The sequence below is a fragment of the Sphingomonas leidyi genome (assembly GCF_011761945.1).
Lineage (GTDB): Bacteria > Pseudomonadota > Alphaproteobacteria > Sphingomonadales > Sphingomonadaceae > Sphingomonas > Sphingomonas leidyi.
The window spans coordinates 1-57,671 of the sequence record NZ_JAASQV010000008.1 but is presented as its reverse complement, the minus strand read 5'-3'; the positions used below and the strand labels follow the sequence as shown (position 1 = coordinate 57,671).

Genomic DNA, 57,671 nt, shown 5'->3' with positions numbered 1-57,671 from the left:
ATAGTGCAGGATCAGGAAATCGCGGACCCGCTCATATTCGAGCGCCATCAGCCGGTTGAATTCGGCCGCGTCGAGCGGGTCCCAGTCGCGGGTGGGGAAAAGGTCGAGCAGCCGGCCGATCGCCAGCTGGATCAGATGGATGCTGGTCGATTCCAGCGGCTCGAGAAAGCCCGAGGACAGGCCGATCGCGACGACATTGCCGACCCATTGCCTGCGCCGCTTGCCGGCGACGAAGCGAAGGCGGTTGGGATCGGCCATCGGCGGTGCGGCGATCGCGCCGAGCAAGGTCCGCAGCGCCTCCTCGTCGCTGGTGAAGCCGCTTGCATAGACATGGCCGTTGCCGGTGCGATGCTGGAGCGGGATCCGCCAGGTCCAGCCGGCATCCTGCGCGGTCGCGCGGGTCAGCGGCGCGATCGGGCCGACATTGGCGCAGGGCAGCGCGATCGCCCGGTCGCAGGGCAGCCAGTGCGTCCATTCCTCGTAGCCGGCGTGGAGCGCCTGCTCGATCAGCAGGCCGCGAAAGCCCGAACAGTCGACGAACAGATCCGCTTCGAGCACTTCGCCGCCTTCGAGCGTGACCGAACGGACGAAACCGCTCTCGCCGTCGCGCGCGACATCGATCACCTTGCCCTCGCGCCGGACGACGCCGCGCGCTTCCGAATAGCCGCGCAGGAACTTCGCATAGAGGCCGGCATCGAACTGATAGGCATAGTTATAGGGATCGCCGTCGGGCCGGCGGAAACGCCCGCGGCGGGCGGCCTGGATCGGCAGCGAATATGCCTCGAACGGCCCGGCTTCCCCGCGCGCGGCGCACCATTGCTGGTGGAAGGGCACCCCGCCGATGGGCGCGCCGAATTCCGCGAAGGGATGGATATAGGAATCGCCCTTGCGGCCCCAGTCCACGAATTCGATGCCGAGCTTGTAGGTGCCCCTGGTGGCGGCAAGGAAATCGGCCTCGTCGATGCCGAGCGTCGCGTTGAAATGGCGGATGTGCGGGATCGTCGCCTCGCCGACGCCGACCGTGCCGATCTCGGCCGATTCGACCAGCACGATCCGCGCAGGCGTGCCGGCGAGCTTGTGCGCCAGCGCCGCGGCGGTCATCCACCCCGCCGTGCCCCCGCCGACCACGAGTATGCGCCCTGCCAGCATGCTTGCGATGCCCCTCTCCGCCGCGAATGTTAGCGCTCCCGTCGCAAAATCGTCAATCGCATCCGGGCACGATTCGAAGCTGGAATCCGCCCTTCGCAGATGCGGGATCCGTGCCGCAACGCAACGAAACCGTTGCGAAATCGCCACAAATCCGTGGCTTGCGTCGAAGCATCACAAGACGGCTTGATCTTTCGATAACTCCTACTTTAGGTTCAGCCCAAACAAGAAACGCGCCAATATATGGTAGCGCTAACACGGGAGGGGACAGCGCGATGCGAAAGCACGATTCTATTCATCATGCGAGCAAGGCGGGCAGGTTCCGCACGGGGGCGCTGCGCGCCGGCGTTTCCGCCGCCGCGCTCGCCTGCCTGTCGGTCGCCGCGCCGGCCTGGGCGCAGGACACTGCCGCGGGCGATGCGCAGACCCCGGAAGACACGATCGTCGTCCAGGGCTATCGCCAATCGCTGCAGAGCGCGCAGACGCTCAAGAAGAATGCCGACGTGATCGTCGATTCGGTGACCGCCGAGGACATCGGCGCCCTGCCCGACCGTTCGGTGACCGAGACGCTGCAGCGCATTCCCGGCGTGTCGATCAACCGTTTCGCCGCCGGCGTCGATCCCGATCACTTCTCGGTCGAGGGCTCGGGCGTGGTGGTGCGCGGCCTCACCTATGTCCGCTCGGAGTTCAACGGGCGCGAGGCGTTCACCGCCAATAACGGCCGCTCGCTCAGCTTTGCCGACGTGCCCTCGGAAATGATGGGCGGCGTCGACGTGTTCAAGTCGCCCTCGGCCGACCGCATCGAGGGCGGCATCGCCGGCGTGGTCAACCTGCGCACCCGCAAGCCGTTCGACAACAAGAAGGGCCTGATGATCGCCGGTTCGCTCGAGGCGAATTACGGCGACTACAAGAAGGAATGGACGCCGACCGGCTCGCTGATGGTCAGCGACCGCTGGGAGACCGGCATCGGCGAGATCGGCATCCTCGGCAACTTCTCCTATTCGCAGCTGAAGAGCCAGTCGGACCGTTTCCAGGTCTCGAGCTTCCGCATCCGCAACCTCTATTCGGACGGCGACGTCATCAACAACGGCAATGGCGCGACGGTCCAGCGCCAGGTCTATTTCCCGCGCGGTGCGGTGATGGGCCGCCAGGAGTTCAACCGCGAGCGCTACGGCTATGCCGCGGCGCTCCAGTATCGCAGCAACGACGGCTCGATCGAGGCAGTCGCCCAGTTCCTGCGCTCCGACGCGCGCCAGGCCTGGACCGAGCGCACGATCGAGATCGCCACCGACAACGTGTCGTCCAACGGCGATTCCCGCCGCGTGCCGGGCACCACGCTCGACTTCGACAGCGACGGCATGTTCGTGAGCGGCACCATCACCGGCCCGACCGGCTGGCGCGGCGACCAGAATATCGGCGGTGGCAACAGCGGCCTGATCCCGCGCGTGCCGATGCTGGGCCTCCAGTCGAACAACCAGCGCCGCGACCACCAGGAGAAGCTCGTCACCGACGATTACGGCTTCAACCTGAAGTGGAACGCCAGCGAGCGGCTGGGCGTGGTCTTCGACTATCAGCATGTGAAGTCGAGCACCAACCTGCTCGACAACACGGTGTGGAACTCGACCTATCAGAATGCGTCGATCCGGCTGAACGGCTCGAACTTCCCGACCGTGGCCTTCCTGCCGCCTCAGGTCTGCAGCGGCCCGGCCGCCAACATGCAGGACGCGCAGGGCACCGACAATGACTGCCGCGCCGGCGGCAACCCCAACCAGTATACGCCGAACTATTTCGGCGCCGGCCACACCAGCTTCACCGATCCGTTCAACAACTTCCCGCGCGCGGCGATGGACCATATCGAGCAGAGCGAAGGCAATTCGGACGCCTTCCGCCTCGACCTCGACTATGCCATGCCCGAGGGCAGCTTCCTGAAGTCGATCCAGGGCGGCGTGCGCTATGCCGATCGCGACCAGGTCTCGCGCTTCTCGCGCTACAATTGGGGCGTGCTCTCCGAACAATGGGGCAATAACGGCCCCGTGTGGATGGACATGCCGGTGAACGGCAACAATGCCAGCCGCACCGACGGCCAGCCGTTCAACGCCAACTCGCCCTATTATTTCAACAACTTCTTCCGCGGCCAGGTGACCAATCCGCTCGGCGGCGACGGACGCCTCTATTATTCGGGCAACACCGTCAGCGATTACGACGCGATGGTGCGCTATGCCAATGCGATCGCGCGCGAATGGCAGGGCACGACCACGTGCGCCGCCGATGGGCGGACGGTCAATGCGGGCTGGAACGCGCTGGCCAATCGCTGCGGCGTGATCTCCGGCACGCCGTTCCTGCCCGACGAGATCAACCCGATCCGCGAGCGCAACTATGCCGCCTATCTGATGGCGCGCATCGACACGCATCTGGGCGGGCTGCACCTGACCGGCAATGTCGGCGTGCGCTACACCAAGACCAAGCGCTCGACGGACGGCTATATCTCGTTCAGCAACACCACGGCGCTGCCGACCGACACGACTTGCGCCACGCCGCCGCCGGCCGGGCAGACGGCTTCGCCCTTCTGCTCGTTCGACCAGACGACCCGCGACAAGGCACGCGCCTTCGTCAACGGCGCGCTGATCCCATCGCACGTCCAGTTCGACTATGACTATTGGCTGCCGAGCGTGAACTTCAAGCTCGAGGTGGGCGGCGGCCTACAGTTCCGCGCCGCCTATTTCAAGGGCGTGTCGCCGCCCCAGACCGGCTATATCCGCAACTATCTCCAGGCCAATCTGAGCGCGGTGCAGAATGTCGACTCCAGCGGCACGCTCATCCCGGGCAGCTTCCGCCTGCAAGGCGTCACCACCGCCGGCAATCCCTATCTGATGCCGGTGAAGGCCGACAATTTCGACCTGACGGCGGAATGGTATTTCTCGCGCGTCGGCTCACTGACCGTCTCGGCCTTCTACAAGGTGCTCGACGGCGTGGTGACCAACAACACCCGCCGCGTGGACCTGACCAACAACGGCCAGACCTATCCGGTAGTGATCACCACCCCGATCAACGCCACGCAGAAGGGCAAGATCAAGGGCGTCGAAGTCGGCTATCAGCAGACGTTCGACTTCCTGCCCGGGCCGCTGAAGGGCCTGGGCCTGCAGGCGAACTACACCTTCATCGACAGTTCGGGCGTGCCGCAGTCGACGCTTTCGGAAACCGATCCGGACGTCGCCGCCGGCCGCGTCACCACGGTCGACCTCTCGCTGCTGCCGCTGCAAGGCCTCTCGAAGCACCAGGTGAACATCACCCCGTTCTTCGACTATGGTCCGGTGTCGCTGCGGGCGAGCTATTCGTGGCGATCGGACTTCGTGCTGACGATCCGCGACGTGATCGTGCCGAACGACCCGATCATCAACAAGGCGACCGGCCAGCTCGACGCGTCGATCTTCTTCACCATCACGCCGCAGATCAAGATCGGCGTCCAGGGCTCGAACCTGACCAACGAGATCACCCGCACCACCGCAGTGATCACGAAGATCGGCAACCCGAAGGGATATGTGGAGGTGCCGCGCGGCTGGTACATGAACGACCGCCGCTTCGCCGCGATCGCGCGCTTCAACTTCTGACCCTGCGAAACACCCAGCCTGGCGCTGCCGGTTTCCAGCCGGCGGCGCCGATTTTTTCAGGCCGGGCGATAGGTCAGGAAGATGTTGGCGGTGAGCCGGCCATGGCGCGGATCGGCCGAGCCGGCGCCCGCGACCAGCCCCGAATGCAGCTGGCGGCTGCGATAGACGAGCAGCCGGTCGAACGCGGCGTCCACCGCGGCGATCCGTTCGAATTCCGCCGTGTCGCCCCGGATATAGCCCGGCGCCGGCACCGGCTCGGCGGCGCGCGCGGCCTCGTAGCGCGGCGCGCGCTCGGGAGTGATCGCTTCGAAACCGGTGGCGCGGTGGCGATAGAAGCCAGTGCCGCCCTGCTCCGGACCGCACAGATAGTGCAGGAAGGCGAATTGCAGCGGATCGGTGGTATCGATGTGCGGCGCGCGCTGCGACGGCAGGAGCGCGCCGGGCGCGAGCGTGACCAGCGAGAAATTGCATTCGGCCCGGCCCAGCCGGACCGCACCCAGCCCGAACGCATCGCGCACCGCCGGATCGAGCGCACGGACCACTGCCTCGACATAATCGAGCGGCGCGGGCGCGCGGATGCCGGGATAGCCGCCCTGCGGACCATGGACGGGCGCGAACCGGGTCTCGCGTGCGGCATAGTCGATCAGCGCCGCGGGCGTGCGCATCAGCCCGTCGAGGCAGAGCAGCGGCTCCCCTTCCCGCCCCAGACGCGAGAGCCGGGCGGCGGGGCGCGGGCTGAGCGAAAAATCGTGCGACGACACGGACATGCCGGGGACACGAACCACCCGGATATGACCAGCGCATTTCCAGGATAGCGAAAATGTCGGGGCGGGAGGAAACACGGATCCGCGAGGTCGAGGGGCCGCTGGACGCCCCCGGGCTGGCCGCGCTCGTCCGGGGCTATGCGCCCGTCGTGCTGCGCGGCGTGGCCAAGGATTGGCCGCTCGTGGCGGCCGGCCGGCAGTCGGACCAGGCCCTGTGCGACTATCTGCTCGGCTTCGATCGCGGCGCTACGGCGGAGGCATTCGTCGGCCCGCCGGCGATCCGGGGCCGCTTCTTCTATTCCGAGGACATGCGCGGTTTCAATTTCGAGCGGCGCAAGGGCCGCTTCGCCGACCTGCTACGCTATGTGCTGCAATTGCAGGGCCGCGACGATGCGCCGGCCGTCTATGCCGGCGCGGTGGAGACGGCCCGGGCGCTGCCGGGCCTTGCCGGTGCCAATGCCCTGCCCGCCCTGCTCGGCACGGGCGCCGAGCCACGAATCTGGATCGGCAACCGGACGAGCATCGCCACGCATTTCGACGCATCGGACAATATCGCCTGCGTCGCGGCCGGGCGGCGGCGCTTCACGCTGTTCCCGCCCGACCAGACGGCGAACCTCTATATCGGCCCGCTCGACCATAATGTGGCGGGGCAGCCCCTGAGCATGGTCGACATCGCCGCCCCCGACTTCGCGCGTTTTCCGCGCTTCCGCGACGCGCTGGCGGCGGCGCGGACGGCCGAGCTCGAACCGGGCGACGCGATCTACGTCCCTGCGCTCTGGTGGCACCAGGTGGAGGCGCTCGCGCCGTTCAACGTGCTGGTGAACTTCTGGTGGCCGGACTCGCCCGACCAGGACGCGCGGTTCGACGCGATGGTCTATGCGGTGCTGGCGCTCAGCCATTTGCCACCCGAGCGGCGCGCGGCCTGGTCCGAATATTTCGACACCTTCGTCTTCCGCGAACATGGCGATCCGGCCGCGCACCTGGCGCCCGAGCATCGCAGCGTGCTCGGCGAACCGACGCCGCAGCTGCGCCAGTACATCAAGCAATATCTCGCGCGGGGGCTGGCCAGGCCTTGAGGCCATGTCCCATTCCACAAACGCCGTCATCCCCGCCTTCGCGGGGATGACGAATATGAATGTCGGCGCCACGCCCCTCGAGGAAGACAGAGCGAATTACTTCCCCTGCCCCGGCGCATAGGGCGTGGTGATCGCCTTGTAATGATCGAGATCATGGGCCGGCGGCTTGTGCCCTTCCGGCAGCGGGCGCTTCGCGATCGACTGGAAATACGCCACCGAAGCGTCGCGCCACCAGATCGCCTCGTCCAGCTGGATCGCCAGGAAGTCGCGGACCTCGGCCCAGCGAGTCTCGTCGACCTTGCCGCGCAGCCCGGCCCAATCGGCCTGCATGCGGCGGACCTGGTCCACCCCGGCATCGTAGCGGACCACCAGTTCGTCCCACAGCGTGCGCCCGGACTTCATCCGATGGTCCCAGGGAAGATGGTGGAACCAGAGCAGCAGTTCGTCCGGCACCGTCGCCAGGCTGCCCCAGTTCCTCGCGACCTGCGGCGCATATTGGGAGAGCGCGTCGCTGCCCCTGGCGGTGCGGTCGAAACCGATGCCGTCGGGGCGGGCCTGCGCATAATAGACCGGGTTCCATTCGGGCCGCTTGAGGTCCGCGACCCAGGGCCCCGGGCCATAATGATGGCCGGTCGCCATCTGATGCGTGAGGCCGAGCGGCGTCATGTAATCGACCACCGCCTCGCGCGAGCCCATCATCATGCGGACGACCGTATCGGTCACCACGGGATCGCCGCCCCAGGTCATCCGTGCCCAATCGCGGGCGATCGCCTCGGCCTTCGCGTCCGGGTCCCAGGCGAAACGCCCGAAGGCGTACCAATTGGCCTGGTCGAATTGCGATCCCGACCAGTTGCGGTCGCTGCCGATATTGGCGACGCCCGCCATGCCGGTGGCCGCGCCGGCATCGACCGGCGTCTCGATCACCTTGGCCACGGTGGTGCCCCTGGCCGGGCGGAAGGTATCGGCCTCGAGCACCTCCTCCCACATCGTGCCGAGATAGGCGAGGTGCGTGGCGAAGCCGAGATATTCCTTGGTGATCTGGAATTCCATCATCAGCGGCGTCCTGGGCATGGCGCCGAACAGCGGATGGAAGGGCTCGCGCGGCTGGAAGTCGATCGCGCCGTTCTTGACCTGGACGAGGACATTGTCGCGGAACCTGCCGTCGAGCGGCTGGAATTCCGTATATGCCTGCTTGTGCCGGTCCTCGGCATTCTCGGCGGCATAGACGAAGGCCCGCCACATCAGGATGCCGCGATGCGGGGCGAGCGCATCCGCCAGCATATTCGCCCCTTCGGCATGGGTGCGATGATAATCGGCCGGGCCCGGCTGGCCCTCCGAATTGGCCTTGACCAGCAGGCCGCCGAAATCGGGGATGACGGCGTAGATCTCGTCGATCTTGGCCTTCCACCAGGCGCGCACCGCGGGGTCGAGCGGATCGGCCGTCGCGAGCCCGCCCAGCTCGATCGGCGCAGAGAAGCGCGCGGTGAGATAGACCTTGATGCCATAGGGCCGGAAGGCGTCGGCCAGCGCCTTCACCTTCTGCAGATAGTCGGGGCGCAGGATATCGGCATTGGCGTTGACGTTGGTCAGCACCGTGCCGTTGATGCCGATCGAGGCATTGGCCCGGGCATAGTCGGTGTAGCGCGGGTCCTTGAAGCGCGGCAGCTTCTGCCAGTCCCAGATCGACTGGCCGGCATAGCCGCGCTCGACATGGCGATCGAGATTGTCCCAATGGTTGAGGACGCGGACCTGGAGCTTGGGCGCGTCGGCGATGTCGAGCTTGTCGATCGGCTGGCCGGCCTGGAGCAGCTTCAGGAAACGGAACACGCCGTAGAGCGCGCCGATATCGCGGTTGCCGGCGATGATGGTCACGCGCTTGCCCTGCACCGTGGCGCTGCGGAGGAGATAGCCCTCCCCGCCCAGCTTCGCGAACGGCAAGTCGAGCCCTTGCACCAACGGCGAGCCGGCGCGGACGACCAGCACCGCGCCGTCCCGAAGCTCGGCACCCTGCTGCGTCAGGTCCCCGCCGAACATCCCCCGATAGCCCCGCTGGAGCTCGTCGACGGCAGCGCGGATCGTCGGGCTGTCGCCGGGCGCGACGATGCCGGCGATCTGCGGTTCATACCGCGCCTTCGCGACGGATTCGAGCGGCCGATAGCGCAGCCAGAGATCATATCCGTCTTCGGCATAGCCTTGATTCGCAAGGCCGAAACACAAAAACGCAGACAAAATAGCCAGCAATTTCCGAAGCATCGCTCTTCCTACCAGTGCGCGGTCATACGCCGCCGTTGACAAGCTTGTAACAGGGCAACAATGGTAGCGCTACCAAGCATGAAGGCGCGCGACGGACGATGCGCCGGACAGGAAGGGGAAGCAGGGCACGTCATGGCCGAGATCATATCCGCGCGCGTGATCGTCACTTGCCCCGACCGCAATTTCGTGACGCTCAAGATCGAAACGGCGGACGGCACCACCGGCATCGGCGACGCGACGCTCAACGGGCGCGAGCTGGCGGTGGTCAGCTATCTGCAGGATCACGTCATCCCCTGCCTGATCGGGCGCGACGCGCACCGGATCGAGGATATCTGGCAGTATCTCTACAAGGGCGCCTATTGGCGGCGCGGCCCGGTGACGATGTGCGCGATCGCCGCGGTGGACGTGGCGTTGTGGGACATCAAGGCCAAGGTGGCGGGCCTGCCCCTCTACCAGCTGCTCGGCGGGGCGAGCCGCGAGGGCTGCATGGTCTATGGCCATGCCAATGGCGCGACGATCGAGGAGACGATCGCGGAGGCCGTGCGGCATGTGGAGCAGGGCTACAGGGCAGTGCGCCTGCAGGCGGGCGTGCCGGGGCTGAAATCGACCTATGGCGTCGCCAAGCCGGGCCAGCGCTACGAGCCGGCGGACGGCGCGCTGCCGACCGAGAGCCTGTGGTCGACGGAGAAATATCTCCGCTCGGTCGCGCCCCTGTTCGAAAGGGCGCGCGAAGTGCTGGGCTGGGACGTGCACCTGCTCCACGACGTCCACCACCGGCTGACTCCGATCGAGGCGGCGCGGCTGGGCGTGGAGCTGGAGCCCTACCGCCTGTTCTGGCTGGAAGACCCGACGCCCGCGGAGAACCAGGCCGGCTTCCGCCTGATCCGCGAGAAGACCACCACCCCGCTGGCGGTGGGCGAGATCTTCAACACGATCTGGGACTGCAAGCAGTTGATCGAGGAGCAGCTGATCGACCATGTCCGCGCGACGATCGTCCATGCGGGCGGAATCACCCATATGCGGCGCATCGCATCGTTCGCCGACCTCCATCAGGTGCGCACCGGCTGCCACGGCGCGACCGACCTGTCGCCGGTGTGCATGGCGGCAGCGCTGCATTTCGGCCTGTCGGTGCCCAATTTCGGTATCCAGGAACTGATGCCGCACACGGCGAAGACCGATGCGGTCTTCCCCCATGCGTACAGCTTCAAGGACGGGATGATGCATCCGGGCGAGGCGCCCGGGCTGGGCGTGGAGATCGACGAGGAACTGGCGGCGAAATACGAATATCGGCGCGCCTATCTCCCCGTCGCTCGGCTCGAGGACGGAACGCTGTTCAACTGGTGAGCGGGAGAGGCTTGCGATGATCGAACTGACACGCCGTGGATTGCTGGGCACGGGCGCCGCGCTGGCCCTGCCCTTCCCCGCGATCGCGCAGGCGGCCGAGGGGCTGAACGCCGTCGCCAAGGCCAAGGGCATGCGTTTCGGTTCCTGTGTCGCCTGGGGCCCGCCGGGCGCGGATCGCGGTTCCTTCGCCAATCCGGGATATGCCGCGCTGCTGAAGCGCGATTGCGGCGTGCTGGTGCCCGAGAACGAGTTCAAATGGCAGGCGATCCGGCCGGATGCCAAGACCTTCAACCTCGACCATTTCTCCGACATGCTCGACTATGCCGAGGCGAGCGGCATGGCGATGCGCGGCCACACGCTGTTGTGGCACAAGACGCAATATTTCCCGAAATGGCTGAACGACCATGATTTCGGCGCCAGCCCCGCAAAGGAAGCCGAGCGCATCCTGGGCACGCATATCCGCACCCTATGCAAGCTCTATGCGAGCCGCATCGTCAGCTTCGACGTGGTCAACGAGACGGTTGAGGAAGGCACGGGTGCGCTGCGCACCTCGTCGCTCTCCAGGGCATTTGGCGGGACCGAGGCGATGCTCGACTTCGCCTATCACACCGCGCGCGAACATGCGCCGGGAGTGGAGCTGGTCTATAACGACTATATGAGCTGGGAGCCCGGCAATGAAGGGCACCGCACCGGCGTGCTCAAGCTGCTCGAGGGGTTCCGCAAGCGCGGCATCCCCTGCGACACGCTGGGGGTCCAATCGCATATCGGGCTGACCGGCGACGGCACGGTGGGGGCGCTGGTGCACCGGCAGGAAGGGCCCTGGCGCGGCTTCCTCGATAGCGCGGTGCAGATGGGCTACAAGCTGGCCATCACCGAATTCGACGTGAACGACAAGGCGCTGCCGACCGATGCGAAGGTGCGCGACGGGATCGTCGCCAATTATGCCGCGGCCTATCTCGAGATCCTGTTCTCCTATCCCCAGCTCAGGGACGTGCTGGCCTGGGGCATGTGCGACCGCTTCACCTGGCTCAACGGCTTCACGCCGCGCAAGGACGGGACGCGGCAGCGCGCGACGCCCTATGATGCGGAATATCGGCCCAAGGCACTCTATGGCGTGATCCGCGACGCCTTTGCGGGCGCCGCGGCACGATAGATTAGGTCGATCTTGTCCAAGATCGTTCAGGAAACTCATGCTAGGGGCTGATTCGAAGGATCCGGAACGAGGGGTGGAACGATGGCGGCGGTGGCCGCGAGCCAGGAACCAAGCTTCGAGGCGCTGCTGGCCGGCGATCTCGACCCGGACCAGTTGCACGCCCTTGCCGACCGTATCGCCGCGCGCCACGCCGCATCGCCCAAGGGCGACGGCGCCGCCTTTCGGAAAGCGCTCGCGCTCGCTGCCGCCAGCGATGCCCAGCGCGCCGAGCTTGCCCGCCATCAGGATTCGATCGCCCGCCGCATCGCCGCCGGCCGGGTGCGCGCGGTGATGGGCGAGCCGGCGGACCTGCTCCACGATTTCGCCGGGCCCGTGCTGGAAGTGATGCGCGGCGGCATGGCGGGCGAGGCGAACACGCTGGCCAACCGCTATCTCGACGTCGCGCCGCAGGGCGCCGCCGGCTGGTCGCTGCTCCCGCTCTATCTTTCGCTGCGCGCAAGCGCGGACGGCGACGCCGAACTGGCCGACAGCCTGCTTGCGCCCGCCAGGCCGCGGCTGGTGGTGATCGGCGGGCTTTCGGGCACCGGCAAGTCGACGCTGGCGCGGCTGCTCGGCAGCCGGATCGGCCGCCTCCCCGGCGCCCGCGTGCTGCGCTCCGACGTGTTCCGCAAGCGACTGGCCGGCGTGGGCCCGGAAACCAGGCTGCCGCCCAGGCATTACACGCGTCACAATGACGACGAGACGTATGAAGCCCTGTTCGAATCCGCCGACGATCACCTCGCCTGCGGCAACAGCGTGATCCTCGACGCGGTGTTCATGAGCCGCAGCGAACGCGACGTGGCCGAGGCGCTGGCCGATCGCTATCGGGCGGCGTTTACCGGCATCTGGCTGGAAGCGCCCGAACGCGACCGGATCGCCCGGGTGAACGCACGCACGAACGACGCCTCGGACGCGACGGAGGCAGTGGTGCGCGAGCAGTCGCGCCGCTCGGTCGGCGAGATCCATTGGCACCGCATCCGCGTGAACCGCCCGCAGGAGCTGATCGTCGCCGCCGCGCGCGCCGCACTGGACCGGACGCGCTGATGACGATCGCGACGTTGACGCTCAACCCGGCGCTCGACGTAACCACCTGCACCGAGAAGGTGCGCCCGGGGCACAAGCTCCGATGCACCGCGCCGCGCTTCGATCCGGGCGGCGGCGGGATCAACGTGGCGCGCGTGGTGACGCATCTCGGCGGCCGGGCGATGGCGGTATTCCCCAGCGGCGGCCCCACCGGCGCGACGATCGTCTCGCTGCTGGAGGATCAACAGGTGCCGATCCTGCCGGTGCCGATCGCGGGCACGACCCGCCAGAGCTTCACCGTCGACGAAGGTCGGCCGGGCGACCAGTATCGCTTCGTGCTGCCGGGCCCCGAACTCGGCGCGGACGAACAGGCCAGGCTGCTCGACGCGCTGTTCGGCGTGGCGGACGCGGATCACATCGTGGTGAGCGGCAGCCTGCCGCCGGGCTGCGACCCGGCGATCCTGAAGCGCATCGCCGAACGCTGCCACCGGGCGGGCGTGAAGCTGGCTATCGACACTTCGGGGCCGGCGCTGGCTGCGTGCGAAGGCGCCCGCGCATGGCTGATCAAGCCGAGCCTGCGCGAGGCGGCGGACCTGCTCGGGCGCGAAATCACCGGCGAGGCGGACGAGATGGCGGCGGCGCATGCGCTGCACGATCGCGGCTTTGCCGAACTGGTGGTGATCTCGCTCGCCGAACGCGGGGCGCTCCTCGTTGGCGAGAACGCGGAATTGCGCCTGCCGGCTATCCCCGTGGAAGCCAAGGGCACGGTGGGCGCCGGGGATTCGATGGTGGCGGCCATCATCCTCGCCTCGGTCGAGGGCAAGGGGATCGAGGAGGCCTTGCGCTACGGCATCGCCGCTGGCGCGGCGACGCTGATGACCCCCGCGACCGAGCTGGCCCGCAAGGAAGACGTGGAACGGCTCTATGCCGGGACGGTTTCCTGAGCCGCATCGGCGCGGCAGAACAGGCTGTGCATCGCTTCCAGCATGTGCCGCGCCTCGTCGCTGGCCAGCGAATAGAAGATCATCTGGCCGTCGCGACGCGCGGCGACCATCCCCTCGCGACGCAGGAGCGCGAGCTGCTGCGACACGGCGGTGTCGCGCGCACCGGTGAGGCGCGCGAGTTCGCCCACCGACTTCTCGCCATCGAGAAGGTGGCACAGCAACAGAAAACGGCTTCGACCCGACAGCGCCTTCAGGAACGACGAGGCGCGATCGACCACGGCGATCATTTCGTTCTTCACGGGGCGAACAGCTAGGGCGCCGCAACGCCGGTTGCAACCGCTATCTCGCGGGAAAGACAAAGGAATTCCATTCGAGTATGAAGGTATCCCAGGCTGGAAGAACATAGACCGGGCTCCCATATCCCTGCGGTGTCCGCTTTGTTTCCCGCGCTTTTCGAAGAGTCCCTGCCCCGCGGCATCGAACAGGCGAAGAATATCCTCGGCCCGCGCGAAGAAGCCGATCTGATTCGGTTTGTCGACGCAGCCGGGCTGGCGCCGTTCCGCTTTCGGCAATGGCAGGGCAGGCGGCTGACGCGCAGTTTCGGCTGGCGCTACGACTTCACCGATTCGAGCTTTGCCGAAACGGAAGCGATCCCCGACTGGCTGCTGCCGCTGCGCGCCCGCGCCGCCGCACTGGCCGGGCTGGAGGCGGATGCCCTCGTCCAGGCGCTGGCCATCCGCTATGATCCGGGCGCCCGCATCGGCTGGCACCGCGACCGGCCGGTGTTCGAAAATGTCGTCGGCGTTTCGCTCGGCGCGCCCGCGGTGCTGCGGCTGCGCCGGCGGCGAGCGGACGGGAAGTTCGATCGGGCCGAACTGCCGCTGGCGCAGCGCGGCGCCTATCATCTCTGCGGCGAGGCGCGACATCTCTGGGAACACAGCATCGCGCCGATGGACGCGCCGCGCTGGTCGATAACGTTCCGGAGCCTGGCCGAGCAGCGCCGCTGAAAGGGAGGGGAGCCGGGCCGGAAGCGCAATTCCCTCTCTCGTCATTCCCGCCTGCGCGGGAATGACGAAGGAAGATCAGATACTTGCCTGGGCTCTCGACCTAGAGCGCTCCGAAATCGATCGGCCCATCCTTGTCGAGCATCTTCGACTGATCGGCGAGCGGATATTTCAGCCCCGTCGCGCAGTTGAACAGCACCACCTTCTCCTCCGGCGAGACCAGCCCCTCGGCCAGCGCCTTGCGCCATGCCGCCAGCGTCGCGCCGCCTTCCGGGCAGAGCAGCAGCCCATCCTGGCGCGCGGCATCGTCGACTGCCCGGGCGATGCTCTCGTCGCTCACCGCCATCGCCACGCCGCCGCTTTCCCGGACGGCGTCGAGGATCAGGAAATCGCCCACCGCCTGCGGCACGCGAATGCCCATCGCGATGGTGTGCGCATCCTCCCACCGGGTCGCATGGCGCTCGCCCGCCTCGAAGGCGCGGACCATCGGCGCGCAGCCTTCGGCCTGCACCGCGATCATCCGCGGGCGCTTCGCGCCGATCCAGCCCAGCGCCTCCATTTCGGCAAAGGCCTTCCACATGCCGATCAGGCCGGTGCCGCCGCCCGTGGGATAGAAGATCGCGTCGGGCAGCTCCCAGTCGAGCTGCTCGGCCAGCTCGAGGCCCATCGTCTTCTTGCCTTCGATGCGATAGGGCTCCTTGAGCGTGGAGAGATCGAACCACCCCCGCTCCTTCGCCCCCCGGCCCACCAGCTTGCCGCAATCGTCGATCAGCCCGTTGACGCGGTAGACGCGCGCGCCCTGCGCGGCGATCTCGCGCACGTTCACCTCGGGCGTGTCCGCCGGGCAGAAGATCACCGACTCGATGCCCACCCGGCTGGCATAGGCCGCCGCCGCCGCACCGGCATTGCCGTTGGTCGGCATCGCGATGGTGGAGACGCCCAGTTCCTTCGCCATGGCGATCGCCATGACGAGCCCGCGCGCCTTGAACGAGCCGGTGGGCAGGCGCCCCTCGTCCTTGACCCAGAGATGCGCCGCACCGGCCTCGCGCGCCAGCCGGTCGAGCGGGAGGATCGGCGTGGCGATCTCGCCCAGGCTGACCAGATTCTCCGTCCGGCGGACGGGAAGCAGCTCGCGATACTTCCACAGGCCGGCGGGGCGGCCGGCGAGCGCTTCCCTCGGCAGCGCGGCCTGCACGCCCGCGAGATCGTAGCGCACCAGCAGCGGCCGGCCGGCGCGGGAAAGGCCGTGCAACTGGTCCGCCTCGTAGCGCTCGCCGGTCATCGAGCATTCGAGATGGGTGACGAAGGTGGGACGGTCGGTCGTCAGATTGGCGTCGTGGCGCAAGATGCTACTCCGGATGGGCGAGCGATTCCTCCGTCGGCGTATAGGCCGATCGTTTCCCCGGCACATCCGGAACATCGGTGGCGAAATAGGCGACGCCGGTGCCGGCGGCGCGATCGATCCACAGGCCCGATTTGAGGCCATAGGCATCCCCCGAATGGCCGAGGCGCCGGCGGCCGTCGCCGAACGGATCGTCGCGGCATCCCGGCGCGCCGGTGGCAGTGAACATCACCGCGAGGCCGTAGCCGCAGGTGGCGCCGGCGCTGGGCACCGCGACCGAGATGTCGCCGCCGACATCGCCGTTATGGCCGTCCCAGGTCCAGAGCGGCGTCTCCAGGATGCGGACCGACGCGGGGCGCAGGATGCGCGCGCCGTCGAGCCTGCCCTCGCCGAGGAACATGCGGCCGATCCGCGCCAGTCCCCGCGCCGAGATGCGCAACCCGCCCTGGGGCGAGAAGATCGCGCCATTGATGCCCGGGCGCCAGGCGGCCAGGCTGCAGCCGCCGTCCCGCGCCGGGGTAACCGGACATGCCGGCGCCGCGCCGTGATTGTCGTCCTTGGCGGCGACGCGCCCGCGATACTGGACGACGGCGCGGGCGGCGATCCCCGGCTTGCAGCTCGCCCAGTTGTAGCAGGCATCGAGCTTCATCGGCGCCAGGACCAGACGATCCATCAGCCGGTCGAACCGCTCGCCGGTGGCGCGCTCCATCACGGCGGCGATCACCGGGAAGTTGAAGTTGGTATAGGCCCACCAGCTGCCGGGGGCATGGCCGGCGTCCCAGGCCTTCGGATCCGCCAGCACCGCGCGCATGTCCGCATCGAGAGGCAGGACATAGTCGACCCGATCGGTGAGGCTGGAGCGATGCGAGAGCAGCAGGCGCAAGCTGATCGGCGCATCGGGAAAGGCCGGATTGCGCAGCCTCCAGCCGAGCCAGCGCGAGACATCGGCATCGAGATCGAGCCTGCCCTGCTCGACCAGCCGCATCACGCCGATCGCGACGACCAGCTTGGAGATGGAAGCGATCCGCACGGGATCGTCGGCAGTGACGGGCCTGGATGCGGAAATGTCGGCCAGCCCTTTCGCGCTGACCGACATTTCTCCCCTCGCATTGAACGTTATCCGGACCGCGGCGACCGGATCCGATGCCGCGGCCAGCAGAAGCGCCGCGGCGATCATGCCGGCCCCATCGCCAGGGATGGAGCCGGCATGCCGATTACTTCAGGCTGATGCGGATGCCGGCGCGGAACTGGCGGCCGAGCATATCCGAATAGGTGGTGTTCGCCGCCATGCCGGTCTCCGGCACCAGCAGCGGCCAGCGGTTGAACAGGTTGGTGACGTTGACGAAGAACTGCGCCTGGTTCCCGCCGAAGGGCACGGTCTGCGTCAGGTTGAGATCGACGTAGAACAGGCCCGAGACGCGGTTGTTGTCATAGGTCGGGAAATTGGTGGTCGAAACCGGGCAGCCGCTGGTGCACTCGATACCGTTGGCGACATATTTGCCCGCGCTGACGCCGCGGCCGGTGACGGTGGCCGAGAAGGTCTGGGTCTCATAGGTCGCGCTGCCGCGGAAGATCCAGGTCGGCGTGCTGGCCTGGCCACCGTTCGCGCCGACGGTGTTCACCGCCACGCTCCCGGCGATGCCGGTATCGGAGAGGTTCTCGATATAGCGCGTCGCCACGCCCTTCAGCGTGAAGGTGCTCGCGGCGCCCAGCGGGATCCGGTAGGCCGCGTCGAAATCGATGCCGCGCACCAGCTTGCGCACGAAGTTGAACGGCTGGGTGCGGATCAGCAGATACGGCGCACCCGGCAGCGAGCGGACCGGATCGTTGGTGATGGCCGCGCAATAGATGGCATTGCCGTCGGAGCAGCGATTGACGGTTTCCTGCGCGGAGATCGAGTCGATCGCACCCGCCAGATCGATGCGGAAATAATCGACCGATGCGGTGAAGCCCGGCAGGAGGCGCGGCGACATCACCGCGCCGATGTTCCACGAATTGGCGACTTCCGGAAGCAGGTTCGGATTGCCCGTGGTCAGGCCCGAATAGCCCCAGGTCGCCGGGCCGTTCAGGCCGTCCGAAGTGTATTTCGGATTGCGCACCGAATCGCTGTTGGCGGTGCCGGCCTGATACAGCTCGTTCAGGTTGGGCGCACGGATGTCGCGCGAACGCGTCACGCGGAAGCGGATGTCCGGGATCGGCGCCCAGGTCGCGCCCAGCTTCCAGGTGGTGACATAGCCCGAGTTGGAATAGTCGGTCGCCCGGACCGCACCGTTGAACTCGAGGCCGAAGCCCAGCGGGATCACCGTCTCGAGATAGGCTTCCTTGACGCTATACTCGCCGGTGAAGGGCAGATAGTTGCCGACCGACCATGCGTTGGTCGTGCCGGTGGTGGTCACGATCGGCTGGTATTCCTTCGGCACGGTGCCGCGGATCTTCTCCTTGCGGACCTCGCCGCCGACGGAGACGCTGACGTCGCCCGCCCAGGTGGCGAACGGCGTGACCGACCAGTTGGTGCCCGCGACGAACTGCTCCATCACCTGATCGCGATACGGGTTGCCGAGCACATAGTTGATCGCATCCTGGCTGGCGACGCCCACGCCCATGCGGTTCAGCGGCACGCAGTTCGGATCGTCGTTGGTCGAGATGGCATCGACGTTGATCAGGCACTGGATCGAACCGACCGTATAGCCGCGCGCATTGCCCGCCGGCGCGAAGGCGGCGTTGGTGGCATTGGCCATGCGGGTCAGGTTCATGATGTTGCGGAGCTGCTCGCGCAGCTCGGAACGGCCATATTGGGCATAGACGTCCCAGTGCGCGGGCCTGCCGAACGCTTCGAAACTGCCCTCGGCGCCGACGACGTAGCGCTGTACCTTGCGCTCGTTGGCGATCGCGCGGAACGGCAGGTCGGCGGCGGTGGTCGCCAGCGTGATGCCGGTGACGCCGGCAAGGCGCGCCGCGCCGAGCGACTGCAGCGCGAAGGCGTTGCAGGTCACGGGGACGGGAACGGTGGTGCAGCCGGTGGTGTTGATCGCGATGCCGGTCGACAGGTTCGGGCCCGCGTTGAAGAACACCTTCTGCCGGTTGTACGACCCTTCGGCGAAGAGTTCGACGCCGTCCGCCACCTCATAGCTCAGCCGCCCGAAGACACCCCAGCGATCATCCTTCGGCATCAGGCCGATGCGCGTGCCGGAATCGTTGACCTGCCAGGACCCGCCCTGGACGAGGCTGGGCGCCGAAGACCCGGACGCCCGCGTGAACGCCGGATAGGTGAAGCTGCCATAGTCGAAGGTGTTCACCGCCCCGCCATAGCCGAAATACAGGCCGCGCAGGGCGTTCGCGCTGCCGCCGGCCGAGCCGGTGATGAGGCCGCCGGGCGTCGAGTTCGCCGCGCCGATCTGGCGCCGGGTGGTGATGAACTGCGGCGTGGTGCTGGCGCTCGTCCAGTTGGGATCCTGGATGCGTACATAGCCCGTATGATTCCACTCGCGGTCGTCGCCGACCTCGAAGATGCCGTCCTGGTGCGCGATATTGGCGCTGAGCAGGATGTGGCCGCGGCCGCCGGCGAACGACTTTCCGCCCGCGATGCTGGCCGAATAATTGCCGCCGTCGCCATAGGTGGTGATGCCCGAATCCGCCTCGATCTTCAGGCCCTCGAGCTTCTTGTTGAGGATGAAGTTCACCACGCCCGAGACGGCGTCCGAGCCATAGGCCGACGAAGCGCCGCCGGTGACGACCTCGACGCGATCGACCAGCGCCTGCGGGATCGTGTTGATGTCGACCCAGCCATAGATGGTCGAGCCGACCGAGCGGCGGCCGTCGAGCAGGACGAGCACGCGGCCCTCGCCCAGGTTGCGCATGTTGAGCGCATTGATGCCCGCCGAGCCGTTGGACAGGTTGAGGCGCGAATTGGCCGGCTTGGTCGAGCCGGCGAGCTGCGGCATCTGGTTGACGAAGTCGGCGATGTTGTTCGTCGGCGACGTGTTCTGGATGTCCTGCTGCGTCAGCACGGTGAGCGGCGTCGGGGCCTGGAAGCCGTCGCGGCGGATGCGCGTGCCGGTGACGAGGATCTCGCCTTCCTCGGCGGGCGCCGCCTGGGCGGCCGCCTGCGGCGTCTGCGGATCGCTGGCCTGCGCCCAGGCCGGCAGCGCGATCGCCATGGCCGCGAAAGCCGTGCTGCTGGCCAGAGCCTTCCTAAACGCCGTTGCTTCGATCATTTCCTAAAACCCCCTGAAGCCCGCAATATCCCGCGCGGTGAAAGGGCATTAGGTACCAAGAATGTTGCGGCGCGCCATAGTTTCTGTTCCCCGCGCCATAACCCCGGGGCATCAAATGTGACAATTGCCTGCGAAAACGTGACAGGACTGCAACACAAGCCTGCCAGACTGGCCATTGACTGCGTGCCCGCCCCGGCCGAGCGTTAGGGAAACCAGCCCCAGGGGAACCCTTGATGCCGCATTTCGACCGTCCGGTGCCGCGTGACTGACGCGCCGAGTCTTTCCGCGGCACCGGCGATCCGCCCGGGTTTCGGCCGGCTGGCGCTGTACCTGCTGCTCGGTTTCGCCGCCGGCCTGCCCTTCTACATGTTCAACGCCGTGCTGCTGCTGCGGCTGGCCAAGCACGGCGTGGACATCGTGACGGTGGGCTTCTTCGCCTGGGTGGCGCTGCTGCCAACCTTCAAGTTCGCCTGGGCGCCGCTGCTCGACAAATATGACGTGCCGGGCTTCGGCCGCTTCTGGGGCAAGCGGCGCGGCTGGATCATGCTGTCGCAACTGGGCATCTTCCTCTCGACCGTGGCGATGGCGCTCACCTCGTCCGATGCCAATCTGCAAGTCACCGCGCTGTTCGCGGTGCTGCTCGCCTTCTGGACCACTACGCTGGAAGTCGCCGCCGATGCCTGGCGCATCGAGCTGGCGCCGACCCAGGAGGAGCAGGGCCCGATGGTGGCGGCGAACCTGTGGGGCTATCGCAGCGCCATGGTCGCGGCCGGCAGCGGCGCGATCTACATCGCGGCGAAGAGCGACTGGACCACTGCCTATCTGGTGATCGCGGCGGCCGCCTTCCTCCCCTTCCCCATCCTCGCCTGCATGCGGCCCGATCCCGCGCATGGCGGCGGGCGCGGCACGGCGCTCGTCACCGGCATCCTCGCCAGCGCGGTGGTGCTCGGCGGGAGCCTCGTGGTCACCGCCGCGGTTGGCTGGGCGCTGCTTGCCGCGATGGGGTCGGTCGGGCTCGATAATCCGGACATCGTCAAATACTGGGTATTCGCGGTTGCGCTGCTGCCCTTCGTCGCGCTGGGCGCGGCGGTGCCGTGGATCAGGAATCTCCCGCCGAGCCACCGGCTGCTCACCACCTCGGGGCTCGCCCCCTATCTCAATGTCGCCTGGCGCTATGGGCTGGTGGTGATCCCGATCCTCTTGTTCGTCTCGGTCTATCGCATGGGCGACGTGATGGCGCTCACCCTCTCGCATCCGCTGTTCAACGCGCTGGGCTACAGTCTGGAGGCCATCGCGGTCGCCGATGGCGCGGTGGCACTGCTCTCGTCCATGCTCGGCGTGGCGCTGGGCGGCTGGCTGGCGGCCAAGGCGCCGATGGGCTGGGCATTGGTGGTCGGCGCGATCATGTCGGCGCTCAGCAACTGGATCTTCGCCTGGCTCGCCTATCAGGCGCCGGGCGGACCGGTCTGGTTCTCGCTCCTCGGCGTGCAGGTGACGGCGGGCGATTTCGACCTGTACCTCGCCATGGCGCTCGACCAGTTCGGGCACGGTTTCGAGGGAGCGGTGTTCGTCGTCTACCTGTCCCTGCTGGTGAACCCGCGCTTCCCGGGCACGCAATACGCGCTGCTCTCCGGCCTCGCCTTCCTGATCCCCAGGCTGCTCGCCGGCCTTTCGGGCGTGTTCCAGAAGGCGATCGGCTATGACGGCTTCTTCATCATGGCCGGCACGATGAGCGTCGCGGCGCTGGTCTTCGTGCCGTTCATCGTACGGGCGAAGCCCCGGCCCGACGGCGAGGCGGTGGCGGCATGATCGACACAGCCTTCGCCCCCGCCGCCGAAGCGGTGGCCGCCGGACGCATCCCCGGCGCCACGCTGGGCGTGGTGGCGGCGGACGGGCGGCGCTGGGTGACGCACGCCGGCATGGCCGCGCTCGTCTCCGAGCCCGAGGCGCTGACGCTCGACCATTGGTTCGACCTCGCCTCGGTCTCCAAGGTGGTGGCGACGACCACGATGGTCCTGCGCCTGGCCGAGGAGGGGCGGATCGACCTCGACGCCCCGCTGACCACCGCGATCCCGGACCTGCGCCAATATGACGTGGCGGGCGCCTATGAGCGCACCCTGACGTTCCGCGACTGCCTGGCGCACCGCACGCTGTTCCCCGCGGTCGAGCCGATCTACACCTATGGCGACGATCCGCAGCGGCTGCGCGCCTTCGTGCTCCAGCGCGAATGGAAGCATATCCCCGAGCCGGTCTATTCGGACATCAACTTCCTGCTGCTCGGCATCGCGATCGAGCGCGTGACGGGCAAGGCGCTGGGCGAATGGCCGCTGGGCCCGGGCCTGCACTACGGCCCGCCGCCGGGGCCGGCCGTGGCGACCGAGCGGTGCATGTGGCGGAACCGCGTGCTCAAGGGCGAGGTGCATGACGAGAATTGCGCGGCGATGGGCGGGCAGACCGGCCATGCCGGGCTGTTCGGCACCGTGGCCGGGGTGCTCGACTTCGCGCAGGGCGTGCTCACCGGCAGCTTCTCGCCGATGATGCTCGAAGCGATCCGCACCCCGCAATATTCGCACCGCACCTGCGGCTGGGAACGCAAGTTCGCCGGCTGGTCGGGCGGCCAGGCCTGTTCGGACGAGACGATCGGGCACACCGGCTTCACCGGCACCGGGCTGTGGATCGACTTCGGGCGCGGCATCGCCTGGACCCTGCTCACCAACCGCGTCCACCCGACGCGCCATTTCGACAGCGGCATCTTCGTGCTGCGCCCCGCGACGGGGGATGCCGTCATCAACGCCTGGGAGGCCCCATGATCTCTTTGCTCGCGCTCGCCATCGCCCTGTCCGGGCCGGATAGCGATACGCCAACCCCTGCCGACCGGCTGGCGCACGACCAGATGCTGGTGCTGGACACGCATCTCGACACGCCCGAGCTGTTCGAGCATCCAGGCTGGAAGTTCGATCGCTGGCACGACCGCGATTTCGACAAGAGCCAGGTCGACCTGCCGCGCATGGAGCAGGGCGGGCTCGATGGCGGCTTCTTCGTGATCTATACCGGACAGGGGCCGCTGACGCCGGAAGGCTATGCCAAGGCGCGCAACGCGGCGCTCACGCGCGAGATGTGGATCCAGCGCGTCGTGGCCGCCAATGCCGACAAGATGGAGTTCGCCACCACCCCCGAGGATGCCCATCGCATCGCCAAGGCGGGCAAGCGCATCGTCTTCCAGTCGATCGAGAACAGCTATCCGCTGGGCACCGACCTGAGCCTGCTCAAATGGTATTACGACCAGGGCGTGCGGATGGCCGGGCCGATCCATTTCCGCAACAACCAGTTCGGCGACAGCGCCACCGACAAGGTGAAGCAGTGGAACGGCCTCTCCCCCCTTGGCAAGCAATGGGTGGCCGAGATGAACCGGCTGGGCATGCTGATCGACGTCAGCCATTCCTCCGACGACGTGTTCGACCAGGCGCTGGCGCTCTCCAAGGTGCCGATCATCGCCTCGCACTCGGGGCCTCGCGCGATCTTCAACCATCCGCGCAACCTGGACGACGAGCGCATGCGCAAGCTCGCCAAGGCGGGCGGCGTGCTGCAGGTGAACAGCGTCTATCTGGTCGAGGGCGACCATGACGAGACCCGCAACAAGATCTCCGACCGGCAGGACGACTGGTGGGCGCTTTCGGCCGCCGACCAGCGCCAACTGATCGCCGACAAGGCCAAGGCGGACGCGACCAACCCCTATCGGGGGGCCGATTTCGAACTGTTCATGAAGAGCCTGCTCCACTGCATCGCAGTGATGGGCGTCGACCATGTCGGCATCGGCGCCGATTGGGACGGCGGCGGCGGCGTGCGCGGCATGGAGGACATCACCGCCCTGCCGAAGATCACCGCCCGCCTGCGCCGCGAGGGCTTCTCCGATACCGATATCGAGAAGATCTGGAGCGGAAACGTGCTGCGCGTGCTGAAGCAGGCCGAGGACTGGGCGGCAAAGAACAAGTGACGCAATATCCCTCTCCCGCTTGCGGGAGAGGGAAAGATCGTCAGTTCCCCGCGGCGACCAGGTTCAGCGCATCGTCCATATATTTCGTCGCGCTCGCATCCTGCGGCACGTCGTTGGCGTAGAAGGCGAAGGTGTAGGTCCTGCCGCTCGCGCCGGTGAAATAGCCCGCCAGCGCGTTGGTGGCGTTGAGCGTGCCCGTCTTGGCGAAGACCTTGCCCTCCAAAGGCGTGCCCTTGAAGCGGCGGGCGAGCGTGCCGTCCACCCCGCCGATCGGCAGCGTGTCGCGGAACTGCGCCCCCCAGGGCTGGGCGGCGACCCAGCGCAGCAGCTTGACCGAACCGCGCGGGCTCACCCGGTTGTAGCTCGACATGCCCGAGCCGTCCGAAAAGTCCCACGCCGTGCGCGGCAGGCCGGCCGTATCGAGCAGCTTCGCGACCTGCGCGACGCCATCGGCGATCGAGCCGCTGCCCTGTAGGAAGGCGACGCGGCGCAGCGCCAGCTCGGCATGGAGGTTCTGGCTCACCTTGTTGATGTGCTTGAAGTCCTCGGCGAGCGGCGGCGGCGTGAGCCTTGCGAGGACATTCCCGTCGGGCGTTGCCCGCGCGAGCGCCACGCCCTTCTTCGCGCGATATTCGGGATCGTCTTCGGGTCGCAGCGGCCGGTGGCGCGCGCTGACCGTGCCCTTCACCTGCACCCCGCGCGCCTCGAGCAGCGCCTTCAGGCGCCAGGCGGCATAATCGGCCGGATCGTCGATACCGAGCTTCCAGCTCTTCGGCCCGGCATCGGCGCCGATCGTGCCGGTGATGCGGAGCCGCTTGCCGTTGGGATCGCGATCCCAGCCGAGTTCGGTCTCCCCGCCCGGCACCGTCTTCGCCTGGTTGTCGATCGTGAAATAGGGCCAGAGCTCGACCCTTGCCGCCTCCCCGGCCTTGGCCGGCGCGACGGTCAGCTTCAGCTCATTGTCGTCGAGCGTCAGCGCCGAGGCGCCGGTGCCCGACGAACTCGGGATGTTGTTCCAGCTCATCCCCGGTCCCCAGCGCTGGTCCGGGAAGAGCGTGTCGTCGCCGATGACGTTGCGGACGCGCTTGGTCTTCGCGGCGATCGCATCGGCGAGCGTGGCAAGGCAGTCGACCGTGCAATCGTCGGCGCTCGACAGGCGCGCGTCGCCCCGCCCTTCCAGCACCACGTCTTCGCCCACCAGCCGCACCGCGGCACCGCCGGTCGCGTCGGGCGCATTGATGCCGGGCAGGTTCGCGAAGGCCGCGGCGGTGGTGTAGATCTTGGTGTTCGAGGCGGGGATGAAGCGGCCGTCGGGATTGATGGCGACGATCTCCCTGCCCGTGTCGTCGGCCACGACCAGGCCGAAGCGCGTGCCCGTCGGCGCCTCGGCAAGCTTGGCGGCGACGCGCTGCTCCAGCGTCTGCTGGGCGAGCGCGGGCGTGGCGAGCGTAAGGGCGATGCCGAGGATGAAATGCTTCATGCCGCGAGCGTAACTCCCGCCGCCGGGCCTGCAAACCCGCGATCATTCAGAGGAGTCGCCCGGGCATAACCACGGCGCATGCCGGCATTGTACGGGCAACATCGGCCCGGCACCTTCGTGGCATGAACCTGATGCGGGCCACCCTGAAACCCCTGGCCGCGATGGTGGTGGCGTTCGCCCCGCCGGCGCTGGCGCAGACCGACGACCTGGCCGCGGCGCTCGCCCTGCCGGTTGCCAGCCAGATGGCCGGCGCGCGCGACGTGCCGCGCTTCGCCTGGGTGGAGAACCGCGCCGGCGTGCGCAACCTGTGGGTGGCGGATGCGGGGCAGCGGGCCCGGCAGGTCACGCGCCATGCCGAGGACGACGGCATGATGCTCTACGATCCGGCGCTCAGCCCCGACGGCCGGCGCCTGGCATATGTGCGTGGCGGGGACGACGAGTTCCCCGACGGCAAGATCCCCAATACCGCCTCGGCCGCGTTCACGCCGGGGCAGCAGGTGTTCGTCGTTGAAGACGGTGGAGATCCCACACCGATCGGAGACGGACACCTGCCCGTTTTCTCGCCCGACGGGCAGCGCATCGCCTTCACCCGGCGCGGGGAGCTGTGGCTGTGGCAGGCCGGCAAGGCGGCCCGGATCGCGACCGTCACGGGCGAGGTCAGCGACCTGAAATGGACGCCCGACGGCAAGAGGCTGCTGTTCGTCGACAATCGCAACGACCGTGCCTTCGTCGCGCTGCTCGATGCGGACGGCGGCCGGCTGACCTATATGGAACCGGCGCTCGGCTATTCGGTGGAGCCGGCGCTTTCGCCCGGCGGAGACCAGGTCGCCTATATCCAGTATCTCGATCCGCCCGCGGGCGCGGCGCGGGACGGCGGCCCCTATTGGTCGATCCGGGTGGCCGATGCCGCGACGGGCAAGGCCCGCACGGCCTGGACCGCCCCCCAGGGCATGGGCGGCCGCTATTACGGCACGCGCCAGCACAATCTCTGGTGGAGCAAGGGCGGTCAGCTGCTCTTCCCCTGGGAGCGGAGCGGCTTCCTGCACGTCTATGCGATCGACGCGGCCAAGGGCGGCGAGCCCCGGGCGCTGACCTCCGGCGGGTTCGAGGTCGAGACCTTCGTGCTCGGCGCCGACGACATGGTGACCTTCGCCGCCAATGCCGACGAGGCCGACCGGCGACATTTCTGGCAGGTGCCGGCGCGCGGCGGCACGGCGAAGCGCGTGACCGAGGGCAAGGGCAGTGAGAGCCTGCCGGTCCTTGCGGGCGGCCTGCTCGCGGGGATCGCCGCCGATGCGCGCCATCCGGCCCATCCGGTGCTGGCGAAGGGGCTGGCTCCGCTGGGCGAAACGGCCGAGCTGCAGGGCGCGATCGTGCCCGAGGCGGTGGCCTATCAGGCCGAGGACGGCGTAACCGTCCATGGCCAGCTGTTCCGCGGCCAGGGCAAGGGCCCGCGCCCGGCATTGATCTTCGTCCATGGCGGGCCGCGGCGCCAGATGGTGCTCGGCTTCCATCACGCGCAATATTATTCGAACGCCTATGTGATGAACCAGGCGCTGGCGGCGCGGGGCTATACGGTGCTCTCGGTCAATTATCGCAGCGGCACCGGCTATGGGCAGGCGTTCCGGGATGCGCCCGGGATCGCCCGCGACGGCGCTTCCGAGTATCGCGACGTGCTCGCCGGCGGGCACTGGCTGGCGGCGCGGAAGGACGTCGATCCGAAGAAGATCGGCATCTGGGGCGGCAGCTGGGGCGGCTATCTGACGGCGCTGGCGCTGGCGCGGAACAGCGACCTGTTCAAGGCGGGCGCCGACTTTCACGGCGTCCACACCCTGTTGCGCAACGTCGAGAACAACCTGTCGCCCGAGCAGCAGGCCGCCGCGCGGCAGAAGCAATGGGACAGCTCGCCGATGGGCGCGATCGGCACCTGGCGCTCGCCGGTGCTGCTCGTGCACGGCGATGACGACAGGAATGTCGATTTCGGCCAGTCGCTGCTGCTCGCCCGCGAGCTGGCGGCGCGGCGCATCCCGCACGAGGAACTGGTATTCCCCAATGAGCGCCACGAATTCTTCCGCTATGCGGACTGGCTCACGGCCTATCGCCGCACCATTTCCTTCTTCGATGCGCATCTGAAATGAGGTGGCTGATGGCGGCGGCGGCACTGGCCGGGGCGAACGGGGCACAGGCGCAGGAGCGCGCGACGCTCATCCATGGCGCGCGCGTGTTCGACGGCACGGGCACGCCCGCGAAGCCGAAGGACGTGCTGATCGAGGGCGACCGGATCACCCGGATCGGCAGGAAGCTGCGCGTGCCCGAGGGCACCGCGGTGATCGACGCCACGGGGCTGACGCTGATCCCCGGACTGCACGACCTGCACATCCACACCCGGCGCGAAGCCTTTGCCGACGCCGCCGCGCTCCACCGCTTCTACCTGCCCTATCTGCGCGCGGGCGTGACGAGCGTGAACGAATTCTCGGTCTCGGGCGCGATGATGGCCGGGATCCGCGCGCTCCGGGCCGATACGCCGCGCCTCACCCTGGCGGTGCGCCTGGGCGTGCCGGACGGGCACGGCACCGAGAGCCAGTTCACCAATGCGATCACGCTCCAGGTGACCAGTCCGGCCGAAGCCCATGCGGCGATGGCCGGGGCCCTGGCCTACAAGCCCGACATGGTGAAGGTGTTCAACGACGGCTGGCGCTATGGCGACCCCGACCGGCCCGACCGGCCGAGCATGGACGAAGCGACCCTGGCCGCGATCGTGGCGGACGCGCACAAGGCGGGCATCAAGGTGATGACGCACACGGTGACGCTGGAGGGCGCGAAGATCGCCGCACGGGCGGGCGTGGACTCGGTGGCCCACGGCGTGGGCGACGCCCTGATCGACGACGAGCTTATCGGCCTGATGCGGAAGCACCACATGGCCTATGTCGCCACGCTGGCGACCTATGAGCCGCTCGAGACGCGTGTGCTGGCACCCGAAGAACTGGCGCTGCTCACGCCCGAGCAGCGCGACCGCGAGGCGGCGCGGCTGGCCAAGGGCGGGGCGATAGCGCCCTATGACAGCAAGCGCTGGGAGATCATGCGGGAGAATATCCGCCGACTGAAGGCGGCCGGAATCCGCATCGGCGTGGGCACCGACACGGGCATCGAGGGCGTCTATCCCGGCTTCGGCGCGCTGCGCGAGATGCGGCTGCTGACCGAGCTGGGCTTCACCCCGGCCGAGGCGATCGAGGCCGGCTCGCGGGTGAGCGCCGACATCATGGGGCGCAGGAAGACCGAAGGCAGAATCCACAAGGGCATGCGCGCCGATCTGGTGCTGACCGGCGGGACGCCGGACCTGACCTTCCGGGACCTCTACTCGGTCAAGCGGGTATGGGTGGCGGGGAAAGAGGTTTCGCTGGACTAGAGCTTCAGAGACACAAAGGGCGTTGTTCTGTCATCCTGGATCCCCGCTTCATGGGGTTGGCGATGTCCTTGCAGTAGCGACACTCCGCGTACCGGGCCCAAGCGGTTCCCCGGCCTTCGCCGGGGAGCCGGCATTGCCAACGGCATGTCCGCGTTACGCCCTGTCCGCCGCCCGGTAGACTTCCTCGTCCAGCTCGCCTTCCCAGCGCGCCACCAGGGTCGCCACGGTAAGATTCGCCGAGGCGCTCGGCACCGTCCGCGTCATGTCGAGCAGCCGGTCGAAAGGCAGGACGAAGCCCACCACCAGGGCAGTCTGCTCCGGCGAGACGCCCACTGCGCTCAGCACCGCCGCCAGCATGAACAGCGAGGCCGACGGCACCGGCGCCGTGCCGAACGCGGCGAGCGCGCCGGTGAACAGCACCGTCGCATAGACGGTGGGCGTCAGGTGCACGCCAAAGGCCTGGAGCGCGAACATCGAGAGCAGGCCGACATACATCGCCGTGCCGTCCTTGCCGATGCTGGCGCCGAGCGGCAGCACGGTGGAGAAGACCGAGCGGCCGATGCCCAGATTCTGCTCGGAAACGCGCATCGCCACCGGCAGCGTGGCGCCGCTCGATGCAGTGGAGAAGGCCACCGCCAGCGCGTCGACGATGCCGCGGAAGAAGGGCAGCAGCGGCAGGCGCGCGACGAAACGCAGGAGCAGACTGTGCACCACCAGCATCTGGATCAGCGAGCCGAGCACCACTGCCAGCGCCAGCCAGCCGACATGGACGAACACCGCCGCGCCGTTCGCCGCGACGGCATTGGCGATCAGCGCGAACACGCCGAAGGGCGTCGCCTCCATCACCAGGCCGACGACGCGCAGCAGCACGGCCGAAGTCGATTGCAGCAGGTTGGCGAAGGGCTTGCCCGCCTCGCCCGCCACCACCGTGCCGCAGCCGATCAGGATCGAGGTGAAGATCAGCGCCAGCATGTCGCCCTTGGCCAGCGCATCGAAGATGTTGGTGGGGATGATGTTGATCAGCTGCTCATAGGGCGTGACCGGCTTGCCGAGCACATGCGCCTCGGCCGTGCCGAGCGGCGCGCCGATGCCGGGCTGGACGATCGCCGCGACCAGCATGCCGACCGAGACGGCGATGAAGGTGGTCAGCGCGAACATGCCGACCGTGCGCCCGCCCAGGCTGCCCAGCCGCTTGGGATCCGCGAGCGTGGTGATGCCCGAGGCGATGGTGACCAGCACGATCGGCGCCACCAGCATGCGGATCGCGCGGACGAACAGGTCGCCGACGAACTGCACCCAGGGCGCGCCCTGCGGCACCAGCAGCGCGAAGACGACGCCGAGCACGAGGAAGGCGAGCACGCGCTTCCACAGGGCGATGCCGAACCACCAGCCCATCAGTTGCACGTCCCGGGCGCGGGCTTGTGCGCGAGCGCACGACCGGCGGCCTTGCCGGTCATCGCCCCCTTGTCGACCGCGAGCACGCCGTTGACCAGCACGGTCCGCACCCCGGCCGCCAGCAGGGCCGGCTGCTCATAGGTGGCGCGCGAGGCATAGGTGCGCGGATCGAACACCACGACATCGGCGAAGGCGCCGGCGCGCAGATGGCCGCGGCCCTCCAACCCGAACGTGTCCGCCGTCAGCGCCGAACTTCGCTCGATGAACTGGCGCAGGGTGATCACATGATCGGTCTTGACGTATTTGTCGTATTTGCGCGCGAAGGAGCCATAGACGCGCGGATGGCCGCCCGAGGCGTCCGATCCGGTCATCACCCAGGGCTGCTTCATGAAGGCGGCGATGTCGGCCTCGCTCTGGTTGAACGAGACGGTGCCGGGATCGCCGATGCGGATCACCGCGATCGCGGCCTCGACCGGATCGAGCTTCATTTCCTTCGCGACGGCGTCGAGATAGCGGTTCCGATACTGGCCCTCGACGATCAGCAGCTTGCCGGCCCCGCCGCGCTTGCGGAGATTCTCGACCATGCCGTCGTGAAGCTTCCGAGCGAGCGAGGGATCGTCGAAGCGCTTGAGCAGCGCCGGGCGCCCGCCATCCTGGGCCCAGAGCGGGACGAGCGACGCGACCAGGCTGGTGCCCGATGCCGACCAGGGATATTGGTTGGCGGTAACCTTCTCGCCGCGGGCGCGGGCCGCGTCGATCTTGGCGATGATCGCGGGCGCCTGCCCCTGCACGTCGACGCCCAGTGCCTTGATGTGGCTGATATGCGCGGGCAGCCCGCCCTCGCGCCCGATGCGGATCGCCTCGTCGATCGCGGCCGCAAGGCCCACCGTATAGCTGCTCTCGTCGCGGATATGGCTGTCATAGCTGCCGCCGCGCCTGCCGGCTTCCCTGGCAAGCGCGATCACTTCCTCGGTCTTGGCGAAGCTCTGGGGGGCGTAGAACAGACCCGTGGAGAGACCGAGCGCGCCCTGGCACATGGCCCCGGCGACGAGGCCCTTCATCCGCTCCAGCTCGGCGGGCGTGGGATCGCGCGCATCCTCGCCCACCACCCTCTCGCGCACCGCGCCGAAACCGACCCAGGCGGCATAGTTGATGCCTACCGGCCGAGTCGCCGCGCTGCCGAGCACCTTGGCCAGGTCCGGGCTGCCGCCGCCGTCATTGCCGATAAAGGCAGTGGTGACGCCCTGCATCAGAAAGGCCGGGATCAGGCGCTTGCGCGGATCCGCCGATGCGAGATCGTCGCCCATATGCGTATGCGGATCGATGAAGCCGGGCGCGACGATCATCCCCTTCGCATCGATCACGCGCGCGGCGAGCACCCTCGCATGCGCGCCGACCGAAACGATGCGATCGCCCTTGACCGCGACGTCGCCGACAAAGGGCGCGTCCGAGCCGGTATAGATCGTGCCGCCGCGGATCAGCAGGTCGACCTTCTGCGGCGGAAGCGGCGCGGCGGCGCCCAACGAGAGAGCGGCAGTCCCCAGCAGCAGCGCGATCTTCATGGCGTTCCCCAAAATCCCGGAAGTGGCGGATAGAGCGTCCCGCCCCGGTCCTCGACCCCACCGGGGCGATCCTTGGCGAGCCAGATCGGACCGTCAAGGTCGACGAAATCCGACATGCGGGCGATGTGCAGCGCCGCTGCGATCGACAGGGAGGAACCGACCATGCAGCCGCTCATCAGGCCAAGACCGCGGGCGCGGGCGGCCCGGGCGAGGTGCAGCCCCTCGGTCAGGCCGCCGGCCTTGTCGAGCTTGACGTTCACCACCTGGTAGCGGCGCGCCACCCGGTCGAGATCCTCGCGGGTGTGGAGGGACTCGTCGGCAGCGATCGGCACGAGCGGGCGGAAAGTCTCGAGGCATGCGTCGATCCCGGCCGGCACGGGCTGTTCGAGCAGGTCGACCTTCAGCGCCGCCAGCACCGGCTGCATCGCCTCGACCAGCCGGGCGTCCCAGCTCTCATTGGGATCGACGATCAGCCGGGCATCGGGCGCGGCGGCGCGGACTGCGCGGATCTGCGCGTCGGGCAGGCGGCCATCGACTTTCACCTTGAGCAGCGGCGCGTGCGCGGCGCGGCGGGCGGCACAGCCCATCATCATCGGTGTATCGATCACGATGGTGCGCGCGCTGGCGATCGGCTCGGGCTCCGGGGCGCCGAGCAGCGCGGCGACGCTTCTCCCGGTCTCACGCGCCTCCAGGTCCCAGAGCGCGCAGTCGACCGCGTTGCGGGCAGCGCCGGCGGGGAGAAGCCCCAGCAGCTCCTCGCGCCCCGCACCCGCCTCGACCGCGGGGCGGATGCCCTCGATCGCCGCGAGCGCATCCTCCACGCTCTCGCCATAGCGGGAACAGGGTACGCCCTCTCCCCTTCCTTCCAGCGTCCCAGCGCGGATGGAGACCGTGACCGTATCGGCCTCGGTCTTCACTTCGCGCGCAATGCGGAAGGGCCTGCTCAGCGCGAAGCGGTCGTGGCGGGCCGTGAGGGTTCGGTGCATAGCAACTCGTCGATGATCGCCTCGACCCCGAAGGCGATTGGATCGGTACAGGGCAGACCGAGATCGGCTTCGATCTGCCGGCAAAGCGCACGCGCCGCTTCGACCTCCATCCGGGAGGTGTTGAGGCAGACTCCGACTGCGCGAACCTCCGGGCTGGTGAGGCGCGCGACCTGGAGATTGGCCTCCAGACATTCCCTCAGGCCCGGCAGCGCCCGGCCCGGCAAGCCGCGCATATGGCTGCGGCTCGGATCGTGGCAGAGCACGATCGCTTCGGGCTGGGCGCCGTGAAGCAGGCCGGTCGAAACGCCGGCGAAGCTCGGATGGAAGAGCGACCCCTGGCCCTCGATCAGGTCCCAGCCGCCATCGGTACGTTCGGGCGCGAGCATCTCGATGCCGCCCGAGATGAAATCGGCGACGACCGCGTCGATCGGCACGCCGGCACCGGCGATCAGGATGCCGGTCTGGCCCGTGGCGCGGAAATCCGCCTTCTCGCCGCGCGCCCTGAGCGCGTCCGCGAGCGCGATCGTGGTGTACATCTTGCCGACCGAGCAATCGGTGCCGACCGTCAGCAGGCGGCGGCCGGCCCGGGCATATCCGGTGCCGACCCGCATGTCCGCGGGGGGATCCCGCACGTCGAACAGCTGCAGGCCCTTTTCCATCGCGAGCGCCGCCAGTTCGGGCACGTCGCGCAGCCGCTGGTGCAGGCCGGCGGCGATGTTCATTCCCGCATCGAGCGCCGCCGCCGCATCGCGCACCAGGTCGCCGCCCAGCGTGCCGCCCGAATTGGCGATGCCGAGAACGAGCGTCCTCGCGCCCGCCGCTGCGCCTTCCGCAATGGTCATGCGCGGCAGGCCGAGCGTGAGCGGGCTGTCGTCGTGGCGGAACTCGCCCACGCAATCGCCGCGCCGGAATTCGGCCAGGCCGCGCGAGGTCTTGATGCCCACGAAATCGGTGCTGTGACCGAGGTAGAGGAGGTAAGGTGCCGGTATCATTGGGTGATAACGCTATCCCGCCCGCATCGGGCGCCGCGCATAGCGAGTGCGCGCCTCGGCATAGCCAGCCGTTATGGCGTATCGATCACCTTGGCGAGCGCCTTGAGGAAATCGGTGGCAAGCGCGGTGGGCGGCCGGTTGAGCAGGAACATCGCATGCACGTCGAACGTGAGCTGCGGCTTGAGCGGACGCATCGCGAGCCCGGGAACGAGCGAGGCCTGTGCGGTGAAGCTGTCGACCACCGTCATCCCCACGCCCTGCGCCACAAGTGCAGTGGCGATGTAGAAGGTGCGCGCGGAGATGACTTCGTCGAGATCGAGCTCGAGGCGCGCGCATTCCTGGCTGAACAGCTGGCCGATCGGGCCGCTGTTGGCGAGGCTGATGAACGGGCGTCCGCGCAGCCGCTCGAGCTCGATGCGCGGCGGCGCGTCGGGCATGTCCTCCTCGCGATAGAGCACCACCAGCTCGCCCTCGCCCAGCCAGCGATGGCCGATCGGCGCGGCATGGGGCACTTCATAGGCGATCGCGACATCGGTCTCGCGCTCGTAGAGCTTGCGCAGCAGATCGTCGTGATGGACGGTCTGGAGGTCGAAGCGGACCCCCTCATGCCCCCGCATGAAACGCGAGACGGCGGTGGGCAGCGCATTGAGGGCCAGCGACGGCAGCGCCGAGATGCGCAGCATGCCGCCGGCGCCGCGCTTGAGGTTCCGGCCCGCCTCGCGCAGCGCATAGACGCGGTCCTGGATCTCCGAGACTTCGGTGAACAGGGTGTGCGCGTCCTCGGTGGGGACGAGGCGGCCATTGGTGCGGTGGAAGAGCTGGAAGCCGAGCAGGCTCTCGGCATGGCGCAGCATCTTGGAAACCGAAGGCTGCGACACGTTGAGCGCGCGCGCGGCGCCGCTGACCGAGCCGTTCACATAGACGGCGTGGAAGATCTCGATGTGCCGCAGGTTCATCCGGCCAGCCTATCGAACTGCGCGAAAAGGGGAAAGGCCCCGGTTCGGTGTGATTGTCCCGCCCTGTTTTCGTCACCCCCCCGGCGTGAACTCCGCGACCAGATCGTAGCGATCCCCCGGGAAAGTCTGGCGGACGAACGTGACTGCCCGGCCGGTGCGCCAGGTCCAGCGCTCGACCTGGAGACATGCCGCATGGGCGTCGAGCTTCAATTTCCTGGCCAGCGGGCCGCCGGCGGAGACGGCGCGGATGCGGTGGCGCGCGTCGGTCCAGGGGACATGGTGGAGCAGCCAGGAGCCGGGTGCCTCGGCCTCGAAGGTGTCGGCCCGCGGGACCGGCACGGTATCGAGCGCGATCAGCCGGCGCTCGATCGCGAAGGGCTGTTCCCCGGCGAAATGCACGCCCTCGATCAGCAAGGCGGGCGCCGGGATGCCGGAGACTTCGATGTCGGGATCGCGATTGACCACCCGGCAGGTATCGAGCGCCCAGCCATAGCGCTCGCCCCGCGCCGCGATCAGCTGCGCGAGATCGGGCACCGCCAGCACTGCGGCATGCACCTGGGGATGCGCCACGAAGGAGCCGGCCTTGCGGCGCCGCTCGATCAGCCCGGCATGGGCGAGCCGCTCCAGCGCCTTGCTGACCGTGGCGCGCGCGCAGCCATATTGCGCCACCAGCTCGTGCTCGAAGGGGATGCGGTCGCCGGGGCGCAGCGCGCCCGAGCGGATGCGCTCCTCGATGTCCGAGCGGATGCGTTCCTGCAGCGTCACCCGAGCAAGCGCCCCAGGGTTTTGTGATAATGATTAGCGATACCTTCGCTCGCCCGGTGCTTTCCGCGTACGACTTGCAGCGCGCCGGCACGCCAGACGCAGTCGATCGCGCCGGCACGGCCGGCGAAGATCCAGCGATCGAGAAGCGTGCCGGCCGAAGCGCCGGCAAAGCCTGGATGGTCCATGTTCAGGCTCACGATATCGGCGGATGCGCCTGGCGCAATCCCCGTTTCGACACCGAGCGCCTGCCCCCCGCCTGCGAGCGCGGCGTGGAACAGCGTCTCGCCGACCGAAGCGCCTTCGGGCGACAGGATTGCGCGGCGCCGGAGCGAGAGGCGCTGCGAATATTCGATCGCGCGGAGCTCGTAGGCGGCGTCGATCTGGATGTTGGAGTCGGTCCCGGTGGCGATTGTCCCGCCGGCCGCAAGATAGCGTTCGGCCGGGAAGATGCCGTCGCCGAGATTGGCCTCGGTGACCGGGCAAAGGCCCGCCACCGCGCCCGAAGCGGCGAGGCGGTCGGTCTCGGCCTCGGTCAGATGGGTGGCGTGGATCAGCGTCCAGCGCCGGCCGATGTCCAGATTGTCGAGCAGCCACTCCACCGGCCGTGCCCCGCTCCAGGCGAGACAGGCTTCGACTTCCCTGGTCTGCTCGGCGGCATGGATATGGAGCGGGCCGGCGGTCAACGCGCTCACCACCGCCAACGCCTCCGGCGTGACCGCGCGCAGCGAGTGCGGCGCCACGCCCAGCACCGCGTCGGCAGGCAGCTTGGCCCGGCTCGCCTCGACCAGCTTCGCAAAGCCGTCGACGTCCGAGAGGAAGCGCCGCTGGCCGGGCTTGGGCGGCTGTCCGCCGAAATCGCTGTGCGCGTAGAAGACGGGCAGCAGCGTGAGGCCGATGCCGGTCTCCCCCGCAGCATGGACAATCGCGCCGGCGGTCTCGGCGGGATCGGCATAGCGCGCGCCGTTCACATCGTTGTGGAGATAGTGGAACTCGCCGACGCGCGTGTAGCCGGTCTCGAGCATCTCGGCATAGGCCAGGGCAGTGATCGCGGCGATGTCCTCGGGCGTGAGCCGGTCGAGGAACCGGTACATGATCTCGCGCCAGCTCCAGAAATCGTCGTCGCGCCGACCGCGGCGCTCGCTGAGCCCGGCCATGCCGCGCTGGAAGCCATGGCTATGGACGTTGCCGAGGCCCGGAATCGCGACGCGGTGGCGCTCGGCGCCCGGTGCCGGATCGGTGCCGGGCAGCACTTGCGAAATGCGCCCCTCGGCGATGCGCACGGTAACGCGCCCGGCCCAGCCGGTGGGGAGCAACGCATTCTCGAACCAGAGATCCATGCCCAGCCTTCCTCATAGCCGCCGCCCCGGCATGCGCCGGGATGACGATGGATTGGTTTTAATATGTCTAGACATAACCGCATCCACAGGCAAGGATGCGCGCATGGACCGACTCTGGACCAATGCACGGATCGCGACGATGGCGGGCCCTGGGATGGGCATCGTCGAGCATGGCGCGGTGGCGGCGAAGGATGGCCGGATCGCCTGGATCGGGTCCGCGCGCGAGGCCCCCTCCGCGGTCGAGACGATCGACTGCGAGGGCCGCTGGATCACTCCCGGGCTGATCGATTGCCACACGCACCTGGTCCATGGCGGCGACCGCGCGCACGAGTTCGAGCTGCGCCTGCAGGGCGCGAGCTATGCGGAGATCGCGCGGGCCGGCGGCGGGATCGTCTCGACGATGCGCGCCACCCGGGCGGCAGGCGAGGCCGAGTTGACGGCGAGCGCGCTGCCCCGGCTCGATGCGCTGATCGCCGAGGGCGCGACCACCGTCGAAGTGAAGTCGGGCTATGGCCTCTCGCTCGATGGCGAACTCAAGATGCTGCGCGCGGCCAGGGCATTGGGCCGGGAGCGCAAGGTCCGGATCGCGACGACCTTTCTCGGCGCGCATGCGCTGCCGCCCGAATATGCGGACGACCGCGCCGGCTATGTCGACCTCGTCTGCGAGACGATGATCCCGGCCGTGGCCGAGGCGGGGCTGGCGGATGCGGTGGATGCCTTTTGCGAGAATATCGGTTTCACTGCCAACGAGACCCGGCGTGTCTTCGAAGCGGCCCGCGCGCATGGGCTGCGCGTGAAGCTCCATGCCGAGCAGCTTTCCAACCAGCATGGCGCCGCGCTCGCCGCTTCGCATGGCGCGCTGTCGGCGGACCATCTCGAATATCTCGACGATGCCGGGATCGCGGCGATGGCGGAGGCGGGCACGGTGGCCACGCTCCTGCCCGGCGCCTTCTATTTCGTCCGCGAGACCCGGTTGCCGCCGGTCCAGGCGCTGCGCGACGCGGGGGTGCCGATCGCCCTCGCCACGGATTGCAATCCCGGCACCTCCCCGCTCACCAGCCCTTTGCTCGTCATGAACATGGCCGCGACGCTGTTCCGCCTCACCGTGGAGGAGTGCCTGGCCGGCATGACCTGCGAGGCGGCACGGGCGCTTGGCCTCCATCGCGAGATCGGCACCATCGAACCCGGCAAGTCCTGCGACCTCGCGATCTGGGACGTCGAGCGGCCGGCCGAACTTGTCTATCGCATGGGGCTCAACCCGCTCCATGCCCGCATCTGGAAGGGCCAATGACCGAAATCCTGCTGATCCCCGGCGCGGTGCCGCTGGCCGAATGGCGCGCGATCTGGCGCGGCGCGGTGCCGAAGCTCGATCCCGCCGCCGCCCCGCGGATCGCCGAAAGCGCGGCCGCGGTGGCGCGCATCCTGGCGCGTGGCGAACCCGTCTACGGGATCAACACCGGCTTCGGGAAGCTCGCCAGCGTCAAGATCGAGGCCGAGGACCTGGCCACGCTCCAGCGCAACATCGTGCTCAGCCATGCCGCGGGCGTGGGCGCGCCCTCGTCTGGTCCCGTGGTCCGCCTGATGATGGCATTGAAGCTCGCGAGCCTCGCCCAGGGCGCATCGGGCGTGCGGCCGGCCACGGTGGCGCTGCTCGAAGCGATGCTGGCCGGGGGCCTCACGCCGGTGGTGCCGAGCCAGGGGTCGGTCGGCGCCAGCGGTGACCTCGCGCCCCTTTCGCACATGGCTGCGACGATGATCGGCGTCGGGCAGATCGAAATGGGGGGCCGCGTGCTGCCCGCCGCACAGGCGCTGGCCGAGGCCGGCCTCACCCCGCTGACGCTTGGGCCCAAGGAGGGCCTCGCCCTGCTCAACGGCACCCAATTCTCCACTGCCAACGCCCTGGCCGGCCTGTTCGAGACCGAGACGCTGTTCCAGGCGGCGCTGGTGACCGGCGCGCTCTCGACCGAGGCGGCCAAGGGCACCGATGCGCCGTTCGATCCGCGCATCCATCAGCTGCGCCGCCATCCCGGCCAGATCGCGGTGGGCGAGACGCTGCGTACGCTGATGCAGGGCTCCGCGATCCGCGCCTCGCATCGCGACAATGATCCGCGCGTGCAGGACCCCTATTGCCTGCGCTGCCAGCCCCAGGTGATGGGCGCGGTGCTCGACCTGCTGCGCCAGGCGGGCACGACGCTGGAGACCGAGGCGAACGGAGTCTCCGACAACCCCCTGATCTTCCCGGAGACCGACGAGGCGCTGTCGGGCGGCAATTTCCACGCCGAGCCGGTGGCCTTCGCTGCGGACATGATCGCGCTGGCGATCTGCGAGATCGGCTCGATCGCCGAGCGCCGGATCGCAATGCTGGTCGATCCCGCCCTTTCCAACCTGCCGGCTTTCCTCACGCCCCGGCCGGGGCTCAATTCTGGCTTCATGATTCCCCAGGTGACCGCCGCGGCGCTCGTGTCCGAGAACAAGCAGCGCGCCACGCCGGCCAGCGTCGATTCGATCCCGACCTCGGCGAACCAGGAGGACCATGTCTCGATGGCCGCGCACGGCGCCCGCCGCCTGCTCGAGATGGCGGCGAACGCCGGCGCAGTGATCGGCATCGAGCTGCTCGCCGCGGCGCAAGGCTGCGACTTCCATGCCGGGCTCGCTTCCTCCGCGGCTCTGGAACGCGTCCGCGCCAGGCTGCGGCGCGACGTGCCGACGCTCGACCATGACCGGCACTTCCATCCCGATATCGAGGCCGCGACCGCGCTGGTCCGCGCCGGCGCGGTGGCCGAGGCGGCGGGAATCGCGCTGCCGGGGGTCGCATGAGCCGGCCCCAGGTCCATCGTGGCGAGGCGCCGCTGATCGTCGCCTTCCCGCATACCGGGACGGACATTCCGGCGGAGATCGCGTTCGCCTCACCTTGGCTCGCCCGCAAGGATGCCGATTGGTGGATCGACCGGCTCTACGATTTCGCCGCCGGCCTCGGAGCGACCACGATCCGCACCGGCATTTCCCGCAGCGTGATCGACGTGAACCGCGATCCCTCGGGCGCCTCGCTCTACCCGGGCCAGGCGACGACCGAGCTCTGCCCCACCACCACCTTCGACGGCGAGCCGCTCCAGAACCCGAATGCGGACGAGATCGCCCGGCGGCGCACCGCCTATTTCGATCCCTATCACGCCGCGATCGAGGCGGAGATCGCCCGGCTCCGGGCGATCCACCCCAGGGTCGTCCTCTACGACGCCCATTCGATCCGCAGCCATGTGCCGCGACTGTTCGAGGGCGAGCTGCCGCAGTTCAACATCGGCACCAATGGCGGCACGACCTGCGCCCCTGCCCTGCGCCAGGCCGTGGAAGCCGCCTGCGCCGCGACGCCCTGGAGCCAGGTGACCGACGGGCGCTTCCGCGGCGGCTGGACCACCCGCCATTATGGGCGGCCCGGAGGGGGCGTCCACGCCATCCAGATGGAGCTGGCCTGTCGCGGCTATATCGACGAGCCCGCCAGCTTCGACGAAGCATGGTGGCCCACGCCCTATGACGAAGCCCGCGCTGCCCCGATGCGCGCGGCGCTGACCAACATCCTCCAAGCCTGTCTCAATTTCGCCGGAGCCCCGGAATGACTCGCCTCGACAATAGCCGCATCATCAAGCCCGCCACCGGCACGGAGCGCACCGCCAAGAGCTGGCTCACCGAGGCGGCGCTGCGCATGCTGATGAACAACCTGCACCCCGATGTCGCCGAGCGGCCCGAGGAGCTGGTGGTCTATGGCGGCATCGGCCGCGCGGCGCGCGACTGGGAGAGCTATGACAGGATCGTCGCCGCGCTGCGCGATCTCGAAGCCGACGAGACGCTGCTGATCCAGTCGGGCAAGCCCGTCGGCGTGTTCCGCACGCACGAGAACGCGCCGCGCGTCCTCCTCGCCAATTCGAACCTCGTGCCGCATTGGGCGACCTGGGAGCATTTCAACGCGCTCGATCGCAAGGGCCTTGCGATGTACGGCCAGATGACCGCCGGCTCATGGATCTATATCGGCACCCAGGGCATCGTGCAGGGCACCTACGAGACCTTCGCCGAGATGGGCCGCCAGCATTATGGCGGCGACCTGAAGGGCCGCTGGCTGCTCACCGCCGGCCTGGGCGGCATGGGCGGGGCACAGCCGCTGGCGGCGGTGATGGCGGGTGCCTCGTGCCTCGCCATCGAGTGCCAGCCCAGCCGGATCGAGATGCGCCTGCGCACCGGCTATCTCGATCGCGCCGCCGAGACGATCGACGAAGCGCTCGAGATCATCCGGAACGCCGACAAGCCGGTCTCCGTCGGCCTGCTCGGCAATGCGGCCGAGATCCTGCCCGAGATGTTCGCCCGCGGCATCCGCCCCGACCTGCTGACCGACCAGACCTCGGCGCATGACCCCGTCAACGGCTATCTGCCCGTGGGATGGTCCGTCGCCGAATGGATCGAGCGGCGGGAGCGCGACCCGGAAGCGACGGCCAGTGCCGCCAGGGCTTCGATGGCGCAGCATGTCCGCGCGATGCTCGACTTCCATGCGGCGGGCGTGCCGACGGTCGATTACGGCAACAATATCCGCCAGGTCGCGCTCGACGAGGGCGTGGCCGATGCCTTCGCCTTTCCCGGCTTCGTCCCCGCCTATATCCGCCCGCTCTTCTGCAGGGGGATCGGGCCGTTCCGCTGGGCCGCGCTTTCGGGCGATCCCGAGGACATCGCCAGGACCGACGCCAAGGTGAAGGCGCTGCTGCCCGACGACGCGCATCTCCACAACTGGCTCGACATGGCCGCCGAGCGCATCCGCTTCCAGGGGCTTCCGGCCCGCATCTGCTGGGTGGGACTGGGCGACCGGCACCGGCTGGGCCTGGCCTTCAACGAGATGGTGGCGTCGGGCGAACTAAAGGCGCCGATCGTGATCGGCCGCGATCATCTCGACAGCGGATCGGTCGCCAGCCCCAATCGCGAGACCGAGGCGATGCGCGACGGGTCGGACGCGGTCTCCGACTGGCCGCTGCTCAACGCGCTGCTCAACACCGCGAGCGGCGCGACCTGGGTCTCGCTGCATCATGGCGGCGGCGTCGGCATGGGCTATTCGCAGCATGCCGGCATGGTGATCGTCGCCGACGGCACGCCGGAAGCAGCCAGGCGGATCGAGCGGGTGCTGTGGAACGACCCCGCCACCGGCGTGATGCGGCACGCCGATGCGGGCTATGACATCGCGATCGATTGCGCGCGGGAGAAGGGGCTGGACCTGCCGGGGATATTGTAGGGCGGCGGCCGCGGCTTCTCCCCTCCCAGGAAGATAGGGGGAACCTAGATCTCCACGAACCTGCCCGCCTCGCGGTCCTTCACCACCTTGCCGGCTTCGAACACGGTGCCGTTCATCGTGATATAGACGCCCGGCTTCGCGACCTGGACGGTGGCGAAGGCCATGCCGAGGTTGAAGGTGGCGTCGCTCTCGGCGAAGCGCGCCGGGGCGAGCGCGCCGACCAGCACGATCGTCTTGCCTTCGATGCCGGTCAGCGCCCCGGCGGTCTCGGTCATCGTGTCGGTACCGTGCGTGATGACGATGCGCTTCGCATCCGATGCGGCGGCGCGCGCCGCGATCAGGGCGCGATCGGCATCGTCCATCTCCAGGCTGTCCTTGCGCATCACTTCCTCGACCTCGAAGGGATGCAGCACGCGGCCCAGCTCGAGCAGCCGGGTCACCATGGTGCCGACGATCGTGTATTTGCTCGACGCGTCGAAATATTGCTTGTCGATCGTGCCGCCGGTGGTGAGCACGAGGATGGGCTGGGTGCTGGTCATGCGCGGCCCTTACGCCGGTTCGAAGAACAGGAAAAGCACCTCCCACCGTCATCCCCCGCCGCGAAGGGCTTGGACAATATGCCCGGCCCCTGTCCCCCAATACGGACGTGACACGCGGCCCCGAAGCGCGTAGCCGGGGCGTCCATGGGGGCATGGCGCGTCTTCCTGAAGGAACATCGCCGGCTGGCGCTGTGGCTGATCGCCTTGGCGCTGGCGATGAAGGCGCTCGTTCCCCAGGGCTATATGCTCGCGGACACCGGCGGAAAGACGCTCACCGTGGCGATCTGCGATGGCAGCGGCCCGGCAACGATGACCATCGAACTGCCGATGGCGCCCGATCACGCCAAGGCGCCCGACGGCGCCAAGCAGGACGGCGGCTGTGCCTATTCCTCGCTCGGCCATGCCATGGCAGGTGGCGCCGATCCGGTGCTGCTGCTCGCCGCCATCGCCTTCCTGCTTGCGCTGGGCTTCGCACCCGCCGCGCAACCCAGGATCCGGCGCCGGGCCTTTGCCCAGCCGCCCGCCCAAGGACCCCCTGCCCGCACCTGAACCCGTCGGACTTTCCTCGTTCAGGTGATTTCCCATGTCTTCCCATCGTCGCGCGCGCCTCTGCGCGCTGCCGCTCCTGTGCATCGCCGCTCCTGCCCTGGCGCAGGAAGCGGAGAATGATTCCTCCATCCTCGTCATCGGCCAGAAGGGCGCGCCGATCACCATCGACCCGCGCGGACTCTCGGTGAGCCTGGGCGACGAACAATTCGCCGGCGTCAACGCCCAGAATGTCGAGGACCTGATGAAATACGCGCCCGACTTCTTCGTGCGCAAACGCTATGCCGGCGACTCCAATGGCGTCCCCGGCTTTCGCGGCACCCATTCGACCCAGAGCGCCCGCACGCTGGTGATGGTCGACGGGTTCGTGGTGTCGAACTTCCTCGGCAACTCCTTCGGCTTCGCGCCGAAATGGGGTGTGGTCGGCCCGGGCGAGGTCGAGCAGTTCGACATCGTCTACGGCCCCTATTCGGCGCGCTATTCGGGCAATTCCATGGGCGGGATCGTCAACATCACCACTCGCTCGCCGGAGAAGACCGAGGCCTTCGCCACGGTGCAGGGCCTGGCCGAGCCCTATGGCCAATACGGCACCCGCGCGACCTATTGGGGCTGGTCGGGCGAAGCAGGCCTGGGCTGGCGGCAGCAGGACGGGCCCTGGTCGGCGCGGATCTCCGGGCGACACTTCCGCAACGACGGCCAGCCGATGAGCTGGTACGGGCTCGCCCCGGCCGCGGGTGCGACGGGCACGCCGGTGACCGGTGCGGTGGTCGATCCGGGCCAGGCCATCCCCAATGCGCCGGGAAGCGCGAGCAATCCCGTCTTCGCCGCGCAAAGCCCGGCGGCGACGACGCAGGACCAGGCCAAGCTGCGGATCGGCTATGACGGCGCATCGGGCGTTACCGGCGAGATGCTGTTCGCCTATTGGCACAACCTCGATGCCCAATATGCGCCCGACTGCTATCTGCGCGACGCGGCGGGCGACAAGGTCTGCGAGGGACGCGTGACGACGCTGGGGCGGACCTGGACGGCGTCGGGCGCCCGCTGGTCGCGGACGGTGCGGGACGAGTTCCTCGCCGGCGCCAGGATCGCGGCGCCGGTCGGCGCCGGCATGACTGCGAAGCTCAACCTCTCGACCTATCAGATCGCACGGTCGGACGGGTTCACGTCGGCGAGCTGGGCGGCGGGTGCCGCCGACGGTGCGGGCTTGCTGGCCCGGCAGGGGCCGACCGGCTGGTACACTGCCGAACTCTCGCTGGACGGCAAGGCGGGCGCACTCGACCTTGCGGCGGGAGCGAGCGCCAATCTCTATCGAACCGACCTGACCAACTACACGCTGCCGCACTGGCGCTCGGACGGCGGGCGCGCCTTCTCTACCCGCACCTTCGGCAAGACGCGGCTGCTCGCCGGCTGGGCCGAGGCGCGGCTGCATGCCGATGCGCTGGTATTTGCGCTGGGCGCGCGGCTGGAGAGCTGGCGGGCGTTCGACGGCGGGCTCGGGCGGATCGGCACCTCCGGCCAGCCGGTGACCAACCGTTATGCGGCGCGCGGCAAGACGGCGTTCGATCCGAAATTCTCGGTCGAATGGCATGGCGGCGCGACCAGCGTGCAGCTGAGCCTGGCCGAGGCGACACGCTTCCCGACGGTGGGCGAGCTCTTTCAGGGAAGCCTGAACGGCGACGGGAGCTTCAACCGCGACAGCTTCGATCCGAACCTGAAGCCCGAGCGCTCGCGCGACGCCAACCTGGTGGTGGCCCATGACTTCGGCAGGCTGAAGCTCACCGGTTCGGCCTTCTGGCAGCGCGTCGACGACACGATCTTCTCGTTCGTCGGGTTCAACCAGAACGGGATCACGACCTCGAGCTTCAAGAATATCGACGTGACGCGGCAGATCGGGCTCGAACTGATCGCGGAGGCGCGCGACGTCGGCGTGCGCGGGCTCGCCCTGGATGCCAACCTTGCCTGGATCGATTCGAGGACGGTGCGCAACGCCAGCGCGCCGGCGGCGGAGGGCGTGCAGTTCCCGCGCATCCCGCGCTGGCGGCTCAACGCGAATGTCCGGTATCAGGTGACGCCGCGGATACTGGTCGCCATGGGCATGCGCTATGCGACGCGGCCCAATACCGATCTGTTCGGGCTCCAGCGCGGCGATACCTTCGGCTATACGTCGGAGCTGTTCGCGCTCGATGCCCGGGTGAACTGGAAGATGACCGACCGGTTCCGGCTGAGCGCAGGGGTGGACAATATCACCAACGATCGCGCCTGGGTGTATCACCCCTATCCGCAGCGCAGCTTCCTGGTCGAAGCGGGGTGGACGCTGTGAGCGGGCCCGCCCCCGCCCGGCACGAGCGCTGGTTCCGCGCGGTGTGGCGCTGGCATTTCTATGCCGGCATCTTCTGCGTGCCCTTCATCCTGTGGCTCTCGGCGACGGGCGGAATCTATCTGTTCAAGCCGCAGATCGAGGGATGGCTCTATGCCCCCTATGCGCATGTCGCGGTGCCGGGCCGGCCGATGCTGGCGCCCGACAGGATCGCCGCGGCGGGCACGGCGGCGGTGCCGGGGTCGGTGCTGCACAAATATGTCCTGCCCGAAGCACCGGACGACGCGGTGCAGCTGCTCGTCGGCAAGGGCGCCGAGGAGACGCGCGTCTGGGTGCATCCGCAGACCGGGCAGGTGCTGAAGGCGGTGCCCGAGGAAGACCGGTTCATGCGCGTGATCTTCCGCCTGCACGGCGAGCTGCTGGCGGGCGACCGGGGGTCGGCGCTCGTCGAGATCGCCGCCTGCTGGACGATCGTGATGATCCTCACCGGCCTGTTCCTGTGGTGGCCGCGCGGGCGCAAGGGCAAGGGGCCGGGCGGGATCCTGTGGCCCCGGCTCGGCGCCGGCAGGCGCGTGTTCTGGCGCGACATGCACGCGGTGACGGGGCTCTGGGTATCGATCGGCGCGGTGTTCCTGATCGCATCGGGCCTGCCCTGGGCCAAGAACTGGGGCGACTATCTCCGCCAGGTGCGCGTGGCAACCGGCACGGCGGCGGGCCGGCAGGACTGGTCGGCGGGGTCGACGGCGGACGCGGCGGCGCGCGTCGAGCTCGACAAGGGCGCTCGCGCGATGCTGGATGAACATGCCGGGCATCACGGGATGACGATGGTGCATGTCGTGCCCGCCGGGCCGGCGCTCGACCGGGTGGTGGGCAAGGCGATGACGCTGGGGCTCGCGGCACCGGCCGAAGTGAGTCCGCCGACGCGGGCGGGCGGGCGCTGGCTCGCCCGGTCGCAGGCCGAGGACCGGACGCGGCGCGTCTCGGTCGAGATCGGCGAGGACGGCGCCGTGATCGGATCGCAGGGCTTTGCCGACCGGCACTGGATCGACCGCGCGGTGGGCTTCGGCGTCGCCGTGCACGAGGGAGCGTGGCTGGGGCTGCTCAACCAGCTGGCCAACCTGACGATATTGATCGGGCTGGTGACGCTGGCGGTGTCGAGCCTGGTGCTGTGGTGGCGCCGGCGGCCGCACGGCCGGCTGGGCGCGCCGGCGGCGAAGGATCCGCTGCGGCACAGCTGGGCGCTGGTCGGCCTGACAATATTGCTCGGGCTGCTGATGCCGCTGTTCGGGATCACGCTGGCGATCGCGGCGACGTTCGAACTGGGTGTGCGGCGCACGGCGCCGGGGCTGGCCCGCTGGCTGGGGCTGCGCATGCCTGACCAAAATGTAACCTGACGGCCACCGCCCCGATACCGGCAAGGGCGCATTTCCCATCCACGGTCACCGAGAACGACCAGAGAGGAGTAAGGCAATGCCCCATCGCCGCACCACGATCGCGCTGCTGGCCATCGCCACGCTGGTGAGCGGATCGGCAGCCTGGTCGACCGCGGATGCCCGCCTCGTCGCCCACGCGCCGGCGGCGGTGGCCGCGCAGGGGCGCTGACCCCGAGAGTTTCGGCATCGCCCACTCTCCCTGTTCGGGGCGATGTCAGCGGGTGCGGGTTTCCTCTTTTCCCGCACCCGCAATACCTGAACGGCCGGCGCGCCCCCTCCCGCGCCGGCCGTTTTGTTTTGGCCATCCGCGCACATGACAGTAAGTTAATCTGGAAGGCAGGTCCGGGAAGGGCGGGCAAGGCTATCCCGAACGGGCAGGCCATATCCGCGTTCATGGCCGGCAAACCGCGGCGCCCGGCCCTCCTGCACTCCTCGGGCCGGGCGTCGCACCCAGACATTGCAACCAGGGCATATAGGCGATGGAACGTCCGATCTTCTTCGATGCGAGCGGCAAGCGGAACCGCTGGACGATGCGTGCCTTCTTCGCGCTGCTGCTGGTGATCGTGCTCGCCGCCGGCGCCTTCGCGATGACCGTGGTGCGGGTGCCCACGCCGGGCCCTCTCGCCATGGCGCTCGAGCATCCCCAGCCGCGTTCGCTCAAGCAGCAGGCCAACCGGCTGCGCCACAGCTTCGCGTCCTGGCTGCCGCAAGGACCGGCCAAGGTCTCGGCCGCACCGCTCGCGGTGGGCTTCTACGTGCCCTGGGACGATGCCAGCGGCGCCTCGCTGCGCCGCCATATCAACGAGCTGGATTGGGTGGTCCCCTCGCTCTACACCGTCACCGGGCCGCAACACCGCATCGCCACCGCGCCCGACACCGAATTCGACCCGATCCTCGCTTCGGCCACGCGCCGGCCCAAGGTGCTGCCGATGGTGCAGAACGCCACCGGCGACAATTGGGACAGCGTCGGCGCCGCCGCGCTGCTGCGCGACCCCAAGGCGCGCGCCGCCTTTCTCGACGAGCTGCAGCGCACGCTGGTGGCACGCAAGGCGGACGGCGCGGTGTTCGACTTCGAGGAACTGCCCACCGCATCGCAGCGCGACTATCTGGCGCTGCTGCGCGAGGCGCGCGCCCGCTTCGCCGCGGCGAAGCTCAGCATCGCGGTCACCGTGCCGGCGCAGGACGACGACTGGAACATGAAGGCCTATGCCGCCGCGGCCGACCATGTGATCCTGATGAACTATGACGAGCACGCGCCGGCCACCGCCGCGGGCCCGATCGCCAGCCAGGCCTGGTTCGTCCGCCAGATGAACGCCGCGCTGACCCAGGTGCCCGCCGAGAAGCTGATCGTCGGCATCGCCAACTATGGCTATAACTGGACGGCGCCGGGCAAGGCGGACCCGATCTCGATCGAAGAGGCCTGGCTGATCGCGCATGACAGCGAGGCCACCGTCACCTTCGACAAGGCGAGCGGCAACCAGAGCTTCGCCTATGAGGAGAATGGCACCGAGCACACCGTGTGGATGGCCGACGCCACCACTGCCTGGAACCAGCTGCGCGCCGCCAACATCAAGGGCGTGGGGGGCGTCGCCCTGTGGCGCCTCGGCTCGGAGGATTCCAATTTCTGGGCGGCGCTGGGCGCGGCGCATTCGGGCAAGATCCCCGATCTGCGCCGGATCGAAGCCGTCGGCGATGTCGACGTGGAAGGATCGGGCGAGATCCTGCGCATCACCAGCACGCCGAGCGTCGGCGCGCGCACGATCGTCCAGAATCCGCAGGGGCTGATCGTCGACGAGATCTTCCAGTCGCTGCCGACTCCCTATGTCGTCACCCGCACCGGCTATATGCCCGGCAAGATCGCGCTGACCTTCGACGACGGCCCCGATGCCGACTGGACGCCGAAGATCCTCGACGTGCTCAAGCAGAAGCAGGTGACCGGCACCTTCTTCATGATCGGCGAGAATGCGATGGCCGAGCCGTTCCTCGTCCGCCGCGTGGTCGACGAGGGCCATGAGATCGGCAGCCATACCTTCACCCACCCCAACCTGGCGCTGACTTCGTCGCGCGGCACGCGGATAGAGCTCAACGCCACGCAGCGGCTCATCGAGGCCTATACCGGTCGCTCGGTCCGCCTGTTCCGCGCGCCCTATTTCGGCGACGCCGAACCGACCACCGCGGACGAACTGATCCCCGCGCTGACGGCGCAGCGCGCCGGCTACACCAATGTCGGCCTGCACGTGGACCCGAACGACTGGCAGCGCCCCGGCATCGACGCGATCGTGGACACCACGCTGCGCGAGGTGGAAGCGGGCAATGCCGAGCAGTCGGGCCAGATCATCCTGCTCCACGATGGCGGCGGCGATCGCTCGCAGACGCTGGCGGCGCTCCCGCGGATCATCGACGGGCTGCGGGCCAAGGGCTATCAGTTCGTCCCCGTCTCGCAGCTCGCCGGCCTCACGCGCGACCAGGTGATGCCCGAGGTGCAGGAGGGCGACCTGGCCGCGGTGCGGATGGACCTGGGCATCTTCCTGGTCGCGGCCACGCTTGGCTTCATGCTGAAATGGTCGTTCTTCCTGGCGATCGCGCTCGGCATCGCCCGCGCCCTCGTCCTTGCCGGGCTGGCAGTGAACGGCAATCGCCGGAAGAACCGCCCGGTCGCGCCGGAGATCGCGCCCGATCGCTTCGTCTCGGTGCTGATCCCCGCCTTCAACGAAGCGAAGGTGATCGAAGCCTCGGTCCGCCGCGCGCTCGCCAGCGAGCAGGTGAACGTCGAAGTGATCGTGCTCGACGATGGGTCGCAGGACGGCACCAGCGATCTGGTCCGCGCCGCCTTTGCCGACGAGCCGCGGGTCAAGCTGCTGACCCTGGAGAATGGCGGCAAGGCGCGCGCACTCAACCACGGGCTGGCCCTGGCCAAGGGCGATATCGTCATCGCGCTCGATGCCGACACCCAGTTCGAGCCTTTGACCATCGCGCGCCTTGCCCGCTGGTTCGAGGATCCGGAAGTCGGCGCCATCGCCGGCAATGCCAAGGTGGGCAACCGCATCAACCTGGTCACCCGCTGGCAGGCGGTGGAATATGTCACCTCGCAGAATCTCGAGCGGCGCGCGCTGGCCAGCCTCGATGCGATCATGGTGGTGCCGGGCGCGGTCGGCGCGTGGCGCAAGGCGGCGCTCGACGATGTGGGCGGCTATCCGGTCGACACCCTGGCCGAGGACCAGGACCTGACCATCGCGATCCAGCGCAAGGGCTGGCGCGTTGGCTATGATATCGACGCGGTCGCCTGGACCGAAGCGCCCGAGAGCTTCCGCGCACTCGCCAAGCAGCGTTTCCGCTGGGCGTTCGGCACGCTCCAGTGCCTGTGGAAGCACCGCGCGATCCTGCGCACCCGCAAGCCGGCGGGCCTGGCCCTGGTCGGCATTCCCCAGGCCTGGGTGTTCCAGATCGCCTTCGCGCTGATCTTTCCGCTGATCGACCTGGCGCTGATCGCCTCGATCGTCGGCACCGCGATCCGGGTCTGGCAGCATGGCTGGGCGCAGACCGAGAGCGACGTGCTGCGCATGGGCATCTACTGGATCTCGTTCATGGCGATCGACTTCCTGTGCGGCTGGGTCGCCTATCGGATGGAGAAGCGCGAGAAGCGCTATCCGGGGCTGCTGCTGCTCGCCCAGCGCTTCGTCTATCGCCAGCTGATGTACTGGGTGGTGATCCGCGCCGTCGCCAACGCGCTGCGCGGCCCCTGGGTCGGTTGGGGCAAGCTGGAGCGCAGCGGCCGGGTGGAGGCCCAGGCGACACCGGAAACGCAGGCAGCGCAGGACACGCGGGAGACGCAGGCAACCGCCGCATGAGGAAATCGCCCGAGGAAAGACCAAGCCAATATGTGCTGGACGAACGCGCCTGCCGGATGATCTGCCCGATCGCCGCGGCGATGGTGGGCGTGTGCCTGACGGCGATCGGCATCCTGCGCGTGGTGATCGCGGTGCGGCGCGCCAACACGCTTGCCGACGACCTGCTGGCGCTGGACGCGGTGCTGTTCCTGATCGCGACGCTGACGTCCTATTTCGCCTTGCGGACAGTGACGACCAAGCGGATGCACGAGCTGGAACGCGTCGCCGACGTGACCTTCATCGCCGCGATGCTGCTGATGACCGTGGCCGCGCTGGTGATGACCTATGCGTTGGCGGTCTAGGTCGGGAACGCGCGCAAGCCTGTGAAACCAGCGCGTCCCCCCGGCGCAGGCGGGGATGCACGGCGGCAGGAAGCGACGTCAGAACCGGATCGCCGCGCGTAGCCCCGGTGCGTTGTCCTCGAGCGTGAAACTGCCCTGATGGAGCCGCGCCACCGCCTCGACCAGCGACAGCCCCAGGCCCGAGCCGGTGACGTGGCGGGCGGGATCGAGGCGGCCGAAGCGGCTCAGCGCCTCGGCTCGGCGTTCGGCGGGAATGCCGGGGCCATCATCGGCCACCGACAGCGTGATGCCGCCTGCCTCGTGCGCGGCGCCGATGACGATGCGGCGGCCGCCCTCGGCATATTTGGTGGCGTTCTCGATCAGGTTGCCCAGCGCCTGACCCATCAGTTCGCGATGAAGCGGCGCGTGCAGGCCCGGCTCGGCCTCGACCGCGATCTCGAAACCGCGATCCTCGGCGAGCGGACCATAGACTTCGGCAAGATCCTCGAGCAGCGCCGCGATGTCGGTATCGACAAAGCGGTCGCGCCCGATCCCCGCCTCGGCCCGGCTGATCAGCAGCGCGGTGGAAAGCATGCCGAGCAGGGTCTCCGCCTCGCCCGACACGCGCTCCAGCGCCGCGAGCGCGGTCTCGTCCTCGGTCTCGATGATCGCGCGTTCCAGCGTGACCTTGATCCGCGTGACGGGCGACCTGAGGTCGTGCGCCAGCCCGTCGGTCATCATGCGCAGCTGCGAGACCAGCGCCTCGATCCGATCGAGCATCGCGTTGACCGCTTCGCCCAGCGCATCGAACGCGTCGCCGCTGCCGTCGATCGGCACGCGGCGGCCCAGCCGGCCTTCGCCCACGTCGCTCGCGGTGGTGACCACCGCCTGGATCTGGTTCGAGAGGACGCGGCCGATCAGCAGCGCACTGAGCAGCGCGAAGATCACGCCGATCACCAGTGCCGCCGTGATCGCTTCCTCGTTCACGCGCGCCAGGCGAACGCTCGAGGTGATCACATGGCCGGCGAGGAGCCGCTCGCCATTGGGGAGCGTGGTGGAAGATACGCCCATCAGCTCGGCCCGGTCGCTGCCCGTGCGATAGAGCTCGATCGCACGCCAATCGGTCTCGGCCGGGATCACCGTGGGCCAATCGCCCAGATTGCCGCGGATCGGGTCTTCCTTGGCGGTGGCGAGCAGGATCACCAGCGGGCTGGCATGCGCCTGGGCGAGCCGCGCGTCGATGATCCGGATGAGCGCCGCATCGCCGCCGGCATGCCAGGCGGAGACGAGATCCTCGCGCAGATCGGTGACGAGCGCCTTTTGTTCGGCGGCGAGCGCGCTTTCGCTCGATTGCTGGACGAAGAGCAGGATGCCGCCGGTGACCGTGAGCTGCACCAGGAAGGCGATGATCACGAAGCGCGCGATGACCGAGCGCGCGAGCTGCCCCCAGCGCAGCGTCACCTCACGCCGCCGGGCCGAGACGATAGCCGGCGCCGCGGATCGTGTGGAGGATCGGCTCGCCGCCATCGTCCAGCTTCTTCCTGAGCCGGCTGATATGGACGTCGATCACGTTGGTGCCGGGATCGAAATGATAGTCCCATACCCCTTCGAGCAGCATGGTGCGCGTGATCACCTGGTCCGGATGGCGCAGGAAATATTCGAGCAGACGGAATTCGCGCGGCTGGAGATCGATCACCTTGCTGCCGCGCTTCACGCGCCGCGAGAGCAGGTCCATCTCCAGATCGCCGGAACCCAGCTTGGTCACCGCGGTCTCCGCGGCGCCGCGCTTGCGCAGCAGCAGGCGGACGCGGGCCAGCAGTTCGGCGAAGGCGAAGGGTTTCACGAGATAGTCGTCGGCCCCCGAAGTGAGGCCGCCGACCCGGTCGTCCGGCGTGCCGAGCGCGGAGAGGATGATTACCGGCGTCTCGATCCTGGCAGCACGCAGCGCGCCGAGCACGGCCATGCCGTCCATCCCCGGCAACATGCGGTCGAGCACGATCGCGTCGTAGCTGCCGTCGCTGGCGAGGAACAGGCCGTCGCGCCCGTTATCGGCACGGTCGACCGTGAACCCCTCTTCACTCATTCCCTTGACGATATAGGACTCATTCCCTTGACGATATAGGCGGCGGTGGGCTCGTCATCCTCCACCAGCAGCAGCTTGTGCCCCATTCTCTCCACTCGCACTTCGCAAGAGCTTGAGATGGCGTAGCTGCTTTTGGTGCACCAAGTCGAGATATACCTGCGGATGGGGATCGTTGCGCAGATAGCGCCGGGCCTGGTCGAGCGTGTCCACCCCGCGTCCGTCGATGGCGATGATCGCATCGCCCACTTCCATCCCGTCCCTGGCCGCCTCGCTTCCCGAACGCAGGCTGGTCACCACCAGCCCGCGCGCCGTGTTGCCTGGCGTCTCGGCGGTGAAGCCCGGGAACAGGCTGGCGCCGGTCTGCGCGGCGAAGACATGGTTGATCCCGGACCGCCAGGCCCAGCCCAGGATCACCATGGCGCTGAGCGCGAAGGAGAGGACGAGGATCAGCACGAAACCGTCGGTTCCGCGCATCGTGCGGCCGGCGGAAGCGGCGTTGTCCTGGATGTCGCGGCTCGTCATTGCGAGCATGGGGATGCCCCTGGCGCCGGGGCAAGTCACGTTAAGCTTTGGTCATGATCTCGTCACGGGAAAGCGAATTGCGTGTATCTATGGAAGCTGGACTTTCAAGGAGTTCGCCATGCGCCTTCGCCGCCGCAAGCTCGGCATCACCCTCGCCGCCCTGGCCCTGATACTCGCCGGCTTCACCGGCTTCCTCGCCTATATCGGCTATCTGGGCGGCCCGGTCTATTACGACATCTCGCCCACGCGTCCGGCGCCGCCGGCACTGAAGGGGCTGGCGGTGGTGCTGGTATCGGGCGACATGGGCTTCAAGATCGGCATGGGGCCGGATATCGCGCAGCGCTTCGCCGCGGACGGCGTGCCCGTGGTGGGCGTCAGCTCGCTCGCCTATTTCCGGCACCAGCGCACGCCCGCCGAAGTGCAGGCGCTGATCACCGACGCGGCGCGGCGCGCACTCGCCTTCGGCCATGCGGACCGGCTGGTGATGGTCGGGCAATCCTTCGGCGCCGACATGACGCATGTGGGCCTGACCGGCCTGCCCCAGGACCTGCGCGCCAAGGTGAAGCTGGTCGCGCTGGTGGTGCCGACCGATACCGTCTTCTACCACGCCTCGCCCTCCGAAATGTTCAACTGGGTCAAGCCCGACGCCATGGCGCTGCCCACCGGCCGCCAGCTCACCTGGGTGCCGACGCTTTGCGTGCAGGGGGTGGAGGAGAAGAACAGCCTGTGCCCGATGCTGACCCAAGCCAATGTGCGGCGCGTGGCATTGCCGGGCGGGCACATGCTTCACCACGACCCCGATACGTTGTACGATACGCTCCACCGGGCGGTTACGGACATTACCAAAAATTAGGATTGCGACCACGCCACCGACAGGCGCGCAGGGCCAAAGAGCGTCACCAGAGATACCGAGGGAGTTTCGAAATGCGCTTCGGCAAGATACTGGCCGGCATCGGCATCGGGGCCATTCTGCTCGGCGCGGTGCAGGCATCGGCCCAGGCGCCGGCGGCCGCGACCGGCGTGGTCGGCACCTGGGTCAACCCGCGCGGCTCCGTGAAGGTGCAGACCGGCGCGTGCGGCGACAAGCTGTGCGGCTGGGTGGTCTGGGCCAATGACGAGGCCCAGCGCGACGCGCGCGACAGCGGCGTCCAGAAGCTGATCGGCACCGAACTGCTCCAGGACTATCACCCGACCGGCAACGGCAAATGGCAGGGCCGGGTCTATGTGCCCGACATGGGCCAGACCTATTATTCGAAGATCGAGCAGCAGGGGCCGAACAGCCTGAAGATCAGCGGATGCATCCTGGGTGGCTGGATCTGCAAGTCGCAGGTCTGGCAGCGCGGCTGAAGCCGGCCGCGATGCGCCCCGCCTACAAGACCGCACTACAGGTCGGCGCCGTCGTCGCGATCGCCGCGCTTGCCTTCGCGGCGCTGCGCGGCCTGCTCCACGAGGTGCACTGGCGCGACGTGCGCCACGCCTTCCGCGCAATCAGCGCATGGCAGATCGCCGGCGCACTGGCGCTCACCATCGGCAGCTATGTGATGCTGACGCTGTACGATGTGCTCGCGCTGCGCATCATTGGCCGGCCGCTGCCCTATCGCACCGCAGCGCTCGCTTCGTTCACCAGCTATACGCTGAGCCACAATCTGGGCTTCGCGCTGCTCACCGGCGGATCGGCGCGCTACCGCGTCTACAGCGCGGCGGGGCTCGACACGGCGGAGATCGTCAAGGTGATCGCCACCGCGAGCCTCACCTTCTGGTCGGGCGTGGTGGTGATGGCGGGCGCGGCGCTGGCATTGCACGCCGGCGGCCTGGAACTGGCCGGCTTCACCATCCCGGCCGGCGTACAACGCGGGATCGGCATCGCGATCCTGGTCGTGACGCTGGGCGTGCTGGCGATGCTGCGCGGCCCGGCGCGCGAAGTGAAATTGTGGCGCTGGCGGCTGCGCTGCCCGAGCCTGGCCCAGGCGCTGGGCATGATCGCAACCTCGGCGATCGACCTCGCGCTGGCCAGCGCGGCATTGCTGATCCTGGTTCCCGGCGCGGGGCTGCACGCGTTCCCCGCCTTCTTCCTCGGCTATGCGCTGGCGATCATCGCGGCGCTGGTAACGCATGTGCCCGGCGGCGTGGGCGTGTTCGAGGCAGTCATGCTTGCAGTGCTGCCCAGCGCCGACCCGTCGCGCATCGTGGCGGCACTGATCCTCTACCGGCTGATCTACTATGTGTTCCCCCTGCTCGTCGCGGGCGCGCTGCTCGCGGTGCACGAGCGGCGCCAGTTGCGGAAGCCGCTCGCCGCGATCCGCGCAGTGGGGTTGGCGATGCACGGGCTGGCGCCGACCTTCCTCGCGGCGCTGGTCTTCGTCGGCGGGGTGGTGCTGCTCGTCTCGGGCTCGCTGCCAGCGATCCATGCGCGCCTGCGCGACCTGCACGCCTTCGTGCCCCTGCCCTTCGTCGAAGCCTCGCACATCGCGGCGAGCCTGGCGGGCACCGCGCTGCTGCTGATCGCCCCGGCGCTCTACCGGCGGCTCGATGCGGCCTTCCACCTCTGCCGTACCCTGTTGCTGGCGGGCGCCCTCTTTTCGCTGGTGAAGGGCGTCGATTATGAGGAGGCGATGATCCTGCTGATCATCGCGGGGCTGCTCCAACTCTCGCGCACCGCCTTCTACCGCAAGACCGCGCTCACCAGCACGCTCTCGACGCGGGCACTGCTATCCGTCGCGGTCGCCGTGGCGCTGGCGACCTGGATCGGCTTCTTCGCGTTCAAGAACGTGCCCTATCAGGACGATCTGTGGTGGGAATTCGCCTGGCGCGGCGACGCTTCGCGCTTCCTGCGCGCAAGCTTTGCGGCTGCGGTGGCGCTTACCTGCGTCGCCGTGACTCAGTGGTTCGGCTATGCCCAGCCGAAGCGCGAGGAACATGCGCCCGATACCGAGCTTCCGCGCCTGCCGCTCGTCCATGCCAACCGCACGGACGCGCTGCTCGCCTATGCCGGCGACAAGCGCTTCCTGCGCTCGGAAAGCGGCCAGACGCTGTTGATGTACCAGGTGCAGGGGCAGAGCTGGATCGTGATGGGCGACCCGGTGGGCCCTGCGGAGGAATGGGGCGACATGCTCTGGCAGATCCGCGAGATGGCGGACGCGGCGCAGGGCCGGCTGCTGCTCTACCAGATCTCCACCGATGCCCTGCCGATCGCGATCGACCTGGGCCTGCAGCTCGTCAAATATGGCGAGGAAGCGCGTGTGGCGCTGCCCGGCTTCACCATGGAGGGGCCGGAGAAACGCTCGCTGCGCCATTCGGAGCGCCGCGCGGCCCGCGAGGGCGCCTGCTTCGAGATCGTCCCCGCGGCACAGGTGCCGGCGCTGATGGCCGAGCTTCGCACCGTTTCCGACGCCTGGCTGCACGACAAGGGGCAAAGCGAGAAGGCGTTCTCGGTCGGCCGCTTCGATCCGGCCTATCTCTCCCGCTTCGATTGCGCGCTGGTGCGCCACCATGGGCGGATCGTCGCCTTCGCCAATATCTGGGCGACGGACAATCGCGAAGAACTCTCGGTCGATCTGATGCGGCATCTGGCCGAGACGCCCTATGGCACCATGGACTTCCTGTTCGTCCAGCTGATGCAATGGGGTCGCGACCAGGGCTATCGCTGGTTCAACCTCGGCATGGCGCCGCTATCGGGCATCGAATCGCGCCGCCTGGCGCCGATGTGGGCGCGGATCGGGGCACTGCTCTATCGCCATGGCGACGCGTTCTACGGCTTCGAGGGGCTGCGAGCGTACAAGGACAAATTCTCGCCGGCATGGACCGCGCGCTACATCGCCGCCCCTCCGGGCCTGGGCCTGGCACGCGGGATGATCGACTTGCAGACCTTGGTGGGCGGTGGCTCGCGCAGCGCCGCGATGCGGCGGCGATTGCGACTGGTGGCCTGACCCGTCGGTTCAGTACCGTCCCCAGACGAAGCGCGAGGACAGGGCGAAGTTCCACACGGCGGCGACGGCGATGCCGGCCAGCGCCGCGAAG

At 68.4% G+C, this 57,671-nt stretch carries 44 protein-coding genes (1 of these 44 running past the window's edge); 25 read left to right on the top strand and 19 right to left on the bottom strand.

The window, feature by feature from the left end; all coding sequences use genetic code 11:
- Positions 1-1,149 carry the 5' portion of a tryptophan halogenase family protein gene (locus FHR20_RS22375; protein ID WP_167301642.1) on the bottom strand. It extends 306 nt beyond the left edge of the window, so the window shows 1,149 of its 1,455 coding nt (coding positions 1-1,149); its start codon is at positions 1,147-1,149; its stop codon lies off the left edge, out of view.
- Positions 1,150-1,421: 272 nt separating this feature from the next.
- Between FHR20_RS22375 and FHR20_RS22370 the strand changes: the two genes are divergently transcribed.
- Entirely contained in the window at positions 1,422-4,754 is a 3,333-nt protein-coding gene (locus FHR20_RS22370; RefSeq protein WP_167301641.1) for a TonB-dependent receptor, read from the top strand.
- Positions 4,755-4,810: 56 nt separating this feature from the next.
- Here the strand turns inward: FHR20_RS22370 and FHR20_RS22365 are convergent, their stop codons facing one another.
- Positions 4,811-5,515, bottom strand: coding sequence for a DUF6445 family protein (locus FHR20_RS22365; protein WP_167301640.1), 705 nt, complete (start codon positions 5,513-5,515; stop codon positions 4,811-4,813).
- Between the two features lie 59 nt (positions 5,516-5,574).
- Between FHR20_RS22365 and FHR20_RS22360 the strand changes: the two genes are divergently transcribed.
- Complete coding sequence (locus FHR20_RS22360; RefSeq protein WP_167301639.1) at positions 5,575-6,594, top strand: cupin-like domain-containing protein; 1,020 nt, start codon at positions 5,575-5,577, stop codon at positions 6,592-6,594.
- Positions 6,595-6,690: 96 nt separating this feature from the next.
- Here the strand turns inward: FHR20_RS22360 and FHR20_RS22355 are convergent, their stop codons facing one another.
- Positions 6,691-8,847 (bottom strand): alpha-glucuronidase family glycosyl hydrolase, encoded by a 2,157-nt coding sequence (locus FHR20_RS22355; RefSeq protein ID WP_167301638.1) that lies wholly within the window; start codon positions 8,845-8,847, stop codon positions 6,691-6,693.
- Between the two features lie 132 nt (positions 8,848-8,979).
- Between FHR20_RS22355 and manD the strand changes: the two genes are divergently transcribed.
- From manD to FHR20_RS22335, 4 genes are all read left to right on the top strand, one after another.
- Positions 8,980-10,191, top strand: a complete 1,212-nt coding sequence (manD, locus tag FHR20_RS22350; protein WP_167301637.1) for a D-mannonate dehydratase ManD — start codon at positions 8,980-8,982, stop codon at positions 10,189-10,191.
- Between the two features lie 16 nt (positions 10,192-10,207).
- Positions 10,208-11,344 carry an endo-1,4-beta-xylanase gene (locus tag FHR20_RS22345; RefSeq protein WP_167301636.1) on the top strand — a complete coding sequence of 379 codons (1,137 nt, stop codon included), beginning with the start codon at positions 10,208-10,210 and terminating at the stop codon, positions 11,342-11,344.
- Positions 11,345-11,425: 81 nt separating this feature from the next.
- Complete coding sequence (locus FHR20_RS22340; RefSeq protein ID WP_167301635.1) at positions 11,426-12,427, top strand: P-loop nucleotide/nucleoside kinase family protein; 1,002 nt, start codon at positions 11,426-11,428, stop codon at positions 12,425-12,427.
- On the top strand, positions 12,427-13,350 hold the full coding sequence (locus FHR20_RS22335) for a 1-phosphofructokinase family hexose kinase (RefSeq protein ID WP_167301634.1): 924 nt from the start codon (positions 12,427-12,429) through the stop codon (positions 13,348-13,350). The genes FHR20_RS22340 and FHR20_RS22335 overlap by 1 nt, the downstream gene beginning before the upstream one ends.
- Here the strand turns inward: FHR20_RS22335 and FHR20_RS22330 are convergent.
- A complete protein-coding gene (locus FHR20_RS22330; protein WP_086128371.1) occupies positions 13,329-13,637 on the bottom strand; it encodes an ArsR/SmtB family transcription factor in 309 nt (102 codons plus the stop codon). The genes FHR20_RS22335 and FHR20_RS22330 overlap by 22 nt on opposite strands.
- A gap of 141 nt (positions 13,638-13,778) precedes the next feature.
- Between FHR20_RS22330 and FHR20_RS22325 the strand changes: the two genes are divergently transcribed.
- Positions 13,779-14,357 (top strand): alpha-ketoglutarate-dependent dioxygenase AlkB, encoded by a 579-nt coding sequence (locus tag FHR20_RS22325; protein WP_341786500.1) that lies wholly within the window; start codon positions 13,779-13,781, stop codon positions 14,355-14,357.
- 100 nt (positions 14,358-14,457) lie between these two features.
- On the opposite strand, the gene FHR20_RS22320 is transcribed toward FHR20_RS22325, so the two are convergent.
- Genes FHR20_RS22320 through FHR20_RS22310 form a run of 3 tightly spaced genes read right to left on the bottom strand, consistent with a single transcriptional unit; the run spans position 14,458 to position 19,910 of the window.
- A complete protein-coding gene (locus FHR20_RS22320; RefSeq protein ID WP_167301633.1) occupies positions 14,458-15,699 on the bottom strand; it encodes a threonine synthase in 1,242 nt (413 codons plus the stop codon).
- Between the two features lie 4 nt (positions 15,700-15,703).
- Positions 15,704-16,873 (bottom strand): serine hydrolase domain-containing protein, encoded by a 1,170-nt coding sequence (locus FHR20_RS22315; protein ID WP_167301632.1) that lies wholly within the window; start codon positions 16,871-16,873, stop codon positions 15,704-15,706.
- A gap of 37 nt (positions 16,874-16,910) precedes the next feature.
- Positions 16,911-19,910, bottom strand: coding sequence for a TonB-dependent receptor plug domain-containing protein (locus FHR20_RS22310; protein ID WP_167301631.1), 3,000 nt, complete (start codon positions 19,908-19,910; stop codon positions 16,911-16,913).
- A 261-nt stretch (positions 19,911-20,171) separates the two neighbouring features.
- On the opposite strand from FHR20_RS22310, the gene FHR20_RS22305 reads away from it, so the two are divergent.
- The 3 genes from FHR20_RS22305 to FHR20_RS22295 are packed head-to-tail and all read left to right on the top strand — an operon-like array spanning position 20,172 to position 23,904.
- On the top strand, positions 20,172-21,719 hold the full coding sequence (locus FHR20_RS22305) for an MFS transporter (protein ID WP_341786499.1): 1,548 nt from the start codon (positions 20,172-20,174) through the stop codon (positions 21,717-21,719).
- Positions 21,716-22,720, top strand: a complete 1,005-nt coding sequence (locus FHR20_RS22300) for a serine hydrolase domain-containing protein (RefSeq protein WP_167301630.1) — start codon at positions 21,716-21,718, stop codon at positions 22,718-22,720. Before FHR20_RS22305 ends, FHR20_RS22300 begins: the two co-directional genes overlap by 4 nt.
- Positions 22,717-23,904: a dipeptidase gene (locus FHR20_RS22295; RefSeq protein ID WP_167301629.1), complete on the top strand. Its 1,188-nt coding sequence runs from the start codon at positions 22,717-22,719 to the stop codon at positions 23,902-23,904. The genes FHR20_RS22300 and FHR20_RS22295 overlap by 4 nt, the downstream gene beginning before the upstream one ends.
- A 40-nt stretch (positions 23,905-23,944) precedes the next feature.
- Here FHR20_RS22295 and dacB read toward each other — a convergent pair whose 3' ends face one another.
- A complete protein-coding gene (gene dacB, locus FHR20_RS22290) occupies positions 23,945-25,384 on the bottom strand; it encodes a D-alanyl-D-alanine carboxypeptidase/D-alanyl-D-alanine endopeptidase (RefSeq protein ID WP_167301628.1) in 1,440 nt (479 codons plus the stop codon).
- A gap of 131 nt (positions 25,385-25,515) precedes the next feature.
- Here dacB and FHR20_RS22285 point away from each other — a divergent pair, with 131 nt between their 5' ends.
- The gene (locus tag FHR20_RS22285; RefSeq protein ID WP_243857733.1) at positions 25,516-27,522 is read left to right on the top strand and encodes an alpha/beta fold hydrolase; all 2,007 of its coding nucleotides are present in this window, start codon (positions 25,516-25,518) and stop codon (positions 27,520-27,522) included.
- Positions 27,519-28,790 carry an amidohydrolase family protein gene (locus FHR20_RS22280; protein ID WP_167301627.1) on the top strand — a complete coding sequence of 424 codons (1,272 nt, stop codon included), beginning with the start codon at positions 27,519-27,521 and terminating at the stop codon, positions 28,788-28,790. The genes FHR20_RS22285 and FHR20_RS22280 overlap by 4 nt, the downstream gene beginning before the upstream one ends.
- Positions 28,791-28,943: 153 nt before the next feature.
- On the opposite strand, the gene FHR20_RS22275 is transcribed toward FHR20_RS22280, so the two are convergent.
- The 7 genes from FHR20_RS22275 to FHR20_RS22245 all read right to left on the bottom strand — a co-directional run bounded on the left by FHR20_RS22275 (position 28,944) and on the right by FHR20_RS22245 (position 36,783).
- A complete protein-coding gene (locus tag FHR20_RS22275) occupies positions 28,944-30,185 on the bottom strand; it encodes a dicarboxylate/amino acid:cation symporter (RefSeq protein ID WP_208413820.1) in 1,242 nt (413 codons plus the stop codon).
- Positions 30,185-31,747, bottom strand: coding sequence for an N-acyl-D-amino-acid deacylase family protein (locus FHR20_RS22270; protein ID WP_167301626.1), 1,563 nt, complete (start codon positions 31,745-31,747; stop codon positions 30,185-30,187). The genes FHR20_RS22275 and FHR20_RS22270 overlap by 1 nt, the downstream gene beginning before the upstream one ends.
- A complete protein-coding gene (gene dgcA, locus FHR20_RS22265) occupies positions 31,744-32,733 on the bottom strand; it encodes an N-acetyl-D-Glu racemase DgcA (RefSeq protein WP_167301625.1) in 990 nt (329 codons plus the stop codon). Before dgcA ends, FHR20_RS22270 begins: the two co-directional genes overlap by 4 nt.
- Positions 32,691-33,725, bottom strand: a complete 1,035-nt coding sequence (gene dgcN, locus FHR20_RS22260) for an N-acetyltransferase DgcN (RefSeq protein WP_167301624.1) — start codon at positions 33,723-33,725, stop codon at positions 32,691-32,693. The genes dgcA and dgcN overlap by 43 nt, the downstream gene beginning before the upstream one ends.
- A gap of 71 nt (positions 33,726-33,796) precedes the next feature.
- Complete coding sequence (locus tag FHR20_RS22255) at positions 33,797-34,681, bottom strand: LysR family transcriptional regulator (protein WP_086127351.1); 885 nt, start codon at positions 34,679-34,681, stop codon at positions 33,797-33,799.
- Positions 34,682-34,753: 72 nt separating this feature from the next.
- The gene (locus tag FHR20_RS22250) at positions 34,754-35,446 is read right to left on the bottom strand and encodes a UTRA domain-containing protein (RefSeq protein WP_167301623.1); all 693 of its coding nucleotides are present in this window, start codon (positions 35,444-35,446) and stop codon (positions 34,754-34,756) included.
- Positions 35,443-36,783: a formimidoylglutamate deiminase gene (locus FHR20_RS22245; RefSeq protein WP_167301622.1), complete on the bottom strand. Its 1,341-nt coding sequence runs from the start codon at positions 36,781-36,783 to the stop codon at positions 35,443-35,445. Before FHR20_RS22245 ends, FHR20_RS22250 begins: the two co-directional genes overlap by 4 nt.
- A gap of 103 nt (positions 36,784-36,886) precedes the next feature.
- On the opposite strand from FHR20_RS22245, the gene hutI reads away from it, so the two are divergent.
- Genes hutI through hutU form a run of 4 tightly spaced genes read left to right on the top strand, consistent with a single transcriptional unit; the run spans position 36,887 to position 42,046 of the window.
- A complete protein-coding gene (gene hutI, locus FHR20_RS22240) occupies positions 36,887-38,074 on the top strand; it encodes an imidazolonepropionase (RefSeq protein WP_243857731.1) in 1,188 nt (395 codons plus the stop codon).
- Positions 38,071-39,600 carry a histidine ammonia-lyase gene (gene hutH / locus FHR20_RS22235; protein WP_208413819.1) on the top strand — a complete coding sequence of 510 codons (1,530 nt, stop codon included), beginning with the start codon at positions 38,071-38,073 and terminating at the stop codon, positions 39,598-39,600. Before hutI ends, hutH begins: the two co-directional genes overlap by 4 nt.
- Positions 39,597-40,394, top strand: a complete 798-nt coding sequence (hutG, locus tag FHR20_RS22230) for an N-formylglutamate deformylase (RefSeq protein ID WP_167301621.1) — start codon at positions 39,597-39,599, stop codon at positions 40,392-40,394. The genes hutH and hutG overlap by 4 nt, the downstream gene beginning before the upstream one ends.
- Positions 40,391-42,046 (top strand): urocanate hydratase, encoded by a 1,656-nt coding sequence (hutU, locus tag FHR20_RS22225; protein ID WP_167301620.1) that lies wholly within the window; start codon positions 40,391-40,393, stop codon positions 42,044-42,046. The genes hutG and hutU overlap by 4 nt, the downstream gene beginning before the upstream one ends.
- Positions 42,047-42,090: 44 nt before the next feature.
- Here the strand turns inward: hutU and FHR20_RS22220 are convergent, their stop codons facing one another.
- A complete protein-coding gene (locus FHR20_RS22220) occupies positions 42,091-42,585 on the bottom strand; it encodes an asparaginase domain-containing protein (RefSeq protein WP_167301619.1) in 495 nt (164 codons plus the stop codon).
- Between the two features lie 144 nt (positions 42,586-42,729).
- Here FHR20_RS22220 and FHR20_RS22215 point away from each other — a divergent pair, with 144 nt between their 5' ends.
- The 6 genes from FHR20_RS22215 (at position 42,730) to FHR20_RS22195 (ending at position 51,070) form a co-directional block, all read left to right on the top strand.
- Positions 42,730-43,134, top strand: a complete 405-nt coding sequence (locus FHR20_RS22215) for a DUF2946 family protein (protein WP_167301618.1) — start codon at positions 42,730-42,732, stop codon at positions 43,132-43,134.
- A 34-nt stretch (positions 43,135-43,168) separates the two neighbouring features.
- Positions 43,169-45,451, top strand: coding sequence for a TonB-dependent receptor (locus FHR20_RS22210; RefSeq protein WP_167301617.1), 2,283 nt, complete (start codon positions 43,169-43,171; stop codon positions 45,449-45,451).
- Entirely contained in the window at positions 45,448-46,842 is a 1,395-nt protein-coding gene (locus FHR20_RS22205; protein WP_341786497.1) for a PepSY-associated TM helix domain-containing protein, read from the top strand. The genes FHR20_RS22210 and FHR20_RS22205 overlap by 4 nt, the downstream gene beginning before the upstream one ends.
- A gap of 76 nt (positions 46,843-46,918) precedes the next feature.
- Complete coding sequence (locus tag FHR20_RS23105; protein ID WP_279589480.1) at positions 46,919-47,050, top strand: hypothetical protein; 132 nt, start codon at positions 46,919-46,921, stop codon at positions 47,048-47,050.
- Between the two features lie 310 nt (positions 47,051-47,360).
- Positions 47,361-50,729, top strand: a complete 3,369-nt coding sequence (locus tag FHR20_RS22200) for a trifunctional glycoside hydrolase family 18/polysaccharide deacetylase/glycosyltransferase family 2 protein (RefSeq protein WP_167301616.1) — start codon at positions 47,361-47,363, stop codon at positions 50,727-50,729.
- Positions 50,726-51,070 (top strand): hypothetical protein, encoded by a 345-nt coding sequence (locus tag FHR20_RS22195; protein WP_167301615.1) that lies wholly within the window; start codon positions 50,726-50,728, stop codon positions 51,068-51,070. The genes FHR20_RS22200 and FHR20_RS22195 overlap by 4 nt, the downstream gene beginning before the upstream one ends.
- 78 nt (positions 51,071-51,148) lie before the next feature.
- On the opposite strand, the gene FHR20_RS22190 is transcribed toward FHR20_RS22195, so the two are convergent.
- Genes FHR20_RS22190 through FHR20_RS22180 form a run of 3 tightly spaced genes read right to left on the bottom strand, consistent with a single transcriptional unit; the run spans position 51,149 to position 53,663 of the window.
- On the bottom strand, positions 51,149-52,576 hold the full coding sequence (locus FHR20_RS22190; RefSeq protein ID WP_167301614.1) for a sensor histidine kinase: 1,428 nt from the start codon (positions 52,574-52,576) through the stop codon (positions 51,149-51,151).
- Positions 52,512-53,132 carry a winged helix-turn-helix domain-containing protein gene (locus tag FHR20_RS22185; RefSeq protein ID WP_167301613.1) on the bottom strand — a complete coding sequence of 207 codons (621 nt, stop codon included), beginning with the start codon at positions 53,130-53,132 and terminating at the stop codon, positions 52,512-52,514. The genes FHR20_RS22190 and FHR20_RS22185 overlap by 65 nt, the downstream gene beginning before the upstream one ends.
- A 54-nt stretch (positions 53,133-53,186) precedes the next feature.
- Positions 53,187-53,663: a PDZ domain-containing protein gene (locus FHR20_RS22180; RefSeq protein ID WP_167301612.1), complete on the bottom strand. Its 477-nt coding sequence runs from the start codon at positions 53,661-53,663 to the stop codon at positions 53,187-53,189.
- A gap of 109 nt (positions 53,664-53,772) precedes the next feature.
- On the opposite strand from FHR20_RS22180, the gene FHR20_RS22175 reads away from it, so the two are divergent.
- From FHR20_RS22175 to mprF, 3 genes are all read left to right on the top strand, one after another.
- Positions 53,773-54,507 (top strand): AcvB/VirJ family lysyl-phosphatidylglycerol hydrolase, encoded by a 735-nt coding sequence (locus tag FHR20_RS22175; protein ID WP_167301611.1) that lies wholly within the window; start codon positions 53,773-53,775, stop codon positions 54,505-54,507.
- A gap of 71 nt (positions 54,508-54,578) precedes the next feature.
- Positions 54,579-55,001 (top strand): DUF2147 domain-containing protein, encoded by a 423-nt coding sequence (locus tag FHR20_RS22170; RefSeq protein WP_167301610.1) that lies wholly within the window; start codon positions 54,579-54,581, stop codon positions 54,999-55,001.
- Positions 54,950-57,580 (top strand): bifunctional lysylphosphatidylglycerol flippase/synthetase MprF, encoded by a 2,631-nt coding sequence (gene mprF / locus FHR20_RS22165; RefSeq protein WP_243857729.1) that lies wholly within the window; start codon positions 54,950-54,952, stop codon positions 57,578-57,580. The genes FHR20_RS22170 and mprF overlap by 52 nt, the downstream gene beginning before the upstream one ends.
- Positions 57,581-57,671 lie beyond the last annotated feature (91 nt).

What these genes read in the sequence shown, in the direction of transcription:
- FHR20_RS22220 (WP_167301619.1), bottom strand. Translation starts at nt 42,585, where the DNA reads ATGACCAGCACCCAGCCCATCCTCGTGCTCACCACCGGCGGCACGATC.
- FHR20_RS22295 (WP_167301629.1), top strand. Translation starts at nt 22,717, where the DNA reads ATGATCTCTTTGCTCGCGCTCGCCATCGCCCTGTCCGGGCCGGATAGC.
- FHR20_RS22190 (WP_167301614.1), bottom strand. Translation starts at nt 52,576, where the DNA reads ATGGCGGCGAGCCGATCCTCCACACGATCCGCGGCGCCGGCTATCGTC.
- manD (WP_167301637.1), top strand. Translation starts at nt 8,980, where the DNA reads ATGGCCGAGATCATATCCGCGCGCGTGATCGTCACTTGCCCCGACCGC.
- dgcN (WP_167301624.1), bottom strand. Translation starts at nt 33,725, where the DNA reads ATGATACCGGCACCTTACCTCCTCTACCTCGGTCACAGCACCGATTTC.
- FHR20_RS22280 (WP_167301627.1), top strand. Translation starts at nt 27,519, where the DNA reads ATGAGGTGGCTGATGGCGGCGGCGGCACTGGCCGGGGCGAACGGGGCA.
- FHR20_RS22180 (WP_167301612.1), bottom strand. Translation starts at nt 53,663, where the DNA reads ATGCTCGCAATGACGAGCCGCGACATCCAGGACAACGCCGCTTCCGCC.
- FHR20_RS22285 (WP_243857733.1), top strand. Translation starts at nt 25,516, where the DNA reads ATGCGGGCCACCCTGAAACCCCTGGCCGCGATGGTGGTGGCGTTCGCC.
- FHR20_RS22170 (WP_167301610.1), top strand. Translation starts at nt 54,579, where the DNA reads ATGCGCTTCGGCAAGATACTGGCCGGCATCGGCATCGGGGCCATTCTG.
- FHR20_RS22200 (WP_167301616.1), top strand. Translation starts at nt 47,361, where the DNA reads ATGGAACGTCCGATCTTCTTCGATGCGAGCGGCAAGCGGAACCGCTGG.
- FHR20_RS22340 (WP_167301635.1), top strand. Translation starts at nt 11,426, where the DNA reads ATGGCGGCGGTGGCCGCGAGCCAGGAACCAAGCTTCGAGGCGCTGCTG.
- FHR20_RS22215 (WP_167301618.1), top strand. Translation starts at nt 42,730, where the DNA reads ATGGGGGCATGGCGCGTCTTCCTGAAGGAACATCGCCGGCTGGCGCTG.
- FHR20_RS22270 (WP_167301626.1), bottom strand. Translation starts at nt 31,747, where the DNA reads ATGAAGATCGCGCTGCTGCTGGGGACTGCCGCTCTCTCGTTGGGCGCC.
- FHR20_RS22345 (WP_167301636.1), top strand. Translation starts at nt 10,208, where the DNA reads ATGATCGAACTGACACGCCGTGGATTGCTGGGCACGGGCGCCGCGCTG.
- FHR20_RS22330 (WP_086128371.1), bottom strand. Translation starts at nt 13,637, where the DNA reads ATGATCGCCGTGGTCGATCGCGCCTCGTCGTTCCTGAAGGCGCTGTCG.
- hutH (WP_208413819.1), top strand. Translation starts at nt 38,071, where the DNA reads ATGACCGAAATCCTGCTGATCCCCGGCGCGGTGCCGCTGGCCGAATGG.
- FHR20_RS22360 (WP_167301639.1), top strand. Translation starts at nt 5,575, where the DNA reads ATGTCGGGGCGGGAGGAAACACGGATCCGCGAGGTCGAGGGGCCGCTG.
- mprF (WP_243857729.1), top strand. Translation starts at nt 54,950, where the DNA reads ATGCATCCTGGGTGGCTGGATCTGCAAGTCGCAGGTCTGGCAGCGCGG.
- FHR20_RS22185 (WP_167301613.1), bottom strand. Translation starts at nt 53,132, where the DNA reads ATGAGTGAAGAGGGGTTCACGGTCGACCGTGCCGATAACGGGCGCGAC.
- FHR20_RS22355 (WP_167301638.1), bottom strand. Translation starts at nt 8,847, where the DNA reads ATGCTTCGGAAATTGCTGGCTATTTTGTCTGCGTTTTTGTGTTTCGGC.
- FHR20_RS22210 (WP_167301617.1), top strand. Translation starts at nt 43,169, where the DNA reads ATGTCTTCCCATCGTCGCGCGCGCCTCTGCGCGCTGCCGCTCCTGTGC.
- hutU (WP_167301620.1), top strand. Translation starts at nt 40,391, where the DNA reads ATGACTCGCCTCGACAATAGCCGCATCATCAAGCCCGCCACCGGCACG.
- FHR20_RS22255 (WP_086127351.1), bottom strand. Translation starts at nt 34,681, where the DNA reads ATGAACCTGCGGCACATCGAGATCTTCCACGCCGTCTATGTGAACGGC.
- FHR20_RS23105 (WP_279589480.1), top strand. Translation starts at nt 46,919, where the DNA reads ATGCCCCATCGCCGCACCACGATCGCGCTGCTGGCCATCGCCACGCTG.
- FHR20_RS22275 (WP_208413820.1), bottom strand. Translation starts at nt 30,185, where the DNA reads ATGGGCTGGTGGTTCGGCATCGCCCTGTGGAAGCGCGTGCTCGCCTTC.
- FHR20_RS22370 (WP_167301641.1), top strand. Translation starts at nt 1,422, where the DNA reads ATGCGAAAGCACGATTCTATTCATCATGCGAGCAAGGCGGGCAGGTTC.
- FHR20_RS22195 (WP_167301615.1), top strand. Translation starts at nt 50,726, where the DNA reads ATGAGGAAATCGCCCGAGGAAAGACCAAGCCAATATGTGCTGGACGAA.
- dgcA (WP_167301625.1), bottom strand. Translation starts at nt 32,733, where the DNA reads ATGCACCGAACCCTCACGGCCCGCCACGACCGCTTCGCGCTGAGCAGG.
- dacB (WP_167301628.1), bottom strand. Translation starts at nt 25,384, where the DNA reads ATGAAGCATTTCATCCTCGGCATCGCCCTTACGCTCGCCACGCCCGCG.
- FHR20_RS22315 (WP_167301632.1), bottom strand. Translation starts at nt 16,873, where the DNA reads ATGATCGCCGCGGCGCTTCTGCTGGCCGCGGCATCGGATCCGGTCGCC.
- hutG (WP_167301621.1), top strand. Translation starts at nt 39,597, where the DNA reads ATGAGCCGGCCCCAGGTCCATCGTGGCGAGGCGCCGCTGATCGTCGCC.
- hutI (WP_243857731.1), top strand. Translation starts at nt 36,887, where the DNA reads ATGGACCGACTCTGGACCAATGCACGGATCGCGACGATGGCGGGCCCT.
- FHR20_RS22300 (WP_167301630.1), top strand. Translation starts at nt 21,716, where the DNA reads ATGATCGACACAGCCTTCGCCCCCGCCGCCGAAGCGGTGGCCGCCGGA.
- FHR20_RS22335 (WP_167301634.1), top strand. Translation starts at nt 12,427, where the DNA reads ATGACGATCGCGACGTTGACGCTCAACCCGGCGCTCGACGTAACCACC.
- FHR20_RS22310 (WP_167301631.1), bottom strand. Translation starts at nt 19,910, where the DNA reads ATGATCGAAGCAACGGCGTTTAGGAAGGCTCTGGCCAGCAGCACGGCT.
- FHR20_RS22175 (WP_167301611.1), top strand. Translation starts at nt 53,773, where the DNA reads ATGCGCCTTCGCCGCCGCAAGCTCGGCATCACCCTCGCCGCCCTGGCC.
- FHR20_RS22245 (WP_167301622.1), bottom strand. Translation starts at nt 36,783, where the DNA reads ATGGATCTCTGGTTCGAGAATGCGTTGCTCCCCACCGGCTGGGCCGGG.